This is a genomic window from Clostridium pacaense (assembly GCF_020709765.2).
GTDB lineage: Bacteria > Bacillota > Clostridia > Lachnospirales > Lachnospiraceae > Enterocloster > Enterocloster hominis.
Genome location: NZ_JAJFEB020000032.1, coordinates 1 through 44,794 on the forward strand (window position 1 = coordinate 1; position 44,794 = coordinate 44,794).

General features: G+C 48.8%; 59 protein-coding genes and 1 pseudogene. 7 read left to right on the forward strand and 53 right to left on the reverse strand.

The window, feature by feature from the left end:
* The 12 genes and pseudogenes from LK536_RS56880 to LK536_RS56935 form a co-directional block, all read right to left on the reverse strand.
* Window positions 1-383, reverse strand: a pseudogene (locus LK536_RS56880) (hypothetical protein); the annotation flags it as partial.
* 3 nt (window positions 384-386) lie between these two features.
* Window positions 387-1,001, reverse strand: a complete 615-nt coding sequence (locus LK536_RS56885) for a YmfQ family protein (RefSeq protein ID WP_227116698.1) — start codon at window positions 999-1,001, stop codon at window positions 387-389.
* A gap of 3 nt (window positions 1,002-1,004) precedes the next feature.
* A complete protein-coding gene (locus LK536_RS56890; RefSeq protein ID WP_227116697.1) occupies window positions 1,005-3,080 on the reverse strand; it encodes a hypothetical protein in 2,076 nt (691 codons plus the stop codon).
* Window positions 3,080-4,111, reverse strand: coding sequence for a baseplate J/gp47 family protein (locus LK536_RS56895; protein ID WP_227116726.1), 1,032 nt, complete (start codon window positions 4,109-4,111; stop codon window positions 3,080-3,082). Before LK536_RS56895 ends, LK536_RS56890 begins: the two co-directional genes overlap by 1 nt.
* A complete protein-coding gene (locus LK536_RS56900; RefSeq protein WP_227797254.1) occupies window positions 4,111-4,506 on the reverse strand; it encodes a DUF2634 domain-containing protein in 396 nt (131 codons plus the stop codon). The genes LK536_RS56895 and LK536_RS56900 overlap by 1 nt, the downstream gene beginning before the upstream one ends.
* A gap of 16 nt (window positions 4,507-4,522) precedes the next feature.
* Window positions 4,523-4,834: a DUF2577 domain-containing protein gene (locus LK536_RS56905; RefSeq protein ID WP_227116695.1), complete on the reverse strand. Its 312-nt coding sequence runs from the start codon at window positions 4,832-4,834 to the stop codon at window positions 4,523-4,525.
* A complete protein-coding gene (locus tag LK536_RS56910; RefSeq protein ID WP_227116694.1) occupies window positions 4,827-5,786 on the reverse strand; it encodes an XkdQ/YqbQ family protein in 960 nt (319 codons plus the stop codon). The genes LK536_RS56905 and LK536_RS56910 overlap by 8 nt, the downstream gene beginning before the upstream one ends.
* 12 nt (window positions 5,787-5,798) lie before the next feature.
* Window positions 5,799-6,449 (reverse strand): LysM peptidoglycan-binding domain-containing protein, encoded by a 651-nt coding sequence (locus tag LK536_RS56915; protein ID WP_227116693.1) that lies wholly within the window; start codon window positions 6,447-6,449, stop codon window positions 5,799-5,801.
* Window positions 6,449-9,052: a hypothetical protein gene (locus LK536_RS56920; RefSeq protein ID WP_227116692.1), complete on the reverse strand. Its 2,604-nt coding sequence runs from the start codon at window positions 9,050-9,052 to the stop codon at window positions 6,449-6,451. The genes LK536_RS56915 and LK536_RS56920 overlap by 1 nt, the downstream gene beginning before the upstream one ends.
* A gap of 483 nt (window positions 9,053-9,535) precedes the next feature.
* Window positions 9,536-9,706: a hypothetical protein gene (locus LK536_RS56925; RefSeq protein ID WP_227116691.1), complete on the reverse strand. Its 171-nt coding sequence runs from the start codon at window positions 9,704-9,706 to the stop codon at window positions 9,536-9,538.
* Window positions 9,703-10,284 carry a BRO-N domain-containing protein gene (locus LK536_RS56930; RefSeq protein ID WP_227116690.1) on the reverse strand — a complete coding sequence of 194 codons (582 nt, stop codon included), beginning with the start codon at window positions 10,282-10,284 and terminating at the stop codon, window positions 9,703-9,705. Before LK536_RS56930 ends, LK536_RS56925 begins: the two co-directional genes overlap by 4 nt.
* A gap of 114 nt (window positions 10,285-10,398) precedes the next feature.
* Window positions 10,399-10,542 (reverse strand): hypothetical protein, encoded by a 144-nt coding sequence (locus LK536_RS56935; RefSeq protein ID WP_227116689.1) that lies wholly within the window; start codon window positions 10,540-10,542, stop codon window positions 10,399-10,401.
* A 129-nt stretch (window positions 10,543-10,671) separates the two neighbouring features.
* Between LK536_RS56935 and LK536_RS56940 the strand changes: the two genes are divergently transcribed.
* On the forward strand, window positions 10,672-11,136 hold the full coding sequence (locus tag LK536_RS56940) for a helix-turn-helix domain-containing protein (protein ID WP_025483606.1): 465 nt from the start codon (window positions 10,672-10,674) through the stop codon (window positions 11,134-11,136).
* A 53-nt stretch (window positions 11,137-11,189) separates the two neighbouring features.
* On the opposite strand, the gene LK536_RS56945 is transcribed toward LK536_RS56940, so the two are convergent.
* The 21 genes from LK536_RS56945 to LK536_RS57045 form a co-directional block, all read right to left on the reverse strand.
* Entirely contained in the window at window positions 11,190-11,939 is a 750-nt protein-coding gene (locus LK536_RS56945) for an SHOCT domain-containing protein (protein WP_227116725.1), read from the reverse strand.
* A gap of 92 nt (window positions 11,940-12,031) precedes the next feature.
* Entirely contained in the window at window positions 12,032-12,541 is a 510-nt protein-coding gene (locus LK536_RS56950) for a hypothetical protein (RefSeq protein WP_506092266.1), read from the reverse strand.
* Window positions 12,531-12,941, reverse strand: coding sequence for a hypothetical protein (locus LK536_RS56955; protein ID WP_227116688.1), 411 nt, complete (start codon window positions 12,939-12,941; stop codon window positions 12,531-12,533). The genes LK536_RS56950 and LK536_RS56955 overlap by 11 nt, the downstream gene beginning before the upstream one ends.
* A 59-nt stretch (window positions 12,942-13,000) precedes the next feature.
* Window positions 13,001-13,168, reverse strand: a complete 168-nt coding sequence (locus LK536_RS56960) for a hypothetical protein (RefSeq protein ID WP_227116687.1) — start codon at window positions 13,166-13,168, stop codon at window positions 13,001-13,003.
* Window positions 13,169-13,182: 14 nt separating this feature from the next.
* On the reverse strand, window positions 13,183-13,614 hold the full coding sequence (locus LK536_RS56965; protein WP_227116686.1) for a phage tail assembly chaperone: 432 nt from the start codon (window positions 13,612-13,614) through the stop codon (window positions 13,183-13,185).
* Window positions 13,615-13,634: 20 nt separating this feature from the next.
* A complete protein-coding gene (locus LK536_RS56970) occupies window positions 13,635-14,108 on the reverse strand; it encodes a phage tail tube protein (protein WP_227116685.1) in 474 nt (157 codons plus the stop codon).
* 16 nt (window positions 14,109-14,124) lie between these two features.
* Complete coding sequence (locus LK536_RS56975; RefSeq protein WP_227116684.1) at window positions 14,125-15,423, reverse strand: phage tail sheath family protein; 1,299 nt, start codon at window positions 15,421-15,423, stop codon at window positions 14,125-14,127.
* Window positions 15,424-15,597 (reverse strand): hypothetical protein, encoded by a 174-nt coding sequence (locus LK536_RS56980; protein ID WP_227116683.1) that lies wholly within the window; start codon window positions 15,595-15,597, stop codon window positions 15,424-15,426.
* A 1-nt stretch (window position 15,598) separates the two neighbouring features.
* Complete coding sequence (locus tag LK536_RS56985) at window positions 15,599-16,033, reverse strand: phage tail terminator family protein (protein ID WP_227116682.1); 435 nt, start codon at window positions 16,031-16,033, stop codon at window positions 15,599-15,601.
* Complete coding sequence (locus tag LK536_RS56990; protein WP_331472337.1) at window positions 16,026-16,583, reverse strand: HK97 gp10 family phage protein; 558 nt, start codon at window positions 16,581-16,583, stop codon at window positions 16,026-16,028. The genes LK536_RS56985 and LK536_RS56990 overlap by 8 nt, the downstream gene beginning before the upstream one ends.
* Window positions 16,580-16,966, reverse strand: a complete 387-nt coding sequence (locus LK536_RS56995; RefSeq protein WP_227116681.1) for a hypothetical protein — start codon at window positions 16,964-16,966, stop codon at window positions 16,580-16,582. The genes LK536_RS56990 and LK536_RS56995 overlap by 4 nt, the downstream gene beginning before the upstream one ends.
* Window position 16,967: 1 nt before the next feature.
* Window positions 16,968-17,306 carry a head-tail connector protein gene (locus tag LK536_RS57000; protein ID WP_227116680.1) on the reverse strand — a complete coding sequence of 113 codons (339 nt, stop codon included), beginning with the start codon at window positions 17,304-17,306 and terminating at the stop codon, window positions 16,968-16,970.
* Between the two features lie 11 nt (window positions 17,307-17,317).
* On the reverse strand, window positions 17,318-18,337 hold the full coding sequence (locus LK536_RS57005) for a major capsid protein (protein ID WP_227116914.1): 1,020 nt from the start codon (window positions 18,335-18,337) through the stop codon (window positions 17,318-17,320).
* 13 nt (window positions 18,338-18,350) lie between these two features.
* Entirely contained in the window at window positions 18,351-18,773 is a 423-nt protein-coding gene (locus LK536_RS57010) for a hypothetical protein (RefSeq protein WP_227116913.1), read from the reverse strand.
* 18 nt (window positions 18,774-18,791) lie between these two features.
* Entirely contained in the window at window positions 18,792-19,403 is a 612-nt protein-coding gene (locus tag LK536_RS57015; protein WP_227116912.1) for a phage scaffolding protein, read from the reverse strand.
* 178 nt (window positions 19,404-19,581) lie between these two features.
* Window positions 19,582-19,848: a hypothetical protein gene (locus LK536_RS57020; protein WP_227116911.1), complete on the reverse strand. Its 267-nt coding sequence runs from the start codon at window positions 19,846-19,848 to the stop codon at window positions 19,582-19,584.
* A complete protein-coding gene (locus LK536_RS57025; RefSeq protein WP_227116910.1) occupies window positions 19,838-21,412 on the reverse strand; it encodes a minor capsid protein in 1,575 nt (524 codons plus the stop codon). Before LK536_RS57025 ends, LK536_RS57020 begins: the two co-directional genes overlap by 11 nt.
* 316 nt (window positions 21,413-21,728) lie before the next feature.
* Window positions 21,729-21,977, reverse strand: coding sequence for a hypothetical protein (locus tag LK536_RS57030; protein ID WP_227116909.1), 249 nt, complete (start codon window positions 21,975-21,977; stop codon window positions 21,729-21,731).
* Window positions 21,958-23,394 (reverse strand): phage portal protein, encoded by a 1,437-nt coding sequence (locus tag LK536_RS57035; RefSeq protein ID WP_227116908.1) that lies wholly within the window; start codon window positions 23,392-23,394, stop codon window positions 21,958-21,960. The genes LK536_RS57030 and LK536_RS57035 overlap by 20 nt, the downstream gene beginning before the upstream one ends.
* 13 nt (window positions 23,395-23,407) lie before the next feature.
* Complete coding sequence (gene terL / locus LK536_RS57040) at window positions 23,408-24,805, reverse strand: phage terminase large subunit (protein ID WP_474913664.1); 1,398 nt, start codon at window positions 24,803-24,805, stop codon at window positions 23,408-23,410.
* On the reverse strand, window positions 24,798-25,349 hold the full coding sequence (locus tag LK536_RS57045; RefSeq protein ID WP_227116906.1) for a terminase small subunit: 552 nt from the start codon (window positions 25,347-25,349) through the stop codon (window positions 24,798-24,800). The genes terL and LK536_RS57045 overlap by 8 nt, the downstream gene beginning before the upstream one ends.
* A gap of 460 nt (window positions 25,350-25,809) precedes the next feature.
* Here LK536_RS57045 and LK536_RS57050 point away from each other — a divergent pair, with 460 nt between their 5' ends.
* Entirely contained in the window at window positions 25,810-26,001 is a 192-nt protein-coding gene (locus LK536_RS57050) for a helix-turn-helix domain-containing protein (protein ID WP_227116905.1), read from the forward strand.
* Window positions 26,002-26,072: 71 nt separating this feature from the next.
* Here LK536_RS57050 and LK536_RS57055 read toward each other — a convergent pair whose 3' ends face one another.
* The 5 genes from LK536_RS57055 to LK536_RS57075 all read right to left on the reverse strand — a co-directional run bounded on the left by LK536_RS57055 (window position 26,073) and on the right by LK536_RS57075 (window position 29,263).
* On the reverse strand, window positions 26,073-26,399 hold the full coding sequence (locus LK536_RS57055) for a hypothetical protein (protein ID WP_227116904.1): 327 nt from the start codon (window positions 26,397-26,399) through the stop codon (window positions 26,073-26,075).
* An 89-nt stretch (window positions 26,400-26,488) separates the two neighbouring features.
* The gene (locus LK536_RS57060; protein WP_227116903.1) at window positions 26,489-27,055 is read right to left on the reverse strand and encodes a hypothetical protein; all 567 of its coding nucleotides are present in this window, start codon (window positions 27,053-27,055) and stop codon (window positions 26,489-26,491) included.
* A 6-nt stretch (window positions 27,056-27,061) separates the two neighbouring features.
* Window positions 27,062-27,970, reverse strand: coding sequence for a DUF6731 family protein (locus LK536_RS57065; RefSeq protein WP_227116902.1), 909 nt, complete (start codon window positions 27,968-27,970; stop codon window positions 27,062-27,064).
* A 474-nt stretch (window positions 27,971-28,444) separates the two neighbouring features.
* The gene (locus LK536_RS57070; protein WP_331472332.1) at window positions 28,445-28,945 is read right to left on the reverse strand and encodes a helix-turn-helix domain-containing protein; all 501 of its coding nucleotides are present in this window, start codon (window positions 28,943-28,945) and stop codon (window positions 28,445-28,447) included.
* Window positions 28,946-29,062: 117 nt separating this feature from the next.
* On the reverse strand, window positions 29,063-29,263 hold the full coding sequence (locus tag LK536_RS57075; protein ID WP_227116900.1) for a hypothetical protein: 201 nt from the start codon (window positions 29,261-29,263) through the stop codon (window positions 29,063-29,065).
* 262 nt (window positions 29,264-29,525) lie between these two features.
* On the opposite strand from LK536_RS57075, the gene LK536_RS57080 reads away from it, so the two are divergent.
* Window positions 29,526-29,927 (forward strand): hypothetical protein, encoded by a 402-nt coding sequence (locus tag LK536_RS57080; protein WP_227116899.1) that lies wholly within the window; start codon window positions 29,526-29,528, stop codon window positions 29,925-29,927.
* On the opposite strand, the gene LK536_RS57085 is transcribed toward LK536_RS57080, so the two are convergent.
* The 15 genes from LK536_RS57085 to LK536_RS57155 all read right to left on the reverse strand — a co-directional run bounded on the left by LK536_RS57085 (window position 29,924) and on the right by LK536_RS57155 (window position 41,193).
* On the reverse strand, window positions 29,924-31,051 hold the full coding sequence (locus LK536_RS57085) for a hypothetical protein (RefSeq protein ID WP_227797253.1): 1,128 nt from the start codon (window positions 31,049-31,051) through the stop codon (window positions 29,924-29,926). The genes LK536_RS57080 and LK536_RS57085 overlap by 4 nt on opposite strands.
* A 129-nt stretch (window positions 31,052-31,180) precedes the next feature.
* Window positions 31,181-31,303: a hypothetical protein gene (locus tag LK536_RS57090; protein ID WP_264469852.1), complete on the reverse strand. Its 123-nt coding sequence runs from the start codon at window positions 31,301-31,303 to the stop codon at window positions 31,181-31,183.
* A 33-nt stretch (window positions 31,304-31,336) separates the two neighbouring features.
* On the reverse strand, window positions 31,337-31,819 hold the full coding sequence (locus LK536_RS57095; protein ID WP_227116897.1) for a hypothetical protein: 483 nt from the start codon (window positions 31,817-31,819) through the stop codon (window positions 31,337-31,339).
* Window positions 31,816-32,061: a hypothetical protein gene (locus tag LK536_RS57100; protein WP_227116896.1), complete on the reverse strand. Its 246-nt coding sequence runs from the start codon at window positions 32,059-32,061 to the stop codon at window positions 31,816-31,818. The genes LK536_RS57095 and LK536_RS57100 overlap by 4 nt, the downstream gene beginning before the upstream one ends.
* Window positions 32,058-32,453, reverse strand: coding sequence for a RusA family crossover junction endodeoxyribonuclease (locus tag LK536_RS57105; RefSeq protein ID WP_227116895.1), 396 nt, complete (start codon window positions 32,451-32,453; stop codon window positions 32,058-32,060). Before LK536_RS57105 ends, LK536_RS57100 begins: the two co-directional genes overlap by 4 nt.
* Before the next feature lie 347 nt (window positions 32,454-32,800).
* The gene (locus LK536_RS57110; RefSeq protein WP_227116894.1) at window positions 32,801-35,014 is read right to left on the reverse strand and encodes an AAA family ATPase; all 2,214 of its coding nucleotides are present in this window, start codon (window positions 35,012-35,014) and stop codon (window positions 32,801-32,803) included.
* A 14-nt stretch (window positions 35,015-35,028) separates the two neighbouring features.
* Window positions 35,029-36,612, reverse strand: a complete 1,584-nt coding sequence (locus tag LK536_RS57115; protein ID WP_227116893.1) for a DEAD/DEAH box helicase — start codon at window positions 36,610-36,612, stop codon at window positions 35,029-35,031.
* The gene (locus LK536_RS57120) at window positions 36,612-37,073 is read right to left on the reverse strand and encodes a DUF669 domain-containing protein (RefSeq protein ID WP_227116892.1); all 462 of its coding nucleotides are present in this window, start codon (window positions 37,071-37,073) and stop codon (window positions 36,612-36,614) included. Before LK536_RS57120 ends, LK536_RS57115 begins: the two co-directional genes overlap by 1 nt.
* Window positions 37,074-37,086: 13 nt before the next feature.
* A complete protein-coding gene (locus LK536_RS57125) occupies window positions 37,087-38,232 on the reverse strand; it encodes an ATP-binding protein (protein WP_227116891.1) in 1,146 nt (381 codons plus the stop codon).
* A 6-nt stretch (window positions 38,233-38,238) separates the two neighbouring features.
* Window positions 38,239-38,499, reverse strand: coding sequence for a hypothetical protein (locus LK536_RS57130; RefSeq protein ID WP_227116890.1), 261 nt, complete (start codon window positions 38,497-38,499; stop codon window positions 38,239-38,241).
* Window positions 38,499-39,779: an AAA family ATPase gene (locus LK536_RS57135; RefSeq protein WP_227116889.1), complete on the reverse strand. Its 1,281-nt coding sequence runs from the start codon at window positions 39,777-39,779 to the stop codon at window positions 38,499-38,501. The genes LK536_RS57130 and LK536_RS57135 overlap by 1 nt, the downstream gene beginning before the upstream one ends.
* A gap of 172 nt (window positions 39,780-39,951) precedes the next feature.
* Window positions 39,952-40,152, reverse strand: a complete 201-nt coding sequence (locus LK536_RS57140; RefSeq protein ID WP_227116888.1) for a hypothetical protein — start codon at window positions 40,150-40,152, stop codon at window positions 39,952-39,954.
* 15 nt (window positions 40,153-40,167) lie between these two features.
* Window positions 40,168-40,434: a hypothetical protein gene (locus LK536_RS57145; protein WP_227116887.1), complete on the reverse strand. Its 267-nt coding sequence runs from the start codon at window positions 40,432-40,434 to the stop codon at window positions 40,168-40,170.
* Window positions 40,431-40,628 carry a hypothetical protein gene (locus LK536_RS57150; RefSeq protein WP_025483659.1) on the reverse strand — a complete coding sequence of 66 codons (198 nt, stop codon included), beginning with the start codon at window positions 40,626-40,628 and terminating at the stop codon, window positions 40,431-40,433. Before LK536_RS57150 ends, LK536_RS57145 begins: the two co-directional genes overlap by 4 nt.
* Before the next feature lie 310 nt (window positions 40,629-40,938).
* A complete protein-coding gene (locus LK536_RS57155) occupies window positions 40,939-41,193 on the reverse strand; it encodes a helix-turn-helix transcriptional regulator (protein WP_227116886.1) in 255 nt (84 codons plus the stop codon).
* 167 nt (window positions 41,194-41,360) lie between these two features.
* Between LK536_RS57155 and LK536_RS57160 the strand changes: the two genes are divergently transcribed.
* From LK536_RS57160 to LK536_RS57175, 4 genes are all read left to right on the forward strand, one after another.
* On the forward strand, window positions 41,361-41,705 hold the full coding sequence (locus LK536_RS57160) for a helix-turn-helix domain-containing protein (RefSeq protein ID WP_227116885.1): 345 nt from the start codon (window positions 41,361-41,363) through the stop codon (window positions 41,703-41,705).
* Window positions 41,706-41,719: 14 nt separating this feature from the next.
* A complete protein-coding gene (locus tag LK536_RS57165; RefSeq protein ID WP_227116884.1) occupies window positions 41,720-42,421 on the forward strand; it encodes an ImmA/IrrE family metallo-endopeptidase in 702 nt (233 codons plus the stop codon).
* Window positions 42,422-42,472: 51 nt separating this feature from the next.
* Entirely contained in the window at window positions 42,473-42,919 is a 447-nt protein-coding gene (locus tag LK536_RS57170; protein ID WP_227116883.1) for a DUF3862 domain-containing protein, read from the forward strand.
* A 519-nt stretch (window positions 42,920-43,438) separates the two neighbouring features.
* Window positions 43,439-44,575: a tyrosine-type recombinase/integrase gene (locus tag LK536_RS57175; protein ID WP_227116882.1), complete on the forward strand. Its 1,137-nt coding sequence runs from the start codon at window positions 43,439-43,441 to the stop codon at window positions 44,573-44,575.
* Window positions 44,576-44,794: the final 219 nt, after the last annotated feature.

The window sequence follows — 44,794 nt, forward strand, 5'->3', positions numbered from 1 at the left end:
AAATTGGTATTGAGCACAGTATAAAGGTCCATCAAAGCCTTACCCTGTGCCGCCGAAAGGGGCAGTTTGGCATTATCCGTCACACAGTTGTTGACTATGCTGCCAATCAGGCAGACCCCCGTCATCCAGTTCTTGGTATCCTCAAAAAATTTCTTGACCTTCCCCAGGAATGTCTTCGGCTTCTCACCGGCCACCGGGACCGGGAAATCTGTGGTTATGTTATCCAGCGTCTTTACCGTCATCTCAGATATATCCCCACCGGAGGATTCCGCCTTCTTTTTCAGCGCTGCGTCTACCACATCTGCGTTGTCATTGAAATCCTGTATATCAACCGGATCCGTACCTTCCGGCTTTTTTAGATTATAATTAGGTGTTAACTGCATATCCTATGCCTCCTTTAATGTCCTTACGTCATCCCAGGTCATGTCCCCAAGACGGTTCCATATATATGGTTTCAGTTCGTTCCATGTGGTGTATCGGTACTCAAACCGGTAGGCCAGATGCGCTGGCTTTATGTCCTCCAACATGGAGACAAATGCCTGCATGTTCCGGGGGATCCCTTTGATGCCGATAAACTGGATAATAAAAAAGTGATTGGGGTTATCCTCAATCACCTTTACCTCCCCGCCCGAAAAGGCCACGGCCGTATCCTCTATCATCTTCCGGGTTGTGGTCCCCTGGCCCCGGAGTTTTGCCATGAGTATTTCCCGGCGCTGCTCATAGGTCAGGGACATGTTCGTGGCCACACCCAGCATCTGCTCCCACCTGGACAGCCCCCAGGTGGCCGTCACGATATAGCATTGGTCAATCAGGTCCTCCAGGTCATGTTGTAGCTGCCCTACCTCATAGCCCTGTGTCCGGTATATCTCCGCCATCTCCCGGAGCTCTGCCAGGAATGGCGGTGCATACCGCGCCAGGTCCACAAAATACTCCTCCGGGACAGTACTGCCTGAGCCCTCCTGGGCGTACTGGCTGCGGCCATATAATGTCTTCCCATACATGCCTTACACCCCCTTCAGGTCATTCCATGTCAGCGCCGGATTACTGCCGGCCGTCACATGGCCCTGCGCATTGACCGTGACACTCCGGTAGGTTCCGGCTGTCACCCCGCTGCTTGGATGGCTATATTTCGTATCAGGCGGTGTCTGCCAGGTCCCATCCGCCCTTAAATATTTTGTCTGCGCCCCTGCTGCTGGGGCCGGGACCAGACCAGTCCCGCCAGCGGCGCTTGAGGTGGCTGCCTTGAATACGGCATATGTGGTATTGTCATCCGCCCCCCACGCCGCAGTCCCATCAGCACTCCATCGTAGTATCTGCCCGCTGGACCCGCCGGATGGGACATGCTTATTCCCTGCCGTAGTGGGGTGCACATACTTATTGGCCCCCTCCGCAATCCCCGCCAGCTTATCTAACATGGCCTGGGTGATTTTGTCCAGTACCGTCTTATTCGCATGTGTGTGCTCCTGGCTGGTGTCCACATCCGCAGCAGTCAGATAGCCGGAATCGTTCGTGAACTGTGACAGCTTCGTGGGCATGTCCGTAATCTGGCTCTTGGTATGGCTATGGGAGGATGGCGGGAAGGTTGATGGCTTACTGCCTATCTCTGTCCAGGCATATGCAGGCTTTGCAGATGCCTTTGCCCAGGCTGGGACATCCGATGCGGGCATGGAGGACGGTTTGTTCCTGATATAGGCATCGGAGCCGGTATCCGTCACATCCCAGTCTGGCTGTACGTTGACCTCAGCCCCTGATGCAATCCCCGCCAGCTTATCCAGCATGGCCTGGGTCAGCTTGTCAATCACGCCCTTATTGCTGTGGGCATGCTTCTTGGTATCGGCATCGTTCCAGTTCGCCCGTTCCGTTGCCGTGATATGCTGGACCGTATCGGCTTTATGGGTGATGAAATCCGCTATGGCCTTTGCAATCTTCCCCATGGCCGCACCCAGTTTATCTCCGCTGGTCAGATTGGCCAGTGTGGTCGCCTGCGTATAGGTCGGTACCTGGTCATTGGTCGCCACATTGGGCACGCTCCCCAGCCCCACCTGTGACTTTGTCACCCCATGTGGATTACTTTTATTACTGATGTGGGTATAGGCATCCGACCAATTGGCCAGCAGTGTTTCCGTCAGCTTATCCAGGGTGGATTTGTTGCCATGGGAATGACGCTTATTGTATGCGTCATCATAATGGGTCTTATCCTCCTTGCTGAGCAGCCCATCCACACTCTGGGTCGCCTTGGGGATTGCATTGGCAGATATGGCAATCCAGGCAGTGCCATCCCAACGGTATGTGTAATCCGTGTCCTTGACATTTACCGTCCATCCATCATCGGGGTGAGGATACGTTGCTGCAAGGTCTGCATAGGTATCAACCGCCTCTTTCCAGTCGATGGCTGTCTCCAGGGCGGAGAACTTATTGTCCACCTCGTTACGGGTGTATTTATCATCCCAACTGGGCTTATTGGTATTGATGGTAGCCCGTATGGCATCCTCTGCAGCCGTGGCCCTGGATTTCTCCGCTGTGACTGCATCGCTATTTACTTTCTCCGCTGCCTTTGCCCGCGTCACCTCGGCCGCCAGGTCAACCTTCAGCCCCTGTTCCGCTTCTTCCGCCCGTCTGGCCTCCGTATCAACCCGGCCATCCAGACGGTCCTCCTCCTGCGTGGCGCGGTTGGTTTCTGCCTGCAGGTCATCTGTTAATTTCTTCTCTGCCCCCAGGGCCCTGGTTTCCTCCGCATTCAGCGCCTCCTGTGTTGCAACGATGGATTCCTGCACCCGGTTGATGTCGTCCCCCTCAACGGTATCCCCGTCAGTCTCATAGCTGATGTAGACCACCGGCGCATCCGCATACACCCGGACTATCCGTTTCCAGGGCGCCAGGCTGGGCGTTGACAGGGTATATGTTTCCAGGCGCTCCCCTGTCAGCTTCGGGCCGGTGAACACAGCGAAGGTAGCCTCGTTGATGTTGTCATGCTGCAGCTCCGCCTCATACACGCCATTGGTAAGATGGATTTCCTCCTCCACGACATAGATGTTCCCATCAACCTTATTCAATTTCTCATAAAAAACGTTTACCTGCATCAGCCCACCTCCAGTGTGACCGTACCGGCCACCGCAATCTCATCCTCCATCAGGGCCACGTTGCCGGATACGCCGTTAAGCAGCAGGTTGGAATAATCCTCCACGCCCTCAGTCCCCAGCAGCAGGTTCCCTACCCTGGCCAGGCTCACATAGGACAGGTCCAGGGCCTCATTGTGCAGGTAGCCTGTCAACTTTGCCTGGAATGCATTCTGGACGACCCCCAGGTTCATGCCTGCCTGCAGCTTGATTCCAGCCGATACATTGACAGCCTTCTCCACCACAGATGCCACCGTGACATCCGCGCCGATGGGGCGCAACTCCTCGATATGCCCCCGTACCATCTCCAACAGGCCGGTACCGGCGGCGGACATGTTGGCATCCGCTATGATGACCTTGACCGTCCCCGGTCCGCTGGACAGCGGGAAGACCTTGGCAGCCCCTACGCCCTCACACTCCATGGCCCAGTTGTAATAATCATACCGGTTGCCACTGGTGGAAGGCTTCTGTACCTTTGTCAGGTACCGCTCCAGCAGGGCCTCCGTGGGTTCCTCATCGCTCCCGTCCATGATGATTCCTGTCAGTTCCGCCCTCGTGAGTCCCTGGATGTAATCAATGGGGACCAAGGTTCCCAGCTCCCGGTTCCCGGCAGAGCCTGCCGTCTCGCATTCCATGCGGTAAATACCTTCCTCCATACGGTCTATGGCGACATAATTTAAGGTCCCCAGGGAGAACCGGGAACCTATCTCGATATCAATGTTAAATTCACCTTTCAAGACAGCCTTGGTTGCCGGATGTGGGGTCATATCCCATTCCGCGCAACGCCTGATTAGGTACTCGCGGGTTGCTGTGCCGGCGAACACCTGGTCAAGGGTCCAGTCAAGCCCTATGTACGCATTCTGCAGTTCCACCGCAGTAGGTGCAAGGGCCGTATATATGGGGGAACTCTGCCTTGTATCCATCCCCGGGCTATAATCCTTTGCCCTCCGGAGCATCCTGTCAAGGATGACCTCATATGTAGTATCTTCATACATCACACATCCACCTCCTTGGTTGCACCAATATCACCGTACCGGGTATGGACCGTAAACGTCACGGAAAGTTTCCGGCCGGAACCCTCAAAGGAAAACGCATCAACCCCCTGTATCCGGTCATCCTGCATCAATGCCTCCTTTATACGCTTCTTTATTTTTGATTTGACCAGACCCATGGGTTTCCCGAACAGTCCCCTCAGTTCCACACCATAATTCCAGTCGTATATAAGCCAATCATACCTCTCCGTGTTGAGGATGCAGTGTACGGCCTGCTGCACCGCATCCCTTCCATCCACATAACCGGACAATGTGTCATCATTCATCCGGAATGCCTTTGATGGAATCTCCTGTACCTCAAAATCAGACTCCAGGATGTCTCCCGTCTTCGGCAGCATCTTAAACACCTCCTTATTAATACCGGTCCACCACAAGATACTGTTGGGCACCACGCTTCTGCACCAGGATTACCGTATCGCCCGCTTTCAAGGCATTCTTAATGGCAGCGGAAACAATACCCACACCGGGGATGGACATCTGCTGCGCATGGTCCGTCAGATATTGCGGCACCAGAAGCTGGTTTCCAGTGACCGTGGTCTTCTGGTCAATCTGTACCGCCAGGGGTGTTGCGGATACAACGGTCCCCTGCATCACGTCACACGGCCTTCCGGCCTCCACGGCCTGCATGGAAATCTGCCGCATATTCTCAATCCACACATTATCCATTGATACCAGCTCCTCTCAATGCCAGGTCCATTGTATGTATTCCTTCATCAATCTTATGCGTGACGGACTCCACCAGGAGATAGTTCTTCAGCTGCATGTCCTTCACGTCCAGGAACACGGGGATGAGGCATCCTGCACGCACCTTGATGTCCCCAAATGCCCCCTTGACGGACAGGCTCCTGGTGGGACGGTTATACAGCCCCAGGTACGTCTCCGCTATTTTCTGCCCGTCCACCCCCTTATCCAGTGACTCGCTCATCTGCAGCACACCCCATTTATTGATGTTCTCCGTGTGCCTGGTCATGAAGACATCCCGTTTCTTGGTATCATCATTGTCGCGGTAAAGCTTAATCTGGTTATAGGTATCCTTATCAATGCTGATTGTGAAGTCATAATCCTGGGCCGTGCCGTCATCTATCATGATGTCCAGTTTCATGTCCTCTACATTCCTCAGTGCCAGCTTACCGACATCGTCATAAAGGACATACATTTTACCTGTGGCCATCATGGTCAGGTCCAGGGCATTCAGGATGATGTCAAACAGGGTGGTGTCCGGCTCATTCCGGTATGGTATCTTATACCCCGTATCGTCAAGCACGCCCGTCCGTAGGTTGAAATCCCCGGCTATCATCTGGATTACCTCTCCTGCCGTCCTATCCTCATAGCTGTAGCTGTCCTTGTTCTTAAGGTACCGGAGCTGGTCATAGGCCGTGACCTTGACTTCCCCATCACTGCTCCAGTTCCGCTCAAAGATGAATCCAAAGAATACCGGTTTCCCGTTCACATCCAGCCGGACGGCATTTCCTTCCTCAATCTCCAGCTTCCCGTCCGGGATGACAGTGAAGGAACATTTCCCCGGCTGCCCCTTACGTGCGGTATCCCAGGTGACACTCCCCTCCACCACCGGCTCATAGACCGCCTGGCCATTCTGTATATAGACATGTACATTCATGGACCCACCTCCTTATGGCATTGTCAATACCTGGCCGGTATTAATTTTATTTGGGTTGCTTATCTTATCCAGGTTGAGGTTATGGATTTCCTTCCACCTGCCCCCATCCCCAAGCTGCTTCTTTGCTATGTTCCAGAGGCAGTCACCGCCTTGTACGGTATAGGTCCTGGCCTGTGGCTGCTCCGCCGGCCGGTCATCCTGTGGCGTTTCAGCGGTTGGGGTGGGCTGGTCCTCAACGATAGTGAAGTTCATGACCTTTGTCCCGTAATGCCTGGCCTCCTTCATGGTGATGGAGATTACCAGGTCCAGGCCTTCCTTCACATCATCCGATACCTTGTAATCCTCCAGGGTCACGTCCATGTTGGTGTCGAAGGAATCACGGATGACGATGAACTCAAAGGAGCCTCTGCTGTCCTTCAGGTCCTGCAGATGGCTTATGAAGTCCTCCGCATCGTCCACGCTCCCATCCCAGACAGCACTTGGATAGTCCATCTGGGGCAGGATTATGTCCAGGCTGATTTCCGCAAGGCCCGGAGGCCGTAGGAGGTTGATTTCATCCCCGTTTATCAGCGTGACCGTCTTGTTCTGGCCGGGATACTTGATGGGTATCTTTTGGGGTGGGACTGGGAGGAGCATGTCATCTATGTATACCTCATATGCCATCAGATATGCCCTCCTTCCGCGGCGGCCGCCAGGAACTCACTGGTGAACATGGACAGCGCCCGGCCCATGTCATCAAAGTCGGTCTTCTTGGTCAGGGTGTTGTTGTTCTTGACATCCACCTTTAACTCAGCCAGGGTGAACCGGTTGATGATTTCCTGCTCCGCAGCATCACGCATGTATTTTAAGTCCTCGTCCATTATGTCCATTGAATCCTTTATGGCTGCAGTATTGGCGGCAGTGCTTCCAGTGTTACCAGCTATTTCCGGGCCTACACCACCGGAATAATAATTTTCCTCGGCTGTATTCTTAGCGTTCTTCTTTTCTTCTGCCTCCGCCTTCGCTGCAGCAATCCTACGTTCCCGCTCCTTCTGGCTTTGGTTGGCCTCGTACTGCATCCAATACAAATTCTGTGCTCTGGCCTTCTTGTCAGCCAGATTCTGGTTCTGCAATGTTGCAAGGTCTGCGGCTCTCTGTTTTTGCTTTGCTTCCTCTTCCAACGCCGCGCCGGTTGCAAATTCGACGTGTGAAATTACCTCAATGGAAGTTCCCGCGATACTATTGGTCAGCTCAATTAGTCTGTTGATTCGGTCAATCGCACCATTTATAAAATCCTGCAGGATTGTCAGACCGGCCACCTTTAGGTTTCCAAGGGTGTTTAGTACGCCTGTTCTGAATGCGGCAAAGCCATACTGCATGTTGTCTATGCCGTTTTGGATGCCGTTCCACGTGGTCACGAATCCGATTCGTAGCTTATCAGCCCAGGTAAGGACAGAGTTTACTACCGTCAGCCAGGCCACCTTAATCCCGCCTACGTGATGAATCCATACCAAGATAGCCGCTATGACTGCCATGATAGCGATTACTATCCATGTTAATGGACAGGCTAATAAAGCCATATTCAATCCATTTTGTGCTCCTGCGGCTGTCGCTGTAGCGGCTGCCTCCGCTAAATCTGCACTTGTTTTTAAAGCTGCCCTTGCCGCCGCAATAGCTTTTAATCCGTTACTAACTGCCTGTACAGTATTATAAGCAATTACAACTCCCTTATAAGCAATCAAAGCGGCTGCAACACCTCCTATAACAGGTCCAAGCCATGACCAGTTATCACGTATGAATCCAGCTGCGCCCACCATCGATTCAATCACTTGTCCAACGATAGGTATGATATCACTTAAGACTCCTGCAAAACCCATCACTGCTGTTTCCGCAGCTGGCATATTGGCATTTACAGTGGCAAAAAACTGCATCATAGCCGGATAGAGCCTAGCCCCCACAGTCTCCTTGATGTCCCCCCAGGTATTTGCCATCTGTTGAATCTGGCCTTGCGGTGTATTCGCCATGATGGCATTCATGTTGCTCACGTTGTTCGTAACTACCTCCGCAAGGGTGGCCGCACGCTCCTGCTCATTTCCATACTTTAATATCTTCTCCTGGGCGGCATCGAACGTGACGCCTACCCTCGTAAGCGCTCCGACCTGTCCCTGCATGACCTTTCCCATCATGTTACCAATATTGACAGCATCCTGTGTACTTACGTTAACACCATTCTGCTGCACAGCCAGGTTGTTCATAGCAGGTATCAGTGTGTTTAAGGCATCTGTTGAGTTAAGGAATGTAGCCAATTGTTGAGCGCCTGAAAGCTGCACCTCATCCCCAACAACACCAAGTGCCTGCTGGGCCGCTGTGAGTTCCTTTACGGATTGTATATCAGCTGGACTTGCTCCCATGCGCTGACTCATGATGGCTCCCAGTTTCGTCTCGGCCTCGCTTTGCACGTTTTGAAGCGAAGTCGTGTCACTGACGAAATTAACTGCCATCTTGATTCCCTGGACACCCGTATACATTCCTACTAACTGCTTTATGCGGCTCCCCAAGCCATCATAAGCATTTCCACCGTTTCTGACTGATTGATTAAACTGCTCCTGGGCTGTTATGTTATCCCTTATGTTCCTTTCCGCAGTGGACACGGCAGAATTAAGCTGTTGGTATGCCTTATTCGCGGCACTGATATCCATACGAGACATGGCATTGTTTAACTCATCCTGTATGGATACAGCCTGGCCCAGTTGTCCCCTCAATGTTTCCAACTGATTATTGGTCTGTTCGGTCCGCAAATTTACTGGGATATTATTTAATTCCTGGACTCGCATCGATACGGCCTGTATTCGGTTCTGTAAGGCTGCCATGTCATTCAGCATACCCGGAGGGATTACTGACATCCTATTTGCCTGTGATGATATCGCCTGCTGGGTCTGATACAACTTCTGCGCCATCTGATTGGCTGACTGATATTCGGCCGCAAACCTGTCTGCCCCAGAGCTTGTAAATACTTTAGGTTCTGATGTCTGTGCCCAAGAGGGTTCTGGCACACTTACCGGCTTGTTTTGTACGCGTTCCAGTTCTTCCTGGTATTGCGCTACTGCTACGGATGCACTATTTACCTGCTGTACTGTTGCTTCCCATTGGGCTGTATTGATTGCTGTCTCGCTGGCCGTCTGTGCAGCTCCAAAACTGCTTACCATCATATTCATGGCAGTAGTAATGGAGGATAGAACTGGTGACATCCTATCGTCTATTTGGATAGATGTTGATATAGCAGACATGCGTCACTCTCCTTTCCTAAAAATTTGTATAAAAAGAACGCCCCGAAGGACGTTCTGATTATTGTTGCATTCTACGCTCCCCGAATAGGGAGCGACTGGGAGATGCCGGAGCAATTTAGTCACTTGCAGGATTTCAATCCACGCCCCCAAATAGGGAGCGACGATATCAACCTTGAGAATTTTTGATAATTTTACTATTTCAATCCACGCCCCCAAATAGGGAGCGACCGCAAGTATTGCTACTTGCAACTACTATTATACTACATTTTGTGCTATCGCAACACATACTACGCATAACTTCCTTTTTGGGGTAGAAAAACTGGTGCGAATGCTTTAGCAGTATCATGTCAGCTTGACATTCGCACCGGCCCCTTTTTTACTGCGTCTTATGTGTTTCCAACTGCTCCCGCAAGGCCATCAGTTCCTTGATTGTATCATCATAACTTTTCAACATCTTCTCATACTGTTCCACGGGGATGATTATTAATTTCTGCATACCGCGGCCTCCTTCTTTCCATCTTCCAAGCCAGCATAATATGCCCGATTGATTTTGATTGCTATGGCCTTGAATAATTCTCTGTCGCTTTCATCTGGGTTTTTCAAATCTGCAGCCTTACAATCTGCATATGCTTCTACGTCCACTGGATATGTCATGAGCATGCCACCTCCCCACTTTTACCAAAGGTCATTGCCAATTGCTCATACGCAGGAATCCGTATAACATAATCCGGCACATTAATGCCAGCCTGGAGGAATATATCTCGTACTGCCATTGCAATTTCGTGGGGAGGAATACCCTCACTTTTCATAATACGCTCAAAGAGACGGCCCGCATTTGTTGCACTCTCAATAGCTGCCGCCGATACTGGGTACTGACAAGTAGTGGTCACGGAATATGTACCGGTTTTGTGGAGGGCGGGAAGAACTTCGTCTGTAACCCAATCAGAAAATGCTTCAGCATTTGGCTTACGGCTTTTAAAAATCAACTTGAATACGCCGCTTTCGGTAAGAAAATTTTCACCAGCATTGTTCAACTTTCGGATGTGAACATTAGTCACATCCGGATTTTTAAGTTTTCGCACCTGCCTGCCATTCATATGAGATACAGCCTTCCTAACCGCCTCATCGCTAAGCTCCAAACATTCACCCACATGATATGGGTTAAAGTATACTCGTCCGTCTAATTCAAATGCTTCTACCTCATGTCCATTAAAAATCATTAATTCCTGCATAACCTTTTATCTCCTTTCAAATTTGACAATTCGGAGAAAATAAGGTATAGTAACCCTAAGGATAGGACATACCCTATTCCCTCATGATTGAGTAAACACACTGCCGACCAAAGCTTACTGTGTTTGCTCTTTTTTTGTTTCTAAATCCTTTTGAATCAAATCAATCACATACTGCATAAATGTCTTATCTTGCATAACAGCTTTTATCTTAGCTGTTTTATGCATTTCATCATTCATTTTAATTGTTATCCGTTTCATCCCTATCTCCTTTCCCACAATTTAATTGTATGTATATTGTAGATTATACGCAATTAAATTACGTTCGTCAAGTGAAACTTGAATTAAATTGCGTATTATGATACACTCAAAGAAAAAGGGGCGATTAATATGGCAAGTAATAAAACCATTGGAAACAACATAAAATCATATCGTCAAAAAAAAGGTATTACACAAAAACAATTGGCTTCTCTTATTGGAAAAACTGAAAGTTCAATACAAAAATACGAAGCTGGCAAAGTTGAAATTCCTAAAAATGTACTTATTAAAATAGCCAAGCAATTGGACTGTTCCTTCTTACAACTAAATGGTATTAATGCTGATGACTTTCTTCCTCGGCTAAAAGAAGCAAACACTGATCCTGTATTAGTATTTTTAGATTCTATAGGATATAAAGTTTCTGTTGGCGATACTGGAGGGGTTTTTATCGAAATATTTGATGAGGAAATCCCGCTAATGAGAAAACAGTATAATATCCTAAAAGAACAAATAATTTCATACGCAAAATTTGCTACCGAACGAACTCTCTATCCTCCTATTATGGAGCCTTGCGATGATTCACCCGCCACCGAGTAGATGGCTTTTTCTGCATTATAAAAGCACCTGGATTCCTCCGGGTGCTTTTGTCCCTATAAACCTAAAAGCTGTCTCTTCTTATCATCATATTCTTCTTGTGTGATAGCCCCTGCGTCAAGAAGATTTTTATATTTTAAAATCTCATCAGCTGGTGATACTTCCGTGTTATTGCAGCCCTCAGTACTTTTTTCTATACCTCCCATATCACTTAATCCTAACATTATCTTCTCAGCCTTTTCACAGTAAGACTTAAATAGTATTGAATCAGATTTTACTTTTCCGGTAGGTAACAAATTTATGCTTAACTGAGGATACGAATTATTATAAAGATTAACAATAATTTTAAATTCATTTATTTCTTCTTTCTGTTTAGAGCCCGATAATCCTCCCAGAATCGCACCGACGCCGCCAAATAGTAATCCTCCTACCAAAGCGCTTCCTACACCTACGGACAAAACACCCGTACCATTTTTTTGACATTCATAGTTAATAATATCATCAAATGTGAAATATAAATTCCCATATGATTTTAGTTTCCACAGCCTATTTTGTTCATCAATAAAAAGTTCTTTTTCAATAACTTTAGTTTGATGAAATATTCTACTTCTTTGTTGATTTATTTCATTATCATTAATAGCATCTTTTACTCTTTTTAGAGATATATCTTTCCATGCAAGTGTGATTAAACAAACTCCGCATTTAGCGATACATTCCTTACAAACATATCCATCTGCTATCTGCTTAACACCTTTCTGCCCACCACATATAGAACAGTTTTCCTTATTCCCCCCAAACAATCCCATTCTCAATACCTACCTCCGCGCCATAATAATCTATCCTTATTATAGCGTGGATTGGAAACTATTTCTACCTTTTCCTCCGGGTGCTTTACTCCTTAAATTTCATAGCTTGATGATTGTTGATTTTCAGCTATCTTAGTTCTTATTTTCATCATCTTACTTGTTTCACTTGACACTCCCCAAAAATCAATATGCTTACTATCCCCATTCTTATCCAAGTAATTAATAACGTAATAGTGCTTAGGTATAGACTTGCATTTAGTCGTTGTTATATTCGTTCCTTTGTATTTCGCCATATATTGATTTTCCTGCATGAAGATATCAATACTCAAAACTCTCTGCCTATCCAATCTAGCTTCAACTAATGGATTTGCTTTAGTTAGTAAGATTGCGTCATCTGTCAATTGCAAACTACATGGAAAATTACAGACAAATCCCGGTAAATCCCCATCATAGAATTGCACAGTAACCTTTTCTGGTATCTTCTCTTTCTTCCCAAACAGTCCCATAACATCCCCTCCACACCATAATAATCTATCCTTATTATAGCGTGGATTGGAAGTTATTTCTACCTTTTTCTCCCATACTCTACTGCTAAATTTCATAACTTTTTGACTTTTGTTTATTAGTCAATTCGTCCCTCAATCTCATCACTTTTAATGCTGATGACGATGCACTCCAAAAAACGATTTGTTTCTTATCCCCATTCTTATCTAAATAGTTTATGACATAATATGACGTCGGAATATCGCCCTTTCTAAAACCGCTTTCAGCGTTCCCTTTATACCTTTGCATATAATCATTTTTACCAAGGACTTCCACAGACAATATCCGGTTTCTGTCAAGTCTCACCTCCGTGTATGGATTATTTTTAGTGATGCGCAGACAATCCTCCATTAATAATATCTGGCAAGGCTGATTAACAGGAAACTCATTCAGCTCCCCCTCGTAATACATAACTCTTATCCCATCTGGTATCTTCTCTTTCTTCCCAAACAGTCCCATAACATCCCCTCCACCTTTGCTTAATCTGGGAATATTATACCATCTCTTCTTTTCATATTCTACCGTTTCTTTCCCTTTTTCAGTCTCTGCGCTTCTTTTTTATCCCTTTCCAGCTTCATTTCAACCGCCGCCATCACATAAGCCTGTTCATCAATATCAAGGGCCAAGAACTCATGTGGCCACTTATGGAGTTTATGGAGGCAATAGTAGGCCACATTTGCCTCCATATCGCCTCCTTCAATTAGTTTTTTGCCTCATCCACCTTTTCCTGCATGGTCCTATCAAACCCATGGTACTCCTGCAGCTGGCCCATAAAAGCATTGTATTCCCCAGGGTCATCCAGCATCTCCACTATCAGCTGCTCCGCACCCATTACACCGTAAGAGTCCTGAAGTTCCTTATCATTCAGGTTTGGATATACCACACATGCAGCTGCCATCTTAGCCAGGTAACGATTGGCGTAAAACTTTGGCCGGTACATTCCTGGCTTTCCCGTCACCTGTATATCCACGGTACAATCATCCCGCAGTGCATTATCCTCTTTTGTAGACAGCGGCCGGATTTCCCACATCATCGGTTTACCATTCTCGTCCAAAAAGGAGGCCGTTGCTGCAATCTTTAAATTCTCCTTAGTTCTCTTATTCTTCTTTAAAAATCTGCTCAAATCTCCCATATCCTCTTATCCTCTCTTTCTTACTGCATTCCCGGAATATCAGCAAAGGCTTCCGGCATTTCAAATCCTTCGAAGGTGAAATCAAACTCATCCTCCAGGTATTCCGCATCTGCATCAAATCTTGCCAAGACCAGATTGTCTATATTGCAATCCGTCAGGATGATTGTCTGCCGCCCCACGCTGGACGATGGATCTTCGTTCGTCACTTGTATGTCAAAATATACGTCTTTCCCTGTGTTCTGGAACCTATACATCAATTCCCTAAAACGGCTCGTATTATAATGGAATGTTGCGGAACCGGACCCCTTCAGGCCGATGGCCTTGTTGCCTTTCATCATGCGACCAAGTATTGGAACCTCTGTTTTTACCTTTTCAAGCTTTGCCTCCAGGTTTAGCGCCTGCATGAACAGGAACCGTTCATTATCAATTGTAATGAAACACTCTGCCTTCGTTGCGCTGATTGCCTCCCATGCATTCATGGTTATATCATTCATCTATGTATCTCCTTTCTCAGCTAACCACCACTGTCATATATAATTGCGACATACAGTTAATCGGCGTCACCGGGCAGTTCACCACAACAGACCGCTTGCTGTTCCCGCGCCCTACCGTGATTTCTTTGGCCTCCACGGCCTCAATCGCCCGCAGCCTTGCCAGCTCCTTGTTGTAGGTCACGATGTCATTCCAGAGGCTCACCCTGCCCGCGTCATCGTTCGGCATGATGCCCAGGTACTTCGTGTTGAACATGGATGCGATGTCATTGCCAATCTGGTCCAGTACCCTTATGGTCTGGTTGCCGGAAAAGTCCTCGCCTTTTTCCTCCGTGAAAGTCGTCAGTGTGTTGATGTCCATCAGGACACGCACGTCATCGCCCACCCGGTGGAACATGAACTTCCCGGACCGTACACCCGCTGACAGCTGCCCCTGGGTGTAATCCACATCCACGGTAAGTTCCCCATCATACACACGGTTCTCATTGGTCTTATTGACAGCACAGGCCGCCTGGGCCCCGGTTGTCCAGTACACAAGCCCCTGCTCCTGTTCTGCTGCCTTGTTCTCAACAGATATGATTCCCTCATAGTCAGCACCGGCATTCCGGTACATGACCGTCTGGAACTTGACGCCGGCTTCATCACGCATCCGTTTTGTGTACTCCGCAAACACGGCCTTGACCGCATCATCCATGGATGGGCAGCATAATGTCTGGAATGTATGGGATTCCATTTTTGCCAGGAACCGCGCATAATCCTCACCTGTCACCGCATCCCCATCAGTCCCTCCGGTAAAGGGCATCCCGGCCGTTGCCGCAAGGGTCGCATCCTTCTTGAACACAACGTACCGGTTGTCTGTAAGCTCCGTGGCTGCCGCTACTGTCTGATGGTCCACTTCCTTCCTGTCAAGCAGTGTCCTCACATCAAATTTCGTGCTGTCATCCACATTGGCGCTGACAACCAGCGTGAGGTCCTTGCCACGTACACCGCTGTATCTTGCCTGCCCGTAATCACAGGCAGCCTTCACGCCTGCATTGAGCCTGTAGAAGATACCCTTGGTCAAATTCCTGAACAATTCCCTTATCATCCACATCTGTGGCGCATCTGCCGGATAGCCGAATATCTCCTGGCACCGCTCCTGGTAATCCTGGGCTGTCACAATGAAAGCCTCCTTTTCCGGTCCCCAGCCGAATTCCAGAGGGATTGCCGCCGTCCCGCGGTCTGAAAGCACTGCCACACTGCTGGCAGCACTGACAAAATTGATATAAGCCCCGGGAAGTGTTTTATTCTGAGCCGTAAAGCTTCCGCCTCCTAACATCTATCTCACCTTTCCTTTCATGAATTTCTCGATTACCGCATCCACTTCTTTCAGCGAATATTTCCTGCCATCCTCCAGCAGGGCACTCACCAGGTCCTTCTTTCCCTGGTAACACTCCGCCTGTAACAGCTCCTGTTTTGAAAATGTTGCTTCTCCCTGTTTTGTTTCCTTCAATTCACGACCTCCTTAACTGCGTGCTGGCCTCCAGCCCCTCCATTGGTTCCTCCTGGGGCTCCGGTTTCATGATGAACATATTGTAGCTGACAAAGAAGGTGAGCACACCATCCTCTGTCCTGTGACTGCGTCCGTTCCCCCGCAGCAGGCTGCCATCCCCCAATGTGATATATTCCAGCCCGTCCATGAGGATGTCCGCCACACGGTTCAGTTCCCGGGAGGGTTGGACGGTATCGCCAGGAAGATGCTGGATACACATAGCCGTCTCACGATAATATCGCCGACCAACCATTGGCTTTTCAGACGGCTCCAGGAACCGCACAAAAAAACAAGGCTCCGTAAGGCCCTGTCCTACCGCATCTGTGTAAATTTCATATCCATCGCCAAACAGCTCATTCAGCCGCCTGGTGACGGCATCCATGATATCGTTAAGCATCAAATACTCCCTTCAAATATTCCCTTAACTTCTTTTCCAACACACCCGGAGCCTGAGCCTCCAGTTCCTTCTCTGATATGGTAAGCATGAACTTTCCTGGAACCCAGGCTTTCTTTGCACTCACACCTAAAGCGGGGATATAGCGGCCGGGCGTCTGCCGATGACCATATTCCACGTAGGATGCATATTCGGTCGGGTTGATTATCTCAATCTGGTAGTTATCCCCTACCTTCTGGATATCACCCACCGTCCAGCCGCGTCTTAATGTCCCTCCCTGGTATCCAGCCCAGTATTTCTGCTTTATGGCGCCATTCTTTGACAGGAAGGTCCTTGACTTCCCATCGGAACCCTTTACCTTTACAGTCTTTGGCCCGTCCAGCTTTGGTGCCTTCCCTACCGACGTCCTTTGCTTGACCTTCCTCAGAAGCCGGGATGCCAGTTCCTGGATACACTCCTGGTTGAAGGCCTCCCGCTCCTGTTCAAGGCGCTCAATCTGTCTCTGCAGCTTCCTGACATCCTTAAAATCAAAACTTCCACCCTTTGCCATCATGCATACCCCTTCCACAGCTCCAGCAGGATTTCCTGGTGGGAAGGGTATACGGCAGCCTTACCACTCTGGGCATAGCTTTCCGCCTGTCCCTGCTGTGTTACCTCAATCCGGCATCCGGGCGGTACTGTCAGCTCCGGGGCCAGGAACAGCTTTATGGCCTGCGCCACAGCCGTGACCGTATCACTTCCAGCCGCCGGTGACGTACTGGAATAGGACAGATGGCAGGCTATACCATCCTGTACCAGAACCTCTTCCTGCCTTGTCACCTTCGTCACAGGGTCCTTTACAGGCTTCATCCCATAAATCCTGCATGCCCCATCATAAGTGGCCTCCACGGCCTTCCTGTGCATCCTCTGGGCCTGCCTGATTGCATCCCTTATCATCCTACCACCCCAGCTTCCTATACCGGTTCAGCTGTCCCTGATAATCCTTCAGGATACCGCCTGACAAGGCATCCGCCGCGCTGGTGAAGCTTGTGGATGTGTCCCCTTCTGATATGGATGACACCTGCACCGGAGCATCCCCATCCCCAGGGCGCTCATACCGATACAGGTCCATAGCCATCCGGTATGATGTGCTGGCCAATCCCGCCGGAACTGCCTTTAAGTTACAGTAGTTCCGGATAGTCTCGTCCACATCCTCCATAAGGAACTGCAGCGCGATATCCTGTGCTGTGTCACCCTCCGGTATCCCTAACAGCCCCTTCAGCTTCTTTAGTTCCATGACATCCCTCCTTAAGAGATGGTCGCGATGAATACCTGGTCCGCATACGGGAAGGAAGGCATGGCTGTTGCAACTGCCTTAATCCATCTTCCGACCGGGTCTATTGTGTCATACTGCACGACCACGACATTACCCACTGCGGATACATCCACATCCGGGTTCTTACGCAGTTCCAGTTCCTCGGCTGTAAGCCCATAGAAGGTATCCCCAAGTTTCCCATCCGGCATCATGATGAATGCGGATTCCGGGAGGAAGCGCGCGGACGAGTATTTCCCTTTCGCATCCTGCTGGCGGTACTGCTTGTCATAGATGGCAATCTGCGGGAGGCTCTGCTGGGCCAGGAAGGCGTTCAGTTCCGCCCTGGTAAGCACCCGGTCACTGTTCACCCCGTAGATTGCGGCGCGTATCCTGTGGTCCCGTAAGATGCGGTTCAGGTTGGTCTTGGATGTCAGGGCCCGCGTCGGCGTGAACCCGGTATCCTTGACAATCCGGTCCACGAAGGCATCCATATCCTCCAGGATGGTGGGGTCACCGCTCCCCCATGTCTTATCAGCCTTATGCGTGCTTGGAATCCCATAATCGATGCTTGCCTTGAAGCCATTCTCGTTGATGGACAGCTTACCTGTTGACAGGGCCTCCATCCTCAGGCACTCGACCCTGGTCCTCACGCCCGCCACCAGGTTGTCCACGTCATTGTAGATTTTGCGGACCATCTCGGCCTCCTCCTGGTCATTCCTCGGACTCTCAAGGGCAATGATTTCCTTCTCATTCAGGCGGATTTTCCTCTTGATGAGGGCCAGGTCCTGCATGCTGTAATCGGCACCTTCCCTGGACCCCAGTTCCGTCTCAGTATCGAACGCATGGATGTGGGCGGACACGGGGAGGTCGGATGCCCCCTTAATCATCCTGATTTCCATGGCTTCAGTCTTACGTTCCGGGAACAGCACTTCACCCATGTAGGCCTCGGTCTGTCTTTCCTTCGTATAATCAATCAGCTCCTGCGGTGTTAATAATTCCTCTACTCTCGGCATGTCTTAATCCTCCTTATACTGTGGGGGCGGCGGCCTTGACCTTCAGGCTCCCGTCCACAAAAAATTTGATGAATGGCATCTTTTCTACCAGCTGGTCCACGGCATCAACTAGGTATTCCCCCTGCAGCCGCTCCGTGTTGACGGAACCGGCTATCATCAATGCTCCGGCCTGGGGTCCATGGGTGACTTCCGTGGTCGCGAACAGGATGCCTACCGGTTCCGTGGAAAACGCATAGGTATAAGCCCCGGAACTTCCCGCGCGGGTTACTTTGACCGCTTTCCCATCCTTATCCAACAGGCTGCCTGCCAGGACGGACTTCTTCCCCTCCGCATCTGCTGTCACCCCGGTATCCGCTACCGTACAGGTGATGTTCTCATAGTGTTCATTCCTCAGGAACTCCGGGGAATTATCGTACGTCTTCTTTACTAAATACATGTCTTTTCCTCTCTTTCCTTATTTTGTTGCCCATGCATCTGCATAGGGGTTCCTGGCTGATTCCTTGTTCAGGCTCTCCGCCACTGTCTTGGCCCAGCCGCCTTCTGACGCCTCACCGGCCTTGGGTGCATAGGATGGCTTCTTTCCCGGTTTGTCCGGTCCGGAAGCCGTGGATTCCTTGAACAGGAATGCCTTCCCTTCCTTCAGTGTCTTAACCTGTTCGTCAAGGCCGGTAACCTTCCCGTCATCCGACAGGATTAGCTTCGACCGGTCCAGCAATCCTGCCACCAGGTCGGCATCATGGGCGGACTCACCGATGGCAAGCTTGATGGCGGTTGTCAGCTTCAGCTCCTTCATGTCCGCCTCATACTTCTCTTTGGCGGCCTTATTCTCCGCCTGGAGGTCCGTAATCTGTTTCTGGAGTTCCTCATTGCTGCCACTGGCCTTCTTCAGTTCCTCCAGTTGTTTGTCCCTGGTCCTGATGTCCTTCTCCAGCTGCGCCTTCGTGGTGTTGGCTGCTTCCAAATCCGTTTTTGGGACATAGGCCTCCAGTTCCTTCTTTGATTCCTGCTCCGCCTTGGCTGCCAGTTCCTCACTGATGCCAAGGGCAACAAAATCTTCTTTTTTCATGTTCTCTTTCCTTTCTTTTTGGCATATTTCAATCCACAAGGTCCGCATAGACCTTGACCTGACCAATCATTATTAGGGCATAAAAATAACACGTCAGGATAAACCTGCGTGCTTCCCTCTGCGCTGTTACTGCGATATCTAAACAAAATACCACCGGCCATTACTGACTGGTGGTACTCTATAATCTGTATTCCGCAGGAATCTCAACATTAACCGCAGAATCTAACAACCTGAAATTACTTATATCGGGGAGATAAAACAGCTCCTGTTTTCCGCTATCCTTGACGATTGCAATTCCTTGTTTTCCGTAAACTGCTTCCCCTTCTCTGTTGGCCCCATCAAACAGCCATCTATCCCCCAAATCCTTAATTGAACATAATCCGGTATCTCCATATCCTGTTTTAAAGTACTCCATTGCAGCCTTACATGCTTCTTCAAATTTCATCCTTATCACCCGCCTCACAAGCAGTTATGCCTCTATCTGAGGGCTCAATATTATCAATTCTCCAAAACTTCGTTTTTCCCTCTTGCACATAATCAAAAATCTCGCTTGAAAATTCTTTGCCTGATTGTACATCATAAAAATGGACTTCCTTATCCCTCATCTCCGCGACAAAGACATGACCGTTAGCACTATTTTTCCATCTAACTGATACCTCTGCCCTTGCTCCATCCTGCCATTCCCTCAATGTTCTTTTAATATCATTTAATCCACTTTCCGCGGTTTCTCGTACTTCCGGATTTATCCAGGCTTCCTCTGGATGTCTCTGTAAATAATGATTTCCCTTAATTGGCTTTGCAGTTACATTATACCCTCTCCTCCGCATTTCATAGGCAGAAACACAGTTTGTGCAGTTTTCGCTGTATCCGTTCTTTACATAATGTTTAAAATTCGGATTAACACTGTTAAGAGGGACTTCATCCTCATGTATCCGCTTCCAATTTTTGGGTATGCCTCCATATATGGTTCCCTTTTCTTTTATTATATCAGAATTATATGTCTTTTCAACCACGAACTGTTTTTCCCATTCCCTATTCTTCATGTCAGAGGGAACATAATATGTTTTCCCACTACTGTCTCTGGCGGCTCTCATCTCACCCTCCGTAAATTCGTCGTCAAAATACGGCACCGTAGTGGACCTGCAGTTTGGGTGGAAGGGCGGCGCCGTAGTCCCGACTTCATAATCCTTCATGTCAAAGACCTTGCCGTCCATATCCCTGCATATCTCAGAAGTCTGACCATCCAACGTGGCCAGGATTTCATACTTCCCCACCCCCAGCCCCTTCAGGCAGTCCCTCTGGGCCGCCGAAGAGATGGCTGCTGACTCGGTCATGATGAGACGCCCGGCCTGGCCCCGGCTGACCTCCATGGTCCTCAACAGGCTGTCTATGGCCTTCTGAGGTGACTCACCACGGATGATGTTCTGGGTCAGTTCGGTATGCAGGTTCCTGACCAGCTTATCCTTATTGGTCCAGATACGGCTTGAGAAGTTTTCCCCATCCTGTGCCCAGGGATGCCTGATGATGGCATCCATCCTCCGGTCATCCAGCCGTGCAAGGTTGGTACCCACCCCGGTTCCCTTTGCCACCTCAAAAGCGGTCCGGTAATACTGTTCCCTATAGGCTTCATGCAGATAATCCGTCATGCCTCCATCAAACTCCGTTGACAGCAGTTCCGCATGCTGCTGCATCTGGAGCTTCATGGCCTCCAGGTATGAGATGTGGTGCCGGGCGGATGCATTCTCCAGTTCCTTCATCCAGCGCTGGTCCACGGCATTTTCCTTGCCGGCCTTTATGTAATCCTCGACCGTCCATTTAAACTCTTCCAGTTCATCCTTTTTAAGCAGCTTCTTGGCCCCGGCATAGCTGACCCCATTATTGTCGGCCAGGCGCTGATACCACCGCATAACGTCCATCTGTATGCTGTTGGTCGCCCGCATGTATTGCCTCTGGACATCCTTGTAGTAAGCAGCACCGCGCTGGTACTGGTCATCCTCCAGGGCAGCCATGCGTTTCCCCCAATAGTCCTTATTCTTTGCCGCGGGACCCACCTCCCTTCGTTGCTTTTCATTCTCCTCCTGGTTATAATGTACTTACAGGCCCCTGCCAGGGCTGAATCCGAGAGAAAGGAGTTACACTTATGTGCACAGAAGATTACTGCGAAATTGTTTCCCAGACCGTCTCAATAGAATACCATGCTATGGATGTGCCTGTTCTTGGGGAAAAACATTCGCCTGGTAGTTTTATGATTGATGACTGTTCCTGTGGAGATGATTGCTGCACCAGAACATCAGAATGTCCCATGTTCCGCAAATTAAATAACCTTTAGTATTTGAGGGTGAGTCCATCAGTAATCCCATCGTTTGGATCACCCTCAAGTATTTCAAGTCTGTAACCTGAATGTTTAAACGCTTCCGGTTCTTCGTTCCCGTCCTTGTACATAAACACAATTCCCTGATCTTCATCAATCAGAATTTTGTCAACGGCTTTGCGTTCTAAAACAACCCTCTTGCGCTTGGCTAAATCTGACATTCTTAATGGGGGATGCGTGGGCTCATACACCCGTATCGTCAATTGCTTCACCCTCTTCCTTTTGTGGAGGTTTTCCCTTCTGCCCAAATGCTTGCTGGTAGACATCCACCTTCTGGGCCTCTTCCTCTTCTTCCTTTTTCAACTGTTTCTCTTCCTCCTCCGCATTCTCCACCCACGGGTGGTTCTTGAGGATGGTCTTGTGTGAAATGACGCCCACGCTTTTTGTGGCGATGTCGGCCAGTTCTGATTCACTCCGGATGGCCGTCCTGGTCCAGGTCTGGGTAATCTGTTTACACTCAGAACCCAGATGATGGCAGATTGCGCGCACCAGCCGGCCGAAACCCAGCTTGAACTCAGTCTCCATCAGCCCTGCCTTCAACTCCAGGAGAGAATACAGGTACTTCAGTGCCTCGCCGGATGAATTGCCGAACTTCTGCGGGTCCGGGTCCACTCCCTGTCCCTGCTCAAAGATTGCCTTCCTGGTTATCTCCAGGAACTTCTCCCTGGCCTCAATCGGGATGCTGATGGTCAGCGCCTCCACTCCACCTCCACCCCCGGTTCCGTCGGTCTCCACCTTGATTGCCTTATACTGCTTCAGTTCATTTACAAAGGTCTTCAAATCCTCACCGCCATAATTGGTCAGTATGAAGATGATTTCCTGTATGTCCTCCAAGTCATTCAGGAAACCGCTGAATACCTTGTCATAGGCATCTATCAACGGCTTCACATTGACCAGGTCATCCGTGGGGATATTGTTATTGTAGAACGGGATGAATGGGACCTCCCCGAAGCCGTGCTCAAACTCATTGGTCATCTGGACACCTCCATCCGGGGAATCGGCCATCTCATACATGTTATAGGCCTCCAGCCCCAACTCTGAGATGGAACTGCCCTTCTTCCTGTACACATGGCATTTTTCTGCCGTCCAGTATTCCCATACATAGATGACCTTCCCATCCACGGCATCCCTTGTCTTATAATTCCGCAGCACGGCCTCCAACTGGCGGTCCAGGTCGGCGGAATAAACCGGGATGATCTGCTTCGGGTCTATGGTCCCATACTTCCACTGGCCATCATCATCCTTCCAGTAATGCAACCATGCCACCCTATAGTTCGAAGCCTTGACACACAGGTCCTTGCATACCTTGGCATATTTGTCCCCCAGCATGTCCGCAATCTGTTTATTCATGTTTTCATTACCTACATCAAATAGTGGCGGGGCAGAAAACATATAGGCCGCCTTCTGGTTGACCAATAGCCCATGGAAGTTCCGTGGTATCCGGTTGTCCGCATTCCGCAACGGGTCATTATCCCGGTTCTTCCTTACGCCATAGAGGATGTCATTCTTATTCTCATAATACCGTTCCGCCACCTTGGATTCCCGTATGAAACGCCGATGTCCAACAGAACAGCTTTTTATCAGTTCCTTCACCACATCGATTGGCATAACCTGTGGCATCACACCACCTCCTTTATTTTAAGACTGAGATTCCACCCTTCCTTGCGCAGTTCTCAGCAATACCTGTCGTGGCATCCGGTGCATCATCATGCTTGTTCTGGCCCTCACGTTGGTACTTTATCATTGCATTATGGTACTCAAGCCAACGGTTCTTCCAATCCTCCGGGAAATAGATATGCTGCATCACCCAGGCTGAGTTGGAATATATCCTGGCCTGCTTGTTCTGTGTCTGGGTAAACCACTTTATCGTGGTATAGTTGCTGCCCAGCTCCTGCTCCAGGATACGGCGCACATTCCGAGCAAATCCACGCCCACCATTGTTGGACTCAATCCTTGCCAGATTGACTCCTCCGGCCTGTAACATCTTAGCCGTGGCCGGTTCCGTGACCTCCATAGGCTCCTTGGTATACAGGACATCCAGTACATACGCTTCATTGGCGAACGTAACACCATAGTTGATGCTGCACAGGTAGTCCCCGCCGGTGTCAGCCGTATCCGTATAGTTGCGTATCTCCTTGAACTGAGGCAGTTCCCCGCTGTAGGTCTTGAAGCTGGTATATAGCCTGCCCTTCAGGTCAATCGGCTCCTGCTGGTAGTTGGCTGATGCAATGTCGGCGCCCATGGCCCGTATCTTGGCCTGGTAGGATTTATAGGACAGAACCTCAGGGCATAGCATCTCATGTGTGTACGGATTCTGGAGTGCTTTCATGGAGATATGCCGCACCTTTGCCCCTGCCTCCTTGAAATGCTCCAGCGCACGTCCTGCCAGGTCATCGCTGGCCCACCGGGTCATGATGATGATAATCTTCCCACCCTCTTCCAGACGGGACAGCATCGTATCCGTGAACCAGGTCCAGTGCTTCTCCTTGGTCAGCTCGTTGTTGGCCTCCTCGGCGTTCTTGATAAGGTCGTCAATGATAAGAAGAGACGCGCCAAAGCCTGTTGCTGTTCCGGTCGGGGATGTGGCCAGGTAGTTGTTGTATCCGCCCTCCAGGCTCCAGAGATTCATGGCGCCGTCACCGCGCTTGATGGATACACCCGGGAATATGTCGGAGAACACAATCCGGTTCTCATCCGCCTTCTCCTCCTGGATGTCATTACGGACGTTCTTGGAGAACATGGTGGAAAGCGTCTCGTTGTAGGAGCCGGTCATGATTTTCTGCGTCTGGTCGTTGCCCAGTACCCATTCAACCAGCAGGCCAGCCGTGCGGCTTTTTCCGTGCCTGGGAGGTTCGTTGACAATCATTACCTCATCGTCAGACTGTATGAAGTCCTGAAACTCGCTACAGAGGTCAACCAGATACTTTCTGTCCTCCTTATAGAAGTCCGGGGCTTTGAGACTGCAATAAAAAAAGAACTCGCGCCGCGCAAGCTCCATCTTCGCACCCCTGATTATGGTTTCCCTATCCACCATGTATCAGCTTCTTCAGTTCCTCGGTGGTCAGGCCGACATAAGGGTTTGTGGTATCAATCTGGCCAGACAGCTCCAGTTTATCCTTGAACATGCCCAGATGGCGGCCCATCAGTTCGATTGCCCTTAATTTATCAGTCAGCTTATACTTCTTTACATATCCCGCAAACTCCCTGTCCTCGCCAGCTCCTTCGAAATAATCCACCACTTCCAGCCCTGCAATACAGGCAGCCGTGTCATCATCAAGTATCGATATATCCACTGGTTTTCCATTACTGTCAAACAACTTCCTGATATCGAATAGGACCAGTTTCTCCAGTTCCTGTAGCACCCTGTCCTGGGTAATCTCGGTACGCTTTTCCCGCTCCTTCATGCGCTCTTGTATGTATTCTGCAACGTTAACATTGGTTAACAATCTGCTCCCTGCAGCTTTTGCCACCTCATCCTTCTTTACCTTCGGGTATGCCACCTTGTAGGCCCTGGTGGCATTCAGGTCTATCAGGTACTCATCCGCAAATATTTTCTGTTTTGGCGTTAATGCCATCAGGTTCACCTTCTTTCATGCAATAAAATAGCACCTACCAGTATCAGCAGATGCAACAAACTTATAAAATATCCATATTCCGCTTGACTCCCACGTTATAACGTGGTATAATTGTATTATCAAAAGGAAAGGAGGATAGCCGATGGGTAAGAAACAAAAGAAAAATGAGAACTTGTTCAACCAAATAATCAAAGCCATGGTCGCCACCGCCGCTCTGATTACCGCAATCGCACAGTTGATACAAGCTCTCAAATAGGACACCGGGGAGAGAAATCTCCCCTCCTAATAAAATCTTACCACATCAGCTAAATTTAATCAATGAAGTTTGATACAGTACTATTAATATTCACCCTTATTTACGCCCTCGGTACAGATTGGTCCATCCCGTCATGCATTCTTGTGATATGCTGCTCCATTTATGTACTGTGCTGTACACTCCCCAGGATAAGGAGGTCATACCATGAACTTAAAAAAGATAAGAAATAACCATGGCTTAAGCATCCGTGCCCTGTCCGAATTGGCCAACGTACCACAACGGACAATCGAAGACATAGAGAGGTTTGACCGTTGCAAGGTAGATACTGCAATCAAACTGGCGGATGCCTTGGGCGTCACACTGGATGAACTCTGTAGGGATGAGGCGGCCGAATAGGCTGCCTTTTGTTTGTTTTGGGGTATGTAAAAGAGCCGCCCGGAGGTGGCCCTTAATCTTATAGTATGTAATTAACAACGACTGACAATATCATTTAACCACGAGATATGACTTTCAAGGCTTCGCTTCTTTGCCAACAGCTCTGGATTTTGCTCTAACTCTCTAAAACTCTTTAAAGCATCATTTAGTTGCGCATAAGCTTCCTCAATTTTTGAATCGCGCTCAAACTCTTTTGACAATTCCCACAACACTTCTTTTTGGGCAACATCTTCTCTTTTTTTATTAAAGAGGTCTTTTAAATCTTCGTACTCTTCTAGCTTCTTATTTCTCAAATTTAAATATTCATTTTTTATGTCGCTCAAAAACTCTTGCCGATTAATATCTGTCCAGCTTTCCATGTAAATACCCCCACAATCTTTTTTCTATTATCATACACCAAAATCTGACATAAGAAAATCCCCTGCCAAATTTTTATCCGGCAACACATTTAGAACCTCGGTAAATTCTCATTAATCTCTTTCACAGATTCTTCTGATATTTCATTAGCACATACTTTCTCATTAACTTTTTTCTTCTCACTAAGCAACAGACTAATAATTATGCTAATAAATCTATAAGAATTACATGCAAAGTTAAAAATAATCCCTATCCATAGAAAAATCACTATCTTTAATACTTCTTGTCCAAAATCGTCACTTAGATAAAGTAAAACTGACAACAAAATACCACTAAGCCCAGACAATACCACACTTTTTATTTTACCTACGAATACATCCATATTAGCGTTTTCAATAAAATATTTGACCATGGTATCATTTTTAGCCGATATTAAAGAAGGGATTAAAAAACCAAATATGCTGATAATAATTGACATGCACGTTATCAATGCTGTAAGCATATCACTGAATAACGAATTTTTACATATTTGTAAAATCTGGATTTTTTGTTTGACTTCGGCAAAAAGTAAAATGCTTATTATAGTCATTGGAATTATTAAAGCATAATGTGAATACCAAAAAGCATGAAAATCTCCTTTACCCCCTATTTCATTCATTTAACCTCACCCTTTTTTTAATAAATTAGCTATTTGTGCCCTTGAGCCTCCTTCACTATATTTTTTAGACATCTCTTTAGAAAGCGTATAGAAGGACAACTCCCCTCTTGGCGGAACCTTATAATTAATCTTATCATTTAAGATATTTTGTAATAAATCAAATACCTCCGACTTTTGATCATCACTCAATGTTATTCGGGCAGAAGAAATTAATTCTCGGTTATCTCCACTCCTTATTTCCCGAACTATTCCTTGCATCGTTTCAGCCTCCAACTCATCATGATGACCATAATTATATCCCAAGCCAAATTCAAGATGTGCCGTCTTGCATTCCACCTGATTACATAATTTAATAATATCCTCAAACGTTTTGCTATTCTTAGATACTAAACTGCGGGTATTAGCAAAACGAACATCCAGTTTCAAAAATTGTTTTTTTAACAAATCAACATTGTCATAGTCATAGTCAATTGGCCTGAAATAGCATAGATTACCATCCCCAATAAAACTATTCACATAGCTTTGTAAAGCAAATGTTCCATAACTACCTCGATTGCATTGAACCATTGCAACATGATATCTTGGATCATACAATACAACTGTATTCTTCCCAATATACTCATTTTCTCCAAGATCCACATGGCGAGCCATTGTGTCTGGAGCCAATACATATGTATTACTTACAACATCTAAACGCATAAAATTCAATACATAAAACTCATCATTATGCACTAAAGCAATATTTTCAAGGCGCCCACTAATTCCATCAATATCTTTTATACGATCTTGCAACGAAAGTGATTTTAGCCTCCCTATCCATTCACGTAAATCATAAGTATATTCCGTTGTTTCATCTCCTATAATTGTACACAGCTGATAATACTGATACTTAATAGTGACTCTTTTTCCATCCATATCGTTCTCCCCAATTCGACGTTTTTCTTACATTATATCACACGCCGAATGGAAAGAATATACAAATATCCCCCTCCCAATTCCACAAATCTTACAAAAACATACCCATATCTTCTCTTCGTAACCAAAGTATAGAACATATGTTCTGTCGAGTCAAGGGTCAAATAATAAAAAGGACATCTTATTTCTAGGATGTCCTAATCGTATCTGGAAAACGTCATGGGGGATGAAACCAGATACCTCACCGCTCGCGTACCCTGCGGCATTGCCCCGTTAAAGTACAGGTCTATCTTATGAGGGATTACACATAACCGGTTAGTCAGCCACCAGGGTATGACACCTGGCGGCCGTTATCAATGGGGAGGATAACAAAATTGAAGGCTTTTCCGCTTCATCCAATTTTGCATATTACAATTATAAATCGTCCAAGCGGACATGACAAGGACATGATTTTGACACGCTCCTGTCAAGCCCCTAATCCAACATGAGGGCATCCGCCCCAAAGAGATATACGCTGAGTATTCCCGTAAGCTCTGTTATCCACCGTCTGGCCGTCCGTTCCCCATATCCATAAATCTCTGCAATACTCTCATATGTCATCCCATCCAGATAGAAATACTTGAATGCCAGATACTTCTCATGCGTATTCTTTCGGCACTCCTCGTCCTCCAGGAGTTGCAGGCACTTGTCTATGTGTCCTATCATGACAATACTCCGGAGCTTACTCTTGAGGATGCTGTTAATAAAGATATCTTCCTCCGTGAACTCCTCCAGTTCATCGCCATTATCCATGTCGGACAGTTCTGCCACCCCCTCCTCCACGCTCTGACAAATGCGGTTATAATTCTCCATCAGCTTCTTGGTGTTCTGGAATACCTTTATTCTCTTTTCCCTCCGGAGCTGCTTCTCATGCTCCTTAAGGGCTTCCTTCGCGGCCAGCCTGGCCACCTCCTCCAACGCTTCTGCCTGTTTCATCGGCATCACCTCCTCCCACATCCAGGTACGGACACGCCCAACACCCGTACCGTATCCTGCCCTTATTGTTGCGCTGTCCATCACAGCTGTGGTGCCCGTTGTCTATGTAGCACTGTCTCATAGTACCGTATCACCCCTCATCGGCGGTCTGCGCAGTTCCGGGTCCGGGCACAGGCTGGTGTATGCATAGGCCGGCATCCTGACAGGCCACGTGTCCGGCGGCGGTTCCCGGATGGCTGATTCAGCCGATGCCGCCACGGCCGATGCCCGCAAGACCTTGTTGGCCTTGGCCTGCTTACTATCTGCTTTCTTTCTCATCCGACGCCTCCTTCATATCGAAAATATCAGTTTAAGGGAACAACTTTCCCATTTACAAATCGAAACACTGATGCATCCGCATCGGTGAATCCTCTTACCACATCTTTTTTTATCGGTACAGCTTGCCATTCATACTGTAGATACGCTCCCCATGCAGCACGCCTTATAGACAATTACAAATGTCATATTCAAAATGACATATGACACCTAACTTATTAATACATAAAATGATACAATATAGATAAATTCAGGAGGTGAAAATATGAAATGGTATTTATTATCACATCTTCTAAACCTTTATGTTTTACCCGTAACGGGTTATATGATTTTAAAATATATCTTTGTAGATGCCGATATTTTTGCTTATGAGGAGGCGCTGTTTTTTGGTTATATTCCATTAGGTTGCTTCTTGATTTCTTTTGTTTATGGTCTACGCAAAAGGAAATCTCCTTTTTCTTATTGTTTTGTATGTTCGTTTTTATGTATTCCCTTGGCGATTCTTGATAGTACCGCAAAAGATGGGCTTTTTAACTACATATCAGTAATATCATTTCTGTATTATACATATTTTTTAATAGCATTCATGGGTAACATCACGGCTCTTGCCATCTATTCGGGCTGTGCTGCTATCAAAAAAATTTGGAATATAATCACAAAACGCTAATTTTGAGAAATAAACCCGCCTGTAAAAAAATCTATCTGCCCAGGCAAGTCTACTCCATCCGGTACATTCTCCCACTCAACGCCGATGTAATCCAGCACCCGGCCCCAACCGAATTTCTCTCCAGTCTCTGGGTCCGTACAACAGCGGTACATCCAAAACTCCCATTCTTTCTGATTCCTGACTCGCAACTGGTCAAACCGATGTGGTCGCGTCTCCATGTGTACGCCAAATCCGCACATGCTGCACCCGGTCCGCTGCGCCCCTGTGGTGTACAGGGTTCCATCTGGCCTGCGCTCGATGGTGCCGTATATCTCCGGTACCGGTGCCTCCAGGTCAAGAGCCAGCTGCAAGATATCCTGGCGCAGGAATGGCGCAAATGGCGCACTACGGATAACCCCCTTGCCGAAATAGTTACAACCGTGTTCTGTCAACGCTTCCTCCCGCTGCCCCCCTTCTGACGCCATCAGCCCCAGGTAGGGCCGGCTCTTGTGTTCTTTTGCCCACTTGTCGCAAGGCTGTTCTTTCATGTATAAGCAACACTTGTTACTGACCTTGAAAGGTGCAATCCTATAATTCACACCTTCATTCTCATTTTCATATCCCGCGAATAGTTCCAGCCATTTCTGTGGTAATTTCATGCGACTGTTCTTGGCATAATGCCCCTGGACACCACACTCGCCAGTAATGATGGCATGACGTACAGTCTTATTTTTCTCAGTTGGGCGTTGCAGTGTATCAATCCTACCTGCAACCTTTTTTGAGATGACCGGGAATCCATACTCCTGTAAAATCTGTATCTTGGGTTTTCCCGGGGCTATCGGTATCACTCCTAGTTCCCGATGTATCCGCTGGATGCTCTTATCCTCCAGTGCTGATACCGATATGGCCGGAACGTCTATGCCAATCTTCCGCAGAAACAGCAACAGCACAATACTGTCCAGCCCACCAACGCTCACATGGGCGTTCAGTTCCATGTCGTCCAGTTTCTCTATGTACTCCCTAGCCCGTAATTCTGCCTGCTTTATCTTCACCTCATAGGGCAAGGCCTGCATGGCTACCATCTGGGCTTTCTTCTTTTTTTTCTCTTCTTTCCACTCTTCTGTGGTTAATTCTGTCTTTTCCATGATTGGTTGGAGTAAATCCGGATTTATTGCGGCCGCAAACCTCTTTACTCCCTTCTAAATTTTATTTACAACTTCCGTAGCAAAATCTTTATTCCTTTTCTCGATACCCTCATCTCTTAAATTACGATTTTAGTGTCCCAAATACATAACTGTCACTGCCCAGAACCCTACTGCACAGCCCGCTCCAATCCACACTCCGATAAATATACAGGTGGCCATGTCCTCAATGTATTTCTTAATCTTCTCTTTCATTGCATTCTCCTTATAATGATTTACGGTAACAATTTACAGAAAGCTCAACTGCCCTTCTAGTTCCTTTGGCTTTGCCTTCTCCTTAACAGGTCCTGAAGGATTCCGTGCTTCCTCCTTCTTCCGCTCCTCATTCGCATTCTTCCTGGCGAGAAGTACCAGGGCCTCCTCACCCACATCATCATCTGATTGTCTGGCACGGCGCTTCTGGCATTTCTCGATGGCCTTATACCGGTCGTATCCCATCTGCTGTTCCAGGGATTTCTGGATTTTCCTGCAGCGGTTAGCCTGGTATTCGTAGGTCATGGACTGGAATGCATTCAGCCTTTCCGGATACATCATGCGGTAGTCATCCAATAACCCGGCGTAATCAGCCATTGCATTTATGATGATGATGATGTCACCATAGCATGAATGGATTTCCTTAAGTTCCCCATCCAGTTCCAGGTAACGGATAGGGACCATGTTCTGTTCGTCCTCATTAATCTCTGACGTCATACTGACCGTATCACATATCATTTTCCAATCCTCCTCTTACTCCTGGCTTCCAGCTGGTCCATCAGGTCCTGGAGCATGTGCAGTACCAGCGGGCAGGACCGGTACCTCTCCCGCAGCATCTTCTCCCGCTTCACCACATCCTCCCATTCTGGGGACTGCCAGTCCGGAGGGTTCTTATACTGGCGCCAGAACCCGCTATAGACATCGTTGTATATCCCCTTAACGTCCTGATCACTCAGGATTACCACATCATCCAGGGTCATAGGCTTTCCACCCTCACATAGATTCCGGGCTGCTTTGCCCAGTACTTGCAGATTACCTCACTGGCCACCTGCGCATCATCCTTCCAGAACCCAAGGTCCGTCATGACATCCTTAATCATCTTGACCAGGTTGTCCGTATCTGGCTTACTGGTCTTATACTCACCGTCCCGATGGCCGCCCTGGAGTGGGAAGCACCACCAGGTTGTCAGCCGGAGTGCGCCCTGGGCCGGTTCCTCAGGTACGTGCCTGGACATGTGCGCCCTCAGCTTCGCCCTGGCCACCTTCAGCTCTGCCGGCTCATAGAATACCGGCTTTCCCTTCACCACATGCACCTGCTTCTCTTGGTGGGTGCAGGTGGGAGGTTCCATTGCCATGAAAAAATCAATCATCATCGCTTCACCTCTTTAAAGTAATACATCAAACTTTATTTTGAAAATCTCTTTTGTCAAAGGACAGGGGAAGGAAGGACGGCGGGCAGCGCTTAAGCCCGCCTTTCTTTCCCCCTTTGACCGTCAGGGAAAATGTATATATTACCCCCTTTAGGGGGTACCATTTTCCTTCCCTCGGAAAAACCCGGTATTTTATCGACTTTTTCCCTCATAGGGAAATTCTCGGTAATTTTCGGGTTTTTCACTTTAAAAGGGAAAGGGAAATTTATCGAAGTTTTCCTTGTAAGGGAAATTGTTTCCCTTCGATTTTTTCCTTCACAGGGATATGACTTCCCTCCGTGTTTTTCCTTCTACTTTTTACCCACATTCCCCTCATCAATCCAGAATCCTCCATGCTCCTTTATCCGGTTCCGGACTGTTTTTTCGGTCGTCCCCATGCTCTCCGCAAGTTCCTTCACGGTCACTTTTCCATCCTGATTAAAACTTTTTAAGGACTCATACTGCTCTTCCAGGCTATCCATCCGGTCCTTCTTTGCCTGCTCCGGCGTCCGTTTCTTCTTGAAATTCTTCTGCCAGCCGGGACTATCTGCTTCTGGCTGTATGTCCCCCAGGACGCCTACGGTGTCCACTCTGTGGCACGGGTAATCAAACCATAGGTTGACTGCAGGGAACTTCGGGAACTCCCTCAGTGTCCCCTCGATGCGCCAGGCCGTCACGGCCCTGGCCCTTGTCTTAGCGGCCTCCACGATGCGCTGCAGGGCCTCCCACTGCCACTTATCAAGATTCTCCTCACAGTATTTAAGCATCTGGTAACTGCTACATAAATCATCGTCTGACAGGTCATCCTCCCATTTGAAATGGGCATCCAGGTACTGCCTGCAGACCGCGCACACCGCCTTGTCCTCCCCGGCCTTCAGCACATCCTCAGACAGTTCCAGCTCTATCATATCCAGCATGGCATCCGGGTCGCGGGCAAACACACCGGAACCGGATGCCCGGTCCATGGCCTTCTTCCCGCCCTGGCCGCCCTTACTGTGATGATGGCAGTAGATGACCGCCACGCCCAGCTCCGTGCAGACCTTATCGAACTGGTTACAGAAATTGGCCATCTGGTCCGCGCTGTTCTCGTCACCGGTGATGACCTTATAGATGGGGTCAATCACGATGGCTATGTAGTTCTTCTTGGCGGCCCTGCGTATGAGCATCGGCGCCAGTTTGTCCATGGGCCTGGACTTCCCACGCAGGTTCCAGATATCGATGTTCCTGAGGTTATCAGGCTTATATCCCAGGGACTGGTATACGTCCCTGAAACGGTGCAGGCAGCTTGCCCGGTCCAGCTCCAGGTTCACGTACATGACCCGCCCCTGGGTACACTTCCATCCCAGCCACTCACGCCCCTCGGCGATTGCGATGCACATCTCAATCTGCAGGAAGGACTTACCGGCCTTGGACGGCCCGGCTATGAGCATCTTATGGCCCTGGCGGAGCACGCCATCAATTAGGCATGGTGCCAGTTCCGGGAGGTCATCCCAGACATCCTCCAGGCTCTCCGGGTCCGGCAGGTCATCATTGACGGACTCAATCCATTCCTTCCACTCGGCCCAGTTCGCTTTCCCGATATTGGTATCCATCAGGAACTGCTTATGTCCCCCGCGGATGATGCCTGGCATCCTGGACAGCCTGGAAGGGTTCTTATTCTGCGGGTCTATCTCAAGGCCGTTCTTTTTGCAGATGGTATATAGGTAGTCCACGCGCTTCTTATATTCCATGAAGTCAGCCGCATCCACCCGCACGATGGCGTGCAGGCTCTTCTTCCCGCTATGGACCAGGCATGCCACCGGAAGTTCAAGTTCCCTTATGATGGCGTGCTGCTTCTCAATGTCCATCCCATCCGACTCCACCAGGGAGTAGCGGTAGTCAGCCACGTTCCTGTCCTTGACATCCATCCCATCCATAGGGTTGAAACGTATCCAGGCCCCTGCCTTCGGGTTGTAATCCCCCAGCACGCTTCCGATATCACCGTTGCAGCTGGACAATGCCTCAATCAGTTGGCCAGCCGTGCGGTCGTAAGCGCCTCTGTCTGCCGGGATCCACTTCTCATCCTTCTTCCAGCTCTTTACCACATATCCGACATTCTCCCCGGCTTCGAACAGGGTCTCCAGATAAGTGATGAGCTGTTTCACTGGGTCCCAGCTGTCCGGTTCCTTCACGTCACGGCCTTCCACCCAGTCCGTATCCACGATGATGCCATCCGATGAGATGGTATCGTCCCAGTCCAGGGCCTGGCCCGGGTCATGGGACGGGGTCCATCCCTGCTCCCTGGCATACTGTACGATGGTGCCTCCCGTCACCGGCGTTCCATGACCGTGGAAACCATTCCATTTTTTCTGGCATTCCCCAGGATGATACCTGCCGGGGTCTTTCTGGCTCCAGGCATCCCATATATCCACGCCATAGCCCTCCTGGTCCAGGGCCATGCCGACATTCAGCCATTGCTGGTAATCCAGCCCCGCCGGCTCTATGCTGTTCAAGACCTCCAACAGGTCATACTGGTTATTGTCCATGCTACATGTCCCTCCTACGGCGTATAGTTCCTTGGGTCAATGCCTGACGGGACACGGTTCCATCCCATGGCGGCTATCCGGTCTATCATGTTCTTTGCGTCCTCCTTCTGCCAGGTACCTACATGCTGGAAGCCATATTTCTCCAGGCAGCGTATCTGTTTGGGGGATGATAGCCCTTCCCTCCTCCGCATGTCCAGGCGGTCAAGTAATTTCGCGGCCTTACCCGCGTTGTCAATCTGGTCCGGCAGTATGCCCTGTTTCTCAAGGGCTGCCTTCTGCCTATCGGTCGGCGGCGCCATCTCCCATCCGAATGCCGGGACATAGCTGCTCAGGTCCTCCGCCTGGATGCTCATCTCATACTGCAGCGGGTCGACCAGCTTCTTCTTCCTGTTCTTCATCTCCGCAAGCTGCTTGGCCAGGGCCTCCTCGCGTTCCGCAATCACATCCTTGGATGCCTTGTTTTCCGCTTCCTCTATATCCATCGGACAGCCGCAGGCCTCCTCCATGTTTTCGGTCATCTTCTGCGCCACTTCCCGGTCCGTACAGATGAGGTCTGCCGGATGGCATAGTTCATGGCGTTCCGTATGCCACAGGAAGTCCAGGAGCAGCAGATGCTCCTTACCGGGATGCAGCCGGGTTCCACGCCCTACCATCTGGCTGTACAGGCTCCTGACCTTGGTCGGCCTCAGTACCACGATACAGTCAACGGATGGGCAGTCCCACCCTTCGGTCAGCAGCATGGAGTTGCACAGGACGTTATGGTCCCCGCGGTCAAATGCTTCCAGTACCTCCGCCCGGTCCTTACTTTCCCCGTTGACCTCGGCGGCCCTGAATCCCTTTTCAATCAGGATGTCCCTGAATTTCTGGCTGGTCCTCACCAGCGGGAGGAATACCACGGTCTTCCGGTCCTTACAGTACTTTCCCATCTCGTCCGCAATCTGGTACAGGTACGGGTCAAGGGCTGTCGCGATATCCCCGGCCTTGAAGTCCCCGGACTGCATCGCCACGCCTGACAGGTCCAGCTTCAACGGTATGGTCAGCGCCTTGATGGGTGACAGGTATCCACCCTTGATGGCCTTGGGGAGGGTATATTCATAGGCCAGGCTGTCAAACACCTGACCCAGGTTCTGCATGTCCCCACGGTCCGGTGTCGCTGTCACACCCAGGACCTTGGCGCTGTCAAAATGGTCCAGTATCTTCCGGTAGCTGTCTGATATGCAGTGGTGGGCCTCGTCAATGATGATGGTATTGAAATAACCGGCCGGGAACTGTCCCAGCCGTTTCTCCCTCATCAGGGTCTGGACGGAACCGACCACAATCCGGAACCAGCTGCCCAGGCATGACTGCCCCGCCTTCTCCGTGGCACATCCCAGTTTCGTTGTCTTTGCGATCTTGTCCGCCGCCTGGTCCAGTAGTTCGCCCCGGTGGGCCAGGATCAGCACCCGGTCCCCACGGCGGACACAGTCCTCGGCCACCTTCGCAAAAACTATGGTCTTGCCGCAACCTGTCGGAAGGACCAGGATCGTCTTAAGGACGCCCTTGTCCCACTCCTCAAAGATGGCTGCCTTCGCTTCAGACTGGTATGGTCTCAGTTCCATTAAAAATCACCAGCCTTGAACTGCTTCGGCTGCGGCGCAAGATACTCGTCCACCTTGTTGTTCCTGCGTGGCTTCCCATTCTTGTCCGTATATTCATTCAGATATATCTTAAACCTTCCGGTGGAACCGACCACCTCATTCCATCTGGGTTTCAGCTTCTCCCCTTTCGCACGCTGTCCGATGCACAGGAAGAACTGGCATAACTTCCACTCCATCTTGCTGTTCAGGATGAGGTCATCGTACACATGATGTTCCTTCCCCTCGGCGTCCTTGATGATACAGTCAATGGTCGCCTTGTTGCAGGCCGCCATCTTGTCACTCCCGGCAAACCGCCCGCGTTCCATGGTCCTGACCTCAAAATCATACTCACCGTCCGGTAACGGTTCAAAGTCCGCCCCATCATTCTCTATCTGGTCATCCCAGCCTAATTCCCTGCCTAATGCCTCGTTCATGTCTGCCATATCTGTTTACCTCCTAATTAAACACCAATCCGTCTTTTTCCTTCATTTCCTTAATTATTGGATATACCTTGTCGCTCCAGCGGGCCACCAGGCATCCATCAATAAAATCTTTTGGATAATTCCATATAGGGACATCATCTGGGAAATACCCCTTTGCCCCAACCACGGCCTGCACATCCCACTCATCCACCTGGTTGGCCACCATGAGGTCACGCAGGTTCTTCGGGATGCGTTCATCCACATCGGATGGTCCAGGCGGGTTCATGGGTCCATCATCAGCTGGTGGCGCTGTTTCCGTTTCTTTTGCAGGCTCCGTCCTGCCCTTGTCCTTGTTAGAAGCTGTTTCCTTTGTTGGGGACTGGCTGCTTTTAGGAGGGGTTGTGTCTGTTCCATCATGTCCCGTCATCCTGTCAGCAACCGGGGGCGTAGTGGCCTGTCCCTCAATGATATGGCGGATGCTGTCATATTCAAACGGCACCTCATCCGGAAGTCCATATCGGTTCTTGGCATCCCAGCAGCTGTGGTGGGTGGTGTACATGACGCGTTTCCCGCCCTGGGCCTTGTTCTTCCCCTTCTGGGCTCCCTGTCCATCCACATTGACCACGAACGTCTTATAGTTACAGAACAGCACCATGTCGGCCCATTCCTTCACCATGGGGGATGTCTGCTTGGTCAGCTTCATCTCCCAGCGGTCATAGGCCCCAAGTTCGTCCGGCTGTTCGAATTTCCTCATCTTTGCATGGGCTGTCAGCACGACATTGACGCCGGTCCTGACCACTTCCTCTAACAGGTTCAGGAGCCGTCCGAATTCCTCCTGGACAAATGTATACCCCTTTCCATATCCGAAGTCCTCAATACTGCCCTTATGGTTCTTGTCGCATATCTGGGTGATGCAGAGCATCTCCGCCCAGTCTGCCGTGTCAATGACCAGTGTCCTGCACAGGCCTGGTGTGCGTCTGACCTCCATTACCTGTTCCATGAGCATCATCCAGCTGCTGGGCGTTGGTGTCCGGGCCACATCCATGTCCTTGGTCGAACCCTCCGTGTCAATGAAGAGCGGGTCCGGGAACATGGATGCGAATGTGGACTTCCCTATCCCCTCCGGGCCATATACGACCACCTTTTTTGCCCCGGGTATCTTTCCTTTGATGATTTCCATCTATCTTCACTCCTTCTCAATTTTTTGGACCGTATCAACAAACTGGTAGAAGGTCCTGCCGCGCTCCGTTCTGCCCATACGTCTGCCAACCTGACGGAATATACATGTGCCGGTTGTTGGGTAATAGGAGTGTACGGCCCCTTTCCTGTCAGTCACGTTGACCTGGATACCCGCATTGTAGAACTGATACTGCAGGCCGGTCTCATTCTCCAGATAGTCAGCCATCCATCTGAACTGTGGTTTGATTTCGTAATATGTATCTGCCATTAAAAATCGCCTGCCTTCCACCCTGTCTGTTTCGGTGGCTCAGGGGCTGCCGGCACATCCTGCCCTGACACATAGCCGTCCTCGATTATGATGCTGCACTCATCTCCCGTGCTTACCCTGGTTGCAATTGCCTGCAGGCCTTCCTGTTCCAGCCACTTCCCAAACTCCTGCAGGGTGTCCAGGTCCATCTGTTCCAGCTTGTCCAGGAGTACAAAACCACAGTTGGGGTTAAGCCTGCGTACAATGGCTGTGGAGACCTTGAGCTGTTCGGACCCGGACATGTTGTCCCATTTCTGGCCGTTATAGATAAGTTCCCCTTCCTCCACGGACAGGCCGGGAAGCGGGAGGTCGGCTCCCTTTAACAGTTCAATCTTCTGTTCCCTTACCGCCTCTATCCTGGTGGTGAGGGCGTTGTACTGCGCCCTATAGTCCTTGGCATCCTCCTCGGCCTTGTCCTTATCCAGGTTTGCCCGTACCTTACGGTTGGTTTCCTCAATATCCGCAATGTTCTGCTCCAGCTCTGCCGTGGACTGGTCCACAAGGTCCTCAGCGCTTTCCCTGGCCACCTTAAGGTCCTCCTCAAGCCGGGACTGTTCCTGCAGCAGGGCCTGTATCTGCTCCGTGACCTTCTGGTATTCCTGCTCCAGCTGATGGCGCCGTTCCCGTTTCCTCTGGTTCTCCCCATTCCGCGCCAGGATCTCCTGCTGCTGACGGATAAGTTCGGATGCGGATATGGGGGTGGATGGTACATCCGGGAAATACGGCTGTTCCTTGGCGTACTTCTCCTTCTGGTCTGCCGTCCGGCCTATGTAGGTCCGCTCGTTGAACATCTCCTTCTCCTGACGCTCCAGTTCCACCAGCTGGGGGCCGACCCCTATAATCTGCAGCAGGGTGTTTGCCTTTTCTTTACTGCTTCCCTCCATGAACTTCGGAAGGTTTAGGGCCAGCTGTTCCACGAACCCATCCAGGAGTTGCTGCCCGGCCTTCTGGCCACTTGGGTCCGTCACCTTAAGGCTGCTGTTCTTCCCCTTGCGCTCCACGACCAGGCCGTTGTTCATGACGATTTTAAGGTTAGGTGGGATGGTGGAGCCTTCCCTGGAGGCCTGCGATGGCCTGAAGCGCTCCCCTCCCAATGTCCAGGCTATGGCATCCAGCACGGACGTCTTCCCCTGGTTGTTCTTACCTCCGATGATGGTCAGGCCGTTAGCTGATGGCTCAATCTTTACGGCTTTGACACGTTTTACATTCTCAATCTCAAGCTTGTTAATCTTCATTGACATCTTGCATTTCCTCCAAGAATCCCTTATACTAAGGGTGTAAATAAGTTTTAGTTACCTGGACTCCGGACGGCTCCACCCGTCTGGGTCCATTTTTTGTATGACCGGCACGGTATCATCCGGCTCCGCTCCGGGTACCTGTTCCTGTACTGACATGTCCTGCACACATCGTTCATCATAGCCCTCCGTCCCCTAAGTCCTTGATGTATACGGACTGGGTATCATTGTTGTACACCAGCCGGAGTGTGTTCCCTACTTCGTCCTCCACCATGGCTTCGTTATTCTCCACGGCCAGTTTCGGGTACCGCATGTTGAAACGCTCCTCAAGCCAGCTACGGACTGCATACTCCGCGATGCTCTTTGCCTTCTTCATCATCTTTCTCACCTCCTTTCATAGTCTCACCCCCAGCGCCCATGCCATGATTACAATGGACACCATCCACATCCCCACTCCCCAGATGACCATGGGCACCAGCCGCTTGGCCAGCCGCATCCACGGACCGTCATACCGCTTCCTGCGCCGCCGGAGCGTGACCGTCCGCCGTCTGCCCATCACATTGGTAAGCACTGCAGTGGTGGGGCCTACGATGTCCAAGCGCCAGCCAGGGTATCGGATGGCCGCCTTGGCGCGGATGGTTAACTCGGTTGCTCTCGTCATTGCTCCTGCCCTCCTGTGATTTTGTATAGTTTTGCTGGATAGATTTTAAACTTCCAGTTCTTTCGTCCAGTTTTTTTGGGGTCTAATGCCAGCCCCAAATCCAGCGCCCCATTCCGCATGTTTCTTCTGATATCTTTCGGGCTTATCCCCAACAACGGAGCGGCTTCTTCTGGACTCATGTATGCTTTTGCCACCTCTCCCCCCTCCTTTCCTTATCTTCCCATTGACACACGCCTACTACATAAACTGTGACAGCGCCGCCCTCATATATGGGCGAATGATAGCATCTTTAGTCTGACATTCGCCCATAGTGGTTTTTTTATAATTCGGCATTTCATCCCACCCAGCCGGTTTTTCCCCGAGCAATGGTGTCCATTCCCAATAGTTCAGACTTTTATAAATACTTATAAGTGTCAAATTTGACATTTGATTCAAGTCCGAAACTGATATCATCCTCTCTCACCCTCCTTTTCCAGTTGACACACGTCCCTCATAGTGGTATATTTATCGAATCGAACGTGTGTTTGTTTCACTTTCCCTCATGTCACATTTCGTGTCATTATTGTTAAAAAAAATGGCCTGCACACTTTTATGGTAATACTTTGCTATCCGAATTTTTATTTCATCTCGCGGTATCCGGCTACCATTTTCGTACATTGATAAAGCAGACTTGCTGATTCCGACAGCTTTTGCAACTTCTTCCTGGGTTTTCTCACCCCTTAGTTGTATAAGGCGTTTAGAAATAGCCTCGGCATCCATAGATTCACCTCCTTTCCATTCTGACACATATCGTGTCTGTTCATGTTATACCACCGTTTACACTTCGTGTCAATACGTAAAACAGATTTTTATTACAAAGTGTGTCATTCTTTCTTTACAACGTTCACAAATTGTGATATCATTTAGTATAGAAGCGAGGTGTAACCATGGGAGAATTTAATAAAATATTTAAATTACTACGACAGACTCGTGGATATTCTCAAGCAGATTTATCAGAGGCATTAGAAATCTCAAGAAGTTCTATCAGTATGTATGAAAATGGGAATAGAGAACCCGATTTCGAGACTCTAGAAAAAATTGCTGATTTTTTTAATGTAGATATAGATTATCTTTTGGGACGTAAGAAAGACACCACGGTAATCCAGTCTCAGATAAGGTTGTATGAACCAACTTATGAGGATATCCAAAGTCTTATTGCAAGGAACGGAAAAAAACTCACGGTCGAACAAAAACAGGATATCATCAGAACTTTATTATCTGATGATGATTAAAGGAGTGGTTTTGTTTGGAACAATACGACTTTTTCCGCGTTATCTTAGATGCGTATGAAATATGCGGCATCAGAAGTTTTCCTATTGACTGTATAGAAGTCATAAAAAGATTAAAGATTCCCCTGTTTAAGTATTCTGAGTTATCCGCCAAAAAGGAACGGGAATGTTACAGGGTAAGTGATGATGCATTTAAATTAAAGGGGAAAATTTATTACAATGATGCTTTCCCATATATTTATCGCCAACGTTTTACGTTAATGCACGAAGTTGGTCACATACTATTGGGGCATGTTGGAGATACAAAAGAAAACGATGATGAGGCTGATGACTTTGCCAGTCACTTTCTGGCGCCGCGTATCATGATACATAAATACGGCTACCGGGACGCGGAACAGCTGCATGATGCTTTCGGCCTGTCCTATCGGGCCGCCAACCGAGCATTATTGTCCTACAAGGAATGGTTCCGCAACATCTCCTACAGTGCGACTGGAAAGCCCACAAAACCGGAGCTACAGCTTGAGCATATCTTTTTCCCAGAAGTAGAACTCGTACCAATCCGGCAAGGTATTGTCCAACCAGCCAAGGAATGCTATGTGGATGAAGATTACAAGGAAAACGATGAGCGTTCCGATTTTATGAAATTCTTAAGTAGATGGCGCGGAGACTTGGGATTTGGTATGGCAGAAAATAAGTGGCTCTATGGGAATGACTTATGATTAAAATAGCCTATGGCTTTTTAATAAACCAAATGAAAAGAGGGAATAGGTATGGGAAAAGAAAAATCTGCAACAAAAAAATGTAAGTTCTGCCAGTCGGAAATAGACTCTAAGGCTAAAGTATGCCCAGTGTGTAAAAGAGCATTAAAGGGCCGACATGGTTGTCTAATGACAATACTTATATTTTTAATTCTTGTTTGTGGAGGATTTGCAATCTCTATGAATATGAATAGTTCACTGCAGAAATCTGTATCCGGTGTCAATGATGAATCTGAATATATCACTTTAGATGAGTATAATAAAATTGATACTGGTATGACTTATGATGAGGTCAAGGAAATCGTGGGAAGCGAGGGAACCGTTTCTTCCCAAGTTGAATCAAACGGCTATAAGATTGTAATCATAACCTGGTATGGCAATGGAACAGCTGGTTCCAACGCCAATGTGACATTTACCAATGACTCTGTATCCGGAAAAGCACAAGTCGGATTAAAATAACATTTTACACGGTAAAATCCCCTGTGCAGGTAGCACAGGGGGCACACTGACAACATAATATCCTTACCCGGGCAACCGGGAGGGCGTGCGTGCCATTCGTTCTGAGTCTTGACAGGAAGGATGGTTGCTTATGAGTACATATGAGGAATTTCAGATTATATTAGGCGTTGCCTTGTTAATCGTTGCAATCCTGAACATGAAAAATAAGTAAGCCGCCCTGCTCCTTGGCCGGATGGGCGACTTACTAAAGTTGTTATAATTCGCCAGGACGGATAGGCTTAATCTATCTCCCGGCTGTCTTGTTAAGTATATTATACCAAATATACGGAAATTGTCAAATGTGAAAGCGGCCCTGTTACCAGCAGGAGCCGCCCTCACATAGATTTCTCTTACCGGACTGCTCCGGCACGATATAGTCAACTAACATCTGAATTATATCATTCCTGGAACGTCCTGGCAAGGGGCGTATTATTTATACCCAAAATCAGTTGCGATATCGCAACGGGAAGGAATGATATCATGCCAAAACGAAAGAAACATCCCAGGCTCCCCAACGGCTACGGCTCCATCCGATACCTTGGCAAGAGCCGGAAGAACCCCTATGCGGTCCACCCGCCGGCAGACATTGACGGGAACCGGCCTCCGGCCCTCTGTTACGTGGATGACTGGATGAAGGGTTTCATAATCCTCACATCCTACAAGGCAGGTACCTATACCCCAGGTATGGAGGCCGCCCTGAATCTGCCTAATACCCCCGATACCCTTGATTCCCTGGCAGGGAAAATCATGGCCGATTACAACCGTGTCAAGGGAATCGAACCTGAGGAACCTGAGAAGACCTTCTCAGCGGTCTACGATGCATTCTATGCCGATAAATTTGCAGAAGGCAATAAATACTCTGCGGCAACTAAATATTCAATCAAGGCCGCTTATAAGAACTGTGCATCCCTCTACGGTAAAGTGTTTTCTGCACTCCGTACAAAGGACCTGCAGGATAACCTGGATGCCTGTGGTCTAAAATATGCCAGCCTGGAACTTATCAGGAATCTGTACAGGCAGATGTATAAATATGCTGACAGTCAAGGGTGGTGCGATAAGGACTATAGTCAGTATGTTAAAATTAAAAGGGATGACGATGACGAACATGGTGTGCCCTTCTCAGACGCAGACCTGAAAATCCTGTGGGATAACAAAACTGACGAAACTGCAGAGATGCTTCTCATTATGTGCTATTCCGGATGGCGTATATCAGAATACATTGGCCTTGAAGTCAATCTGCCGGAAAAGTATTTTATGGGTGGAATGAAAACGGAAGCTGGTAAGGGGCGTATCGTTCCTATCCATTCTGCAATTCTCCCTTTGGTCGGGCGCCGGATGGGAAAGTATGGAAAGCTCCTTCCGTGCAGCGACAAGGATTTCAGGAAACAAATGGAGGAGCTACTGAACCGGCTCGGAATCCCAGGTGACCCCAAGCATACACCACATGACTGCCGGCATACATTCTCCATGTTGTGCGAAAAGTATGAGGTAAAAGAAAACGACCGTAAACGGATGATGGGGCACTCATTCAAAGCCGACATCACCAACAAGGTCTACGGCCACCGCGACATGGAAGACCTGAAAAAAGAGATAGAAAAAATAACCGTTGATTTGTGACTTTATTGTGACCAATAAACCCTAATAACGTGGTAGAAAGCGGTAGGAACCGGAAGTTTCAAAAATGCCGCAAACCCGCATAAAACCTACCATTTTCACCCCATATCTTATATAAATCCTACCATTCTGAAAACCACTCCGTATTAAAGTGTCGTTAATATTTATGGCCTAAAAAGTACGGTTTTACAAGGTTTTTCAGTGCATTTGTGACTTTACTGT

Bases quoted from the DNA above. Each gene is read 5' to 3' on its own strand.
- LK536_RS56885 (WP_227116698.1), bottom strand. From the start codon at position 1,001: ATGTATGGGAAGACATTATATGGCCGCAGCCAGTACGCCCAGGAGGGC.
- LK536_RS56890 (WP_227116697.1), bottom strand. From the start codon at position 3,080: ATGCAGGTAAACGTTTTTTATGAGAAATTGAATAAGGTTGATGGGAAC.
- LK536_RS56895 (WP_227116726.1), bottom strand. From the start codon at position 4,111: ATGTATGAAGATACTACATATGAGGTCATCCTTGACAGGATGCTCCGG.
- LK536_RS56900 (WP_227797254.1), bottom strand. From the start codon at position 4,506: ATGCTGCCGAAGACGGGAGACATCCTGGAGTCTGATTTTGAGGTACAG.
- LK536_RS56905 (WP_227116695.1), bottom strand. From the start codon at position 4,834: ATGGATAATGTGTGGATTGAGAATATGCGGCAGATTTCCATGCAGGCC.
- LK536_RS56910 (WP_227116694.1), bottom strand. From the start codon at position 5,786: ATGAATGTACATGTCTATATACAGAATGGCCAGGCGGTCTATGAGCCG.
- LK536_RS56915 (WP_227116693.1), bottom strand. From the start codon at position 6,449: ATGGCATATGAGGTATACATAGATGACATGCTCCTCCCAGTCCCACCC.
- LK536_RS56920 (WP_227116692.1), bottom strand. From the start codon at position 9,052: ATGTCTGCTATATCAACATCTATCCAAATAGACGATAGGATGTCACCA.
- LK536_RS56925 (WP_227116691.1), bottom strand. From the start codon at position 9,706: ATGACATATCCAGTGGACGTAGAAGCATATGCAGATTGTAAGGCTGCA.
- LK536_RS56930 (WP_227116690.1), bottom strand. From the start codon at position 10,284: ATGCAGGAATTAATGATTTTTAATGGACATGAGGTAGAAGCATTTGAA.
- LK536_RS56935 (WP_227116689.1), bottom strand. From the start codon at position 10,542: ATGAAACGGATAACAATTAAAATGAATGATGAAATGCATAAAACAGCT.
- LK536_RS56940 (WP_025483606.1), top strand. From the start codon at position 10,672: ATGGCAAGTAATAAAACCATTGGAAACAACATAAAATCATATCGTCAA.
- LK536_RS56945 (WP_227116725.1), bottom strand. From the start codon at position 11,939: ATGGGATTGTTTGGGGGGAATAAGGAAAACTGTTCTATATGTGGTGGG.
- LK536_RS56950 (WP_506092266.1), bottom strand. From the start codon at position 12,541: ATGAAATTTAGCAGTAGAGTATGGGAGAAAAAGGTAGAAATAACTTCC.
- LK536_RS56955 (WP_227116688.1), bottom strand. From the start codon at position 12,941: ATGGGACTGTTTGGGAAGAAAGAGAAGATACCAGATGGGATAAGAGTT.
- LK536_RS56960 (WP_227116687.1), bottom strand. From the start codon at position 13,168: ATGGAGGCAAATGTGGCCTACTATTGCCTCCATAAACTCCATAAGTGG.
- LK536_RS56965 (WP_227116686.1), bottom strand. From the start codon at position 13,614: ATGGGAGATTTGAGCAGATTTTTAAAGAAGAATAAGAGAACTAAGGAG.
- LK536_RS56970 (WP_227116685.1), bottom strand. From the start codon at position 14,108: ATGAATGATATAACCATGAATGCATGGGAGGCAATCAGCGCAACGAAG.
- LK536_RS56975 (WP_227116684.1), bottom strand. From the start codon at position 15,423: ATGTTAGGAGGCGGAAGCTTTACGGCTCAGAATAAAACACTTCCCGGG.
- LK536_RS56985 (WP_227116682.1), bottom strand. From the start codon at position 16,033: ATGCTTAACGATATCATGGATGCCGTCACCAGGCGGCTGAATGAGCTG.
- LK536_RS56990 (WP_331472337.1), bottom strand. From the start codon at position 16,583: ATGATGGCAAAGGGTGGAAGTTTTGATTTTAAGGATGTCAGGAAGCTG.
- LK536_RS56995 (WP_227116681.1), bottom strand. From the start codon at position 16,966: ATGATAAGGGATGCAATCAGGCAGGCCCAGAGGATGCACAGGAAGGCC.
- LK536_RS57000 (WP_227116680.1), bottom strand. From the start codon at position 17,306: ATGGAACTAAAGAAGCTGAAGGGGCTGTTAGGGATACCGGAGGGTGAC.
- LK536_RS57005 (WP_227116914.1), bottom strand. From the start codon at position 18,337: ATGCCGAGAGTAGAGGAATTATTAACACCGCAGGAGCTGATTGATTAT.
- LK536_RS57010 (WP_227116913.1), bottom strand. From the start codon at position 18,773: ATGTATTTAGTAAAGAAGACGTACGATAATTCCCCGGAGTTCCTGAGG.
- LK536_RS57015 (WP_227116912.1), bottom strand. From the start codon at position 19,403: ATGAAAAAAGAAGATTTTGTTGCCCTTGGCATCAGTGAGGAACTGGCA.
- LK536_RS57020 (WP_227116911.1), bottom strand. From the start codon at position 19,848: ATGAAATTTGAAGAAGCATGTAAGGCTGCAATGGAGTACTTTAAAACA.
- LK536_RS57025 (WP_227116910.1), bottom strand. From the start codon at position 21,412: ATGGCTGCCCTGGAGGATGACCAGTACCAGCGCGGTGCTGCTTACTAC.
- LK536_RS57035 (WP_227116908.1), bottom strand. From the start codon at position 23,394: ATGCCACAGGTTATGCCAATCGATGTGGTGAAGGAACTGATAAAAAGC.
- LK536_RS57045 (WP_227116906.1), bottom strand. From the start codon at position 25,349: ATGGCATTAACGCCAAAACAGAAAATATTTGCGGATGAGTACCTGATA.
- LK536_RS57050 (WP_227116905.1), top strand. From the start codon at position 25,810: ATGAACTTAAAAAAGATAAGAAATAACCATGGCTTAAGCATCCGTGCC.
- LK536_RS57055 (WP_227116904.1), bottom strand. From the start codon at position 26,399: ATGGAAAGCTGGACAGATATTAATCGGCAAGAGTTTTTGAGCGACATA.
- LK536_RS57060 (WP_227116903.1), bottom strand. From the start codon at position 27,055: ATGAATGAAATAGGGGGTAAAGGAGATTTTCATGCTTTTTGGTATTCA.
- LK536_RS57065 (WP_227116902.1), bottom strand. From the start codon at position 27,970: ATGGATGGAAAAAGAGTCACTATTAAGTATCAGTATTATCAGCTGTGT.
- LK536_RS57070 (WP_331472332.1), bottom strand. From the start codon at position 28,945: ATGAAACAGGCAGAAGCGTTGGAGGAGGTGGCCAGGCTGGCCGCGAAG.
- LK536_RS57075 (WP_227116900.1), bottom strand. From the start codon at position 29,263: ATGAGAAAGAAAGCAGATAGTAAGCAGGCCAAGGCCAACAAGGTCTTG.
- LK536_RS57080 (WP_227116899.1), top strand. From the start codon at position 29,526: ATGAAATGGTATTTATTATCACATCTTCTAAACCTTTATGTTTTACCC.
- LK536_RS57085 (WP_227797253.1), bottom strand. From the start codon at position 31,051: ATGGAAAAGACAGAATTAACCACAGAAGAGTGGAAAGAAGAGAAAAAA.
- LK536_RS57090 (WP_264469852.1), bottom strand. From the start codon at position 31,303: ATGAAAGAGAAGATTAAGAAATACATTGAGGACATGGCCACCTGTATA.
- LK536_RS57095 (WP_227116897.1), bottom strand. From the start codon at position 31,819: ATGATATGTGATACGGTCAGTATGACGTCAGAGATTAATGAGGACGAA.
- LK536_RS57100 (WP_227116896.1), bottom strand. From the start codon at position 32,061: ATGACCCTGGATGATGTGGTAATCCTGAGTGATCAGGACGTTAAGGGG.
- LK536_RS57105 (WP_227116895.1), bottom strand. From the start codon at position 32,453: ATGATGATTGATTTTTTCATGGCAATGGAACCTCCCACCTGCACCCAC.
- LK536_RS57110 (WP_227116894.1), bottom strand. From the start codon at position 35,014: ATGGACAATAACCAGTATGACCTGTTGGAGGTCTTGAACAGCATAGAG.
- LK536_RS57115 (WP_227116893.1), bottom strand. From the start codon at position 36,612: ATGGAACTGAGACCATACCAGTCTGAAGCGAAGGCAGCCATCTTTGAG.
- LK536_RS57120 (WP_227116892.1), bottom strand. From the start codon at position 37,073: ATGGCAGACATGAACGAGGCATTAGGCAGGGAATTAGGCTGGGATGAC.
- LK536_RS57125 (WP_227116891.1), bottom strand. From the start codon at position 38,232: ATGGAAATCATCAAAGGAAAGATACCCGGGGCAAAAAAGGTGGTCGTA.
- LK536_RS57130 (WP_227116890.1), bottom strand. From the start codon at position 38,499: ATGGCAGATACATATTACGAAATCAAACCACAGTTCAGATGGATGGCT.
- LK536_RS57135 (WP_227116889.1), bottom strand. From the start codon at position 39,779: ATGTCAATGAAGATTAACAAGCTTGAGATTGAGAATGTAAAACGTGTC.
- LK536_RS57140 (WP_227116888.1), bottom strand. From the start codon at position 40,152: ATGATGAAGAAGGCAAAGAGCATCGCGGAGTATGCAGTCCGTAGCTGG.
- LK536_RS57145 (WP_227116887.1), bottom strand. From the start codon at position 40,434: ATGACGAGAGCAACCGAGTTAACCATCCGCGCCAAGGCGGCCATCCGA.
- LK536_RS57155 (WP_227116886.1), bottom strand. From the start codon at position 41,193: ATGGATGCCGAGGCTATTTCTAAACGCCTTATACAACTAAGGGGTGAG.
- LK536_RS57160 (WP_227116885.1), top strand. From the start codon at position 41,361: ATGGGAGAATTTAATAAAATATTTAAATTACTACGACAGACTCGTGGA.
- LK536_RS57170 (WP_227116883.1), top strand. From the start codon at position 42,473: ATGGGAAAAGAAAAATCTGCAACAAAAAAATGTAAGTTCTGCCAGTCG.
- LK536_RS57175 (WP_227116882.1), top strand. From the start codon at position 43,439: ATGCCAAAACGAAAGAAACATCCCAGGCTCCCCAACGGCTACGGCTCC.